Below are 57,671 nucleotides of genomic sequence, written 5' to 3' on the forward strand. Positions count from 1 at the left end.
CACCTTGGGTGGAGAGGGAGCCGTCGCCTATAGCCGCGACGGCGACTGGACCGTCGGTGTCCTGCCGATCGTGCCGGTCGATACGACTGCTGCGGGTGATGCCTTCGTTGGCGCTTTTGCGGCAGCGACGGATGCCGGTGCCGATCTGCCCACCGCCTTGACGGAAGCCTCCATTGCCGGCGGACTCGCCTGCCTGCAACGTGGGGCGCAAAGCAGCCTGCCTGACCGCGCTGCTATCCGCAGCCGGCTACATGACCTGGCGCCTTCGCAACGTCTGCCTGACGAAGCGGACAAAGCCGCGGTGTAAGTCGGGTAACGTCTTGCTTCGCTTATGTTATGCGTCTTTAACGTGTAGCGTGAACCATTTATGGTTAATAACGCGTTAGTCGCGTCAATCAAACAAGCCATTGCCTTTGCTAAGAAATTGCCATAAATTTTAGAATAATTTGTAGACAACGCCTTGCAATGGTTTGTGCGCCAGGACGCTACAGCGATGGTTATCGATGATGGGGCAGTTCTGCCAATGCCCGTGCGCGGGGATGGAGAGGACATGGCGGTCAAAGTGATGGCAGCCAAAGCCGACTTGTCTAACGACGAGATGAACGTGACCTTGCAGCTCTCCGATATGCTGCCGGACGCCAATGGCGAAATCGTCATCATGGGTGATGGCGGGGATTCGCACCTCAATATCGTGACCGATCTCCGGCTCCTGGAAACCGGCATTGCTGCCGCCCATACGACCGAAGGCGGTGTGCAGGTCGAAGGCCTGACCTATTGGGTTTTTGAGGATGGCACCAAGGTTTACCATTCACATGATGTCCTGATCCATCTGGACCATCAGGTCCTCTGACGATTTGCGATAGACCATAAAAAAGGGCCGCCTTCTTAGCGGCCCTTTTGCTTTGTTGCGCATCCTTGCCTCAGCCGAAGCTGACCTCCCGCACCAGCTTGGCGCCGCGCGACGCCATGGCATAGAGTCCCATGTGATGGGCGACCCCTTGGGGATGGCCGGCGGTCGGCGGCAGGCCGAGCGCCACCGCCTGATCGCGCGGCAGGTCATAGGTGCTGCAGCCGGGGCCATAGACCAGGATATCCTGCAGCGGCGGCACCAGCCCGTGATTGCGTGCCGACAGCAAGGTCAGGACGAAATCCATCACGCAGATATCGGTGCAGATCCCCACCACCAGGACTTGCCGCAGTTTGTGCCGAGCAATCCATTCGCGGACGGCATTGCCGCCATCCGGCCGCTCGGCGCCGATATAGCCATTGATGCAATCCTTGCGGACCAGCAAAGCCTGCGGCTGGTCTTCCAGCCACGTCAAAGCGGGCACCAGGTTTTCCTGGCCGGTGCCGATCTCGCAATGCGGCGGATAGGGGGGTTCCGCTTTCCCCGGAATGTGGCTGTCGAGAAAGGCCAGGATCGGCCAATCGCGGGTGACGAACTGGCGGGCCAGGCGATCGGTCTCGGCGACCATATGGCTGACCGCGGCATTTTCCTTGGCCGGTGCCAGCGGGCCGGCGCCGACAGTAGCGAAGCCGTTGACCTCATCGACGATGACCAGGCCAACGCCATTTTCGAGCGCAGCGACGGCCGGCGCGATCGGCAATGCCTCGGTCAAGGCAGAAAGTAGGTCGGTTTCGGTGGTCGGCATCTATACGGTCCGCTCAGTCAGACATTCAGCTGTCAGCTTGGGCGAGCCGGGCAGAGAGGTCAACGGACTTTCAGATCAGATGATCCCGTCTTCGTCGGTGATTTCCAGCGCTTCCGTGAGGTTGCTGAAGGAAGAACGCAAACGCTTGCGGCGCATCAGCTTTTCCTGTGCCGCCGGCGGGAAGTCCGTGAGCACCACCACATGCTTGCTGATCAGGATATCGATGAGATCTTCGTAGACTCGGATCATCGCGAGGTCGGATTGCATCATATCCGGCCGGAACTCTGCGACACTGCTACCGTTAGTTTCGTTACTATTACCCGCCATGGTACCGAAGAAAGCCTGCACTTCGGGATGGGTAGGCGGTAAATATTCCGTAGCCTCCACGACTTCTTCGCGGAACAGGGCCGCGATCTGGCCGGTCGGGTCGCGCTTGATGAAAGGCATGTCGAGTCCTTGCAATATCGGCCCAAGGGGGCCGACAACCTAAACTATCATGAAATCTAGTCAGAATATGATTATCACAGTATTAATCTCTCAAGCGGGCTGTAATTTTCCTGAACCGAATACTATGTCAAAGTCGTTTGGGGACAGCGGCCCGACTGATTGAGCACCGACAACTGAGCGTTGACCGACGATCGGATAGAGATGCCGAGTACGATTACCAGCCAGACCCTGATTGCGCCCTCGGTCAATTCGGCCCTTGAGGCCGAGTTCATGGCCGCTGCTGTTGATGAGCAGCGGGTTGTCCACCGCATCATCCAGTGCAAGGGCCGACGCTATTCGCTGAAGCTGGACCAGGATGTCTGGCAGATCCTGGAAGAGGCCGCGTTGCGGCGCGGCATCCGGATCAATCACCTGATCGACGGCCTGGCCAATGCCTGCCCCGATGGCGGCAACCTCTCCGCCGCCTTGCGGGCGTACAGCATCGATGAATTGAAGCGCCAGATGCAGGTCCTGCAGGACCAGCTGCGCGATCAGGCAATGCATGTGGGACAGGGCGTTTCCGCGGCGGTCATTGCCGATTCCTGCCCCTCGCCCTGCTTCCTGGTGAATGCCGCCAGCGTTGTCCTGAAAGCCAATGCGGCGGCGCAGAAATGGCTGGGGTTGGACGAAGCCGCGCTGCGCGATCGCCCGCTCGATCAGTATATGCAGGTGAAATCCCCGGTTTCCCTGCCGCAAATCGTTTCCAGCTTCGCCCGTGGCCGGGCGCAGTCCTTTCCTGCCCGGATCATTTGCCTGCGTCCCGGCCGGCTGATCATGGCCAAAGCGACCCTATGTCCCGCCATCGTCCGTTCGGAACAGGATCTGATCTATTTCCTGATGATCGAGGCGAACTAGACTTCCCGCCCAAGCGTGCCGAATAGGGAAGCGGAGTTGAAGCTCCGACCGTAGCTATTCGGCACCGACTCACCCATCGCCGTCCACTTGGACACCTCCGCCAGATGAAGCCCCCCGGCAACCGGTCTGGCGGTACAGTTTCTCGTCATGATCGTGGTTAATTAGGCCAAATTATAATTTTATTTGCCGATAAACGTGTAATTCGATGATTCCTCACATCCCCTTGTATATGTGCCAATCCGACATGTGTTGTGAATCTTACGGGGTCTCACTTACTCTCGGTCGCAATGTTGGGAGCTTGCTGCATCCAGGTACCGTGAAGGCGAAAAGCCCGGCGGCGCCGGGATGCACGACGGATATTAACAAGGAGACGCGCTATGGCGACGGACAGCACGATTGTGCCGCAAACGGAAGCTTCGGCTGGCAATGATCATCAGGAATTTAATCCTGAAAATGTTCAATTAGCCCAGGCCAATACCGGCGGCGCAGAGCAGCCCGCGGCTGGCGCGGCGCCCCGGGCGGATATCCCCGGCGTGCCGAACGGCTCAGTCAACGTGGCCTTCCCGGACGGTCAGAACATCGTGCGCGTTCAGGTTGCCCCTGGTGAAACGATCTCCATCCCCTTCGACGGCGACCTCGCTGCCAAGTTTGGCGAGGAAGGCAACCTGGCCATTAAGGTCGGTGACCGCACCATCATCCTGCAGGGCTATGCCGAGGCCAATCAGGAAGCAGGCGTGACCCTGAAGGACGAATCCGGTGACGACATCGATGTCGCCTCGGTGGTCGCCGCAACTGATCCCAACCTCGACATCCAGACCGCTGCCGGCGGCACCGCGGGCGGTGGGTCCGCTGGCGGCTCGGGCTTCTTCTCGCCCTTCGCGAATGAAGGCGGCATCGGTGGCCTGGGCGAGCTGGGCGTGCTTGGTCAGACCGAACTGCAGTACGGCTTGATCGAGCCGGACGCCAACATTCTGCTGCAGGCGGTTGATACCGATCCCACGCTGGTCAGCATCTCCTTCGATTTCAATGGCGGCGTGGTCAACGAGGACGACCTCAGCGCGCATCATTCCCACGGCCAGGAAGGCCAGGAAAGCGCGCGCGGCGTGGATTTCTCGCTCGACGGTGATCTGCTCAGCCGCCTGGGGCAGAATGTCGGTGAGGGGATTTGGGAGACCGGTAGCCGCAACGGTAACGATCCCTTCGACACCAACGACCATGAGAACGGCAGCCAGACCGACTCCCAAGACGGTGTTGAAGACGGCGTAGGCAGCCATTCTGACAATGCCGTCGATGGTAAGGGCCATCCCATTGACCAGGACCGCGAGCCGACTACCACGAAGGCGACGGTGACGGTCGATTTCCACGACGACACCCCGGGCAAGGTGACCTTCTCCAACGGCGTCAATGTGCCGGTGATCACCCAGCTTCAGAACCAGCACCTGACTTCGCATGGCCACGAGCTGCAATATGCGCTGCTGCCGGCGGCCAACGGCCAAGGCGAAATGATCGTCGCCTATTACACGACGGACGGCGTCAACCATCTGGTCTTCACCCTGGGCATCGAAGAGGCCAGCGGCGCGACTTCGCCCAGCACCTTCCATATCGATTTCACCAGCTATGACGCGATCGACAATCTTGGTGCGTCGGCCGATGTGCTGAATATCGGCGTGCCGTTCTTCCTGAGCGACAGCGACGGCTCCGTCGTTGCGGTCCCGGCCGGCCCGAACGGGCTGAACTTCCAGTATGTCGACGATGCTCCCGAACTGGGCCATGTGCACAATGTTGATGGCGTGCCGCACAACATCGTCGAAGCCAATCTGACCATCGGCCATGACGAAACCGCCGGCAACCAGCACACCAAGTATCAGGACAGCAACGGCAATCAGCAGAAGGCCGACGACACGACCCTGAGCAATCATGAGGTCAATAGCCAGGTGAAGCCTGGCCTGGCCAGCAATGCCGAGGTCGCTGGTCACATCAACAGCGAATTCTTCAAGGACGGCGACCCCAGCAAGGGCTTCAAGGCGGATCTGGTCATCGGCTCGGCCCAGATGCAGCTCGATGTCAGTTTCGGCGCCGACGGCAAGGCCCGCGGCAACGAGCAGGCCGGCAAGACCATTTTCGCCGGCGACGGCGATGCCAATGCCCAGGCCTTCGAGATCTATATGCAGGCGCCGGGCGCCACGGGCGCGCCGGATAGCGGCAATCAGGCCGATGCGGCGCAGGACCATGTGCGCACCAATCTGACGATCGACGTCAATGGTGAGCAGGTGCCGGTCGATGCCTATCAGCTGGATGCCAATACCATCATCGGCATCTCGACCGACGGGCAGCCGGTTTTCGTTATCCACGTCGATCCGACGACTGGCGAGGTGACCCTGACCCAGTACCACCAGATGCACAATCTGGACGGTTCGGCGGCCAATGATCCGGTTCATCTGCAGGACGAGAACGGCAATCCGCTGGTTCACTTCCGCGCCACCGATTATGACGGCGACCATGCCGACGGTCAGCTGGACGTCTCCTTTATCGACGACAAGCCGCGGGTGACGGAAGGGAGCGCGGAAGGCAATGTCGCCGAAAGCGCCCTGCATGACGGCAACCGCGATAATCCCGGTCAGACCGCAGTCGCCACGGGCTCGCTCAAGGGCACGGTGGATTTCGGCGCCGACAAGGACGGCACCTTCTCGCTCAACCTGAACAAGAATGGCGAGCTGACGAAGGGCGCCCTGGAAAGCCTGACCGAGCAGCACCTGAGCTCGCATGGCCATGAGCTCCAGTACAAGATGGAGGATGGCAAGCTGGTCGGTTACATCACCGACAGCCATGGCAATACGCATGACGTCTTCACCCTCGAAGTGAAGCCGAACGGCGACTATACCTTCACGCTGGAGAACCAGCTTGATCACCCGGCGCCCGGCCAGGACACCAAGGACATCGATCTCGGCAAGGTCATCAAGGCGACCGACAGCGACGGCGACAGCATTGTCCTGAAGGACGGCCAGCTGGAAATTCATGTCGAAGACGACAAGCCGGTTTCGACCTGCCGTAGCGAGGACGGCACGGTTTCGGAAAGCGCCTTGTGGGACGGCAACCGCGAAGGTCCGTGGCAGCACGCCTCGACGACGGGTTCGCTGAAGAACACGGTTGATTTTGGCGCTGATAATCACGGCAAGTTCTCGATCGATTTCAGCGCCGCGCAGGCGGTCCTGGGTCAGCAGCACCTGGAATCCCATGGCCAGGATCTGCAGTACAAGCTGAGCGATGACGGCCATACGCTGATCGGCTTCATCGGCAGTCCCGATCATCCTCACTTGGTCTTCACGCTGACCGTCGATGAAAATGGCGACTACAAGTTCGAGCTGAAGGATCAGCTTGACCATGCACACTACGGCAAGGCCGACGACGTCATCGATATCGACTTCTCGGGCATCATCAAGGCGACCGATGAAGACGGCGACAGCATCCACCTGAATAACGGCCAGTTCGAAATCCATGTGAAGGACGACCAGCCGGTTTCCACCTGCCGCGATGTTGACGGCACGGTCGATGAAAGCGCGCTGAGCGACGGCAATCGCGACAATCCGTGGCAGACCAAGGTGGCCTATGGCCATCTGGCTGGCACGGTCGATTTCGGTGCCGACAACCATGGCAAATTCTCGCTCGATCTCAACCAATTTACGAAGCAGAGCCTGGAAAGCCAGCACCTGACCTCGCATGGCCAGGAACTGCATTACACGATGCAGGGCGGCACATTGGTCGCCTTCTTCTACGACCATGGCCAGGTCCACCAGGTCTTCACCCTGACTGTCGACAGCGAGGGCAATTACAAGTTCGAGCTGAAGGATCAGCTGGATCACGCCGATCACGGCCGTGGTGACGATGTCATCGACATCGACTTCTCGGGCATCATCAAGGCGACCGACGAAGATGGTGACAGCATCCACCTGAATAACGGCCAGTTCGAAGTCCATGTGAAGGACGACCAGCCGGTCGCGACCTGCAACAATGTCGACGGCACGGTTGATGAAAGCGCGTTGAGCGACGGCAACAAGGAAGGCTACTGGCAGCACAGCTGGACGGCCGGTTCCTTGAAGGGCACGGTCGATTTCGGTGCCGACAATCACGGCAGGTTCTCGATCGATCTCCAGGCAGCCCAGGCGGTCCTGGGCCAGCAGCACCTGGAATCCCATGGCCAGGATCTGCACTACAAGATGGTGGGCGATACGCTGGTCGGTTATACCGGCAGTCCGAACAATCCGCATGTGGTCTTCACCCTGACCGTTGACAGCGACGGCAATTACAAGTTCGAGCTGAAGGATCAGCTGGATCATGCCGATCACGGTCGTGGCGATGATGTCATCGACATCGACTTCTCGGGCATCATCAAGGCGACCGACGAAGACGGCGACAGCATCCACCTGAACAATGGCCAGTTTGAAATCCATGTGAAGGACGACGAGCCGGTCTCGACCTGCCGCGATGTTGACAGCAGCGTCGATGAAAGCGCCCTGAGCGACGGCAATCGCGACAATCCGTGGCAGACCAAGGTTGCCTATGGCAATCTGGGCGGCACCGTCGATTTCGGCGCCGACAATCACGGCAAATTCTCGATCGATCTTGGTCAGTCTGCGACGCAGAGCCTGGAGAGCCAGCACCTGACCTCGCACGGCCAGGAACTGCATTACACGATGCAGGGCGGCACCTTGGTCGCGTTCTTCTACGACCACGGCCAGGTCCATCAGGTCTTCACCCTGACTGTCGACAGCGACGGCAACTATAAGTTCGAACTGAAGGACCAATTGGATCACGCCGATCACGGCCGTGGTGACGATGTCATCGACATCGACTTCTCGGGCATCATCAAGGCGACCGACGAAGACGGCGACAGCACCCACCTGAACAACGGCCAGTTCGAAGTTCACGTGAAGGACGACCAGCCGGTCGCGACCTGCAACAATATCGACGGCACGGTTGACGAGAGTGCGCTGAGCGACGGCAACAGGGAAAACTACTGGCAGCGCACCTCGACGATGGGCTCGCTGGCGGGCACGGTCGATTTCGGTGCCGACAATCACGGCAAGTTCTCGATCGATCTCAGCCAGTTTACCAAGCAGAGCTTGGAGAGCCAGCACCTGACCTCGCATGGCCAGGAACTGCATTACACGATGGATGGCGGCAAGCTGGTCGCCTTCTTCTACGACCATGGCCAGGTCCACCAGGTCTTCACCCTGTCGGTCGACAGCGACGGCAACTACAAGTTCGAGCTGAAGGACCAACTGGACCATGCGGATCATGGTCGGGGCGACGACACGATCGACATCGACTTCTCAGGCATCATCAAGGCGACCGATGAAGACGGCGACAGCATCCACCTGAACAATGGCCAGTTCGAAGTCCATGTGAATGACGATCAGCCGATTGCGACCTGCAACAGCGTGGACAGCACGGTTGACGAAAGCGCTCTGAGCGACGGCAATCGCGACAATCCGTGGCAGACCAAGGTTGCCTACGGCCATCTGGCCGGCGCGGTCGATTTCGGTGCCGACAATCACGGCAAATTCTCGATCGATCTCGGCCAGTCTGCGAAGCAGAGCCTGGAGAGCCAGCACCTGACCTCGCATGGCCAGGACCTGCATTACATGGTGCAGAACGGCGTGCTGATTGGTTACACGGGCAGCTCGAACCATCCGAATGTGATCTTCACCCTGTCGGTCGACAGCGATGGCGACTACAAGTTCGAGCTGAAGGATCAGCTTGACCATGCCCATTATGGCAAGGCCGACGACGTCATCGACATCGACTTCTCGGGCATCATTCAGGCGACCGACGAAGACGGCGACAGCACCCACCTGAACAACGGCCAGTTCGAAGTTCACGTGAAGGACGACCAGCCGGTCGCGACCTGCAACAATATCGACGGCACGGTTGACGAGAGTGCGCTGAGCGACGGCAACAGGGAAAACTACTGGCAGCGCACCTCGACGATGGGCTCGCTGGCGGGCACGGTCGATTTCGGTGCCGACAACCATGGCAAGTTCTCGATCGACCTCGGCGCAGCGCAGTCGATCCTCGGCCAGCAGCACCTGGAATCCCATGGCCAGGATCTACACTACAAGCTGGTTGGTGATACGCTGGTTGGCTATACCGGCACCTCGAACAATCCGCATGTGGTCTTTACGCTCACCGTCGATGAGAACGGCAATTACAAGTTCGAGCTGAAGGACCAGCTCGATCATAAGGGCCCGGGCAACGACAACACGATTGATCTCGACTTTTCGGGCATCATCACGGCGACCGATGAAGACGGCGACAGCATCCATCTGAACAACGGCCAGTTCGAAATTCACGTGAGGGACGACCAGCCGATCTCGACCTGCCGCACGGTTGACGGCATCGTCGATGAAAGCGCGCTGTGGGATGGTAATCGCGAAAATAACGGGCAAAAGTCCTCGACGACGGGCTCGCTGGAGACCACGGTCGACTTCGGTGCCGACAACCACGGCCAGTTCTCGATCGATATCCAGGCTGCTCAGTCGAGCCTCGGCCAGCAGCATCTGCAGTCGCACGGCCAGGATCTGCACTTCATGATGCTGAGCGATACCCTGGTCGGTTACACCGGGCTTGCGACCAACCCGCATGTCGTGTTCACCCTGACGGTCGATAGCGATGGCGGCTACAAGTTTGAGTTGAAGGATCAGCTCGACCATAAGGGCCCCGGCAACGACAGCACGATCGACATCGACTTCTCGGGCATCATCAAGGCGACCGATGAAGACGGCGACAGCATCCATCTGAACAACGGCCAGTTCGAAATTCATGTGAAGGACGACACGCCGATCTCGACAATCTGCGTCGCCGATCACGGCGGCGTCACGATCGATGAGAGCGCCGGCCTGCAGGAGAACGACAAGTCCGGTAGTGTGCCCTCGATCTTCAACCAGGTCGCAAATCATGATGCGCCCATGGGCTGGGCGCAGAGCTCCGGCTCGGTCGTCAACACGACAGTCAGCTTCGGTGCCGATGACAAGGGTAGCGAAAGCCTGACGCTTGGCATCTCCACAAACGGGGTGGATTCCGGCCTCACCACCACCGATGGCCATCACATCTACCTCTTCAAGGAAGGCGATTTGGTGGTCGGCCGCGAAGACGGTGCGAATGGCAAGGCTGCCTTCGCGCTGTCGATGGATGCCAGCGGCAAGCTGACCATCGTCCAATACGAGCCGATCCATCAGAATAATCCGAATGACGCGAATGACGCTGTTCATATCAATGACGGCGCGCTGCAGGTGACCTATACCGTCACCGATGGCGACGGCGACAAGGACAGCCATACGGTCAATATCGGCGACACCATCACCTTCAAGGATGACGGCCCCTCGAAGTTCTCGGTTGCCTTCAGCGGCAATGACAGCACGGTGGACGAATCGGCGCTTACGACCGCCAATCCGAATGACGAAAAGGTAACCTTCCATTTCGACTATCAGAATAATGGTGGTGTCGGCGCGGACGGCCTGCAGAGCGTGACCTTCGCCCTGAACAATCCGGGCCTGAAGACCGCTTCGGGCGACGTGGTTCATACCCAGATGGTGGATGGCGTTCTGGTCGGTTACACCGGTAACGATCCCCATGCGAACCATGTCTTCACGATTACCGACAATCACAACGGCACCTACACCTTCGAACTCGACCAGCCGCTGCAGAACAATGGGGCGCAGAACGATCAGATCAGCCTCAACCTGACCGCCACGGTGACCGACGGTGACGGTGACTCGCAGTCCAGCACCTTCACCATCAAGGTGAATGACGACACGCCGGGCACACCCTGCGTCGTTAGCTCGGATCCGAACTTCGTTCTGGGTGAAGGCCGTATCGACGAAGACTTCCTGCCGACCGGCAACCATGATGGCGACACGAATCCCGACAATGTCGGGGTTGGCGGCGTCATCTTCCCGGGTAGTCATTATGATGACATGGGCGGCACGACGGTTGGCGGTTCGGTCGTGGTCGATTATGGCGCCGATGGCCCCGGCGGCCTCAGCCTGACTTCACTGAAGGTGACCAGCGATGCGATCCTGGGCAACACGCTGCTCAATGTGAACATCGACCCGGTGACCCATGCGGTGACCGGCACCAACAACCTGAAGGCTTCGGATGGCACCGCCATCCAGCTGGTCTTCGACGGCACCACGCTGACCGGCTATGCCGGCAACCAGCACGACTCGGCCCATGCGGTATTCGCTTTCACGCTGAATGCCAACGGGACCTGGTCCTACACCTTGCTGCAGGGCCTCGATCATCCGATCGACACCTCCTTGAGCCTCGGCGGCATCGATACCCGTCCGGAAGACAACCTGCATTTCAGCTTCGGTGTGACCGCGACCGACAAGGACGGCGATGCCAAGACCGGCTATGTCAACGTCAATGTCGATGATGACGGGCCGAAGGCTGGCGACGTCACGCTGGGTCAGGTCAATGAGCATAGCGCGGCGCAAGACCTCGGCACCGTGGAGCATGTCTTTGGTGGCCATTATACGGCGGGCGCGGACGGCCTCGGCAATATCCAGATCACGGGTGGCAATAACGCCAATCACGGCACTCTGACCATCGTGAATGGACATGTCTATTACACACCGCCGGCCAATGTGACGGGTGATCAGAGCTACAGCTTTGAATACACTGTGACGGATAGTGACGGCGATCGTGACACGGGGAAGATCACCGTGGGCGTGAAGGACAACGTCCCGACGATCACCCATCAGGATCCCTATCCGAATGATCCAAATAACGGTAATGGCGAGCTGACCCTGAGCGAAAGCCATCTGTCGGATGGGACGCAGCCGGATGACGGCCAGCTCAGCAAGAACGGCGTGTTCACGATCGACACCCATGGTGAAGGCCTCGGCTCGATCCAAATCAATGGTACCACCGTGACCGATGGCTCGCAGATCCCGGGCGACAAGGGCACGCTGGTCATTGACAGCATCACCGATAACCATAACGGCACCTACTCGGTGGCGTATCACTACACGGTGACCGATAACCATCTGCTCTCGAACCCGAACGATACCTTCAACCAGCAATTCAACATCACGGTGAAGGATGCCTCCGGGGACAGCGCGAGCTCGACCATCACGGTGCATGTCACCGACGATGCGCCGAAAGCGGGTGCGCCTGTCACGATGACGGTCGATGAGGATGGGCTCGACGCTGCCCATGGCCATAACGGCTCGGCGGGCATCGAGGACGGCCCCGGCGATATCGGGACCGTGGGCACGCATGCGACCGTTGCGCTCGGCATCAACTTCGGTGCCGATGGCAAGGGTTCGGTGGCGATCGATACGTCGAACCTGCCGCAGATCAAGTCGGATGGGCATAACGTTCAGTACGAACTGAGCGCTGATGGCCATACGCTGACCGGCTACATCACCTATGAATCCGAAGGCCACACCTCACGAGTAGATGTCCTCACGCTCGCCATCGACGGTGATGGCAGCGAGGCGACCTTTACCCTGTTGGCCCCGATCGATCATCCGGATCATGGCCAGACGGGCAGCTTGGAAGACAATTCCACGCTGAACTTCGGCTATACCGTCACTGATGGCGACGGCGACAAGGCGAGCGGCCAGATCGCTGTCACGGTCAATGACGACACGCCGACGGCTTCCTGTGTGGAAGCACCGGTGGTCAAGGAACCGACCGATGGCGGCCAGACCGGCCATGACACCTACACCATCGATACCGCTCATTACGACGCGCAGAGCGGCAACAATACCGAGGGCACGCTGCACATCTCGGCTGGTTATGTCGATGCTAACGGCAATTATGTGACGTCATTGCCGGGTCATGACGGCGACGCGGCCAGCGTCAACGTCAATGGCGACAGCGGCAACGCCTATGGCGGCACCACCGGTTTCGGTGCCAGTTCAGGTATCGATGGCGACGGTCAGGAACGCTTCGACGAGGTCAATTACCTCGGCGACAGCCACAGCCAGACCTCGGAAGCACTTGTCATCTCCTTGGCCCAGGATGGCAAGGTGGCGACCAGCGCGACGGTCAACCTCGCCGAGTTCTACCCGAATGAAAGCAATATCGGCGATGAACAGGGTGCCTACCGCCTCTACCTGAACGGCCAGCCGGTCAGCGACTGGATCAGCTTCACGGCGGAAAATGGTAACGGCTCCCTGGCGCTGACCATCAACGGTCCGGCCAGCGGCTTCGACCAGATCGTCTTTGCCGGCCTGCCGGCAACCTCCAACCCGAATGGCGATCAGGGCGGTTCGGATAGCAGCGATTTCAGCATCCACGACGCGACCTTCAATGTCGTCGATGCCGACAGCGGCAACGGCACGGCGAATTCCGTCAAGGGCGATCTGCATCTGCAGTTCGGCGCTGATGGCCCCGGCCATGTGGATCTGACCGCTCATGCCGAGACCGGCCTGCAGTACAAGGGCCAGGACATCACGGAAACGGTGCAGAATGGCGTGCTTTACGGCAAAGCCGGCGACACGGTCATCTACACCCTGACCCTGATCCACGACCAGAACGGCTATCACTACCAGTTCGATCTGGCGAAGCCGATCGACGGCTCGCAATCGGGTCATCCGATCACCTTCGATTACACGGTGACGGATAACGACGGCGACAAGGCCAGCGGCTGCATCACCGTCAACATCGACGACAATCATGTCCCGACGATCACCCATGAGGATCCGCAAAGCCAAGAGCCGGCGGTCGGACCTGGCGAAGTCTCGGTGGAGGAAAGCCATCTGACGGACGGCACGGATCCGAAACAGGGTGGCGAAACCGTCCACGGAGCCTTCACGGTCGATGGCGGCAACGAGAGCGTCACCATCAAGATCGGCGATCAGGTAATCAGCCTCGATGGCAAAGGCGGTGAGGTAATCCAGGATAAGGACGGCCTGGGCGAATTGCATATCACGGGCATCACTCACAATGCCGACGGCACCTACACTGTCGACTATGACTACACGCTTGATCAGGCGAAGCATAACGACAGCGGTAGCGACTCCGCCGACACCTCATTCAAGGTGACGGTGACCGACCAGACCGGTGACACGACCAGTGGCGACCTGACCGTCCATATCGCGGACGACAAGCCGGTTGCCACGAGCGATGACTTCAGTTCGTTCACGGCCCAAATCGCAGATGGTCAATCGATCGGCAATATTCTCACCAACGATAAGTCCGGTGCAGATGGCTATGGTTCGCCGAAGATCACTTCGGTCCAGGGCGGCGTGTCGGATGGCAATGGTGGTTTCACCATCACCACTGCAGACCAAGGCACGATCCATATCGCGGCCGATGGTAGCGTGACCTTCGACTCGAATGCCGGCCACAACTACCACCCGGGCGAGACGCTGGGCTTCGATTACACGATCGTCGATGCCGATGGTGATACCTCGACGGCCCATGCCAGCTTTACGGTTGGCAATCCGGAGCAGCCGACACCGCCGGCGGCGTCGGATCTGGAGGTCAATGAATCGCAGCTGGTTTCCGGCAACCATCTCGGTAACGGCTCGATCTCCGCCAGCGATAGCTTCACCTTGCCCGCCGGCTATACGGTGCAAGCGGCTGATCTCGGCGACCATGCCCTAGCGAACGGGACGCTGAACATCTCGGTATCCGGCAGCACGGTGACCTACACTTACACGCTGACCTCGCCGGTCGATGACGGCTTGGCTGGCGGTGCCGATGGCCAGAACATCGTGGATAATGCCAACACCTTTACGGTGCATCTGGATGGCCCGTTCAACCAGACGGTAAACGTGCCGGTGAATATCGACATCAAGGACGACGTGCCGGTGCCGACAGCGGACCTGTTCGGTGCCTTCACGGCGCAGGTTGCGACCGGTCAGGTTATCGGCAACATCCTGGACAATGATCATGCCGGCGCGGACGGCTATGCCAGCCAGAAGATCTTCTCGGTTGAGGGGGGCGTCTCGGATGGCAATGGCGGCTTCACGATCACCAATGCGAATGGCACGATCCATGTATCAGCGGATGGTGCCGTGACCTTCGACTCGAAAACCGGCCACAGCTACGGTGTGGGCGAGAGCTTCAGCTTCGATTACGCCATTATCGATAAGGACGGTGATCACAACAACGCTTCGGCCACCTTTACGATTGGCAATCCGACGACCCCGACAGCACCGCATGCCTCTGATCTGACCGTCAACGAATCCCAGTTGCCGACTGGGACGCATCAGGGCGGCGGTTCGACCACGGACCACAACTCCTTCACCGTGCCGGATGGCTTCACGGCCAATACGGGGACGTTCAATCTGCCGCATGGCACGATGACCATTACGCAAACCGGCAACACGGTGAGCTACAGCTACCAGCTGACCTCGCCGGTGAATGATGGTACGCCGAATGTGTCGGACGGTCAGAACACAGTCGATGGCGATAGCTATACCGTCCACCTGACGGGTCCTTATGGCCAGACCATCGACGTGCCGGTGCATGTCGATGTGACCGACGATGTGCCGACAGCGCAACATGCTGATCTTGCCGCGGTTGACGAAGGCACCAGCAACAATATCGGCCACGTTGATTTCAGCGGTGGTGCAGATGGTTTGCACTCGGTCGAAGTTAGCTCGGGCAATGATGGCAACCAGGGTACGTTGAGCATCGATGTCGATGGCACGGTCCATTACACCGCCCCCGCTGATATCAATGGTGCGCATGACTACACCTTCACCTATCAGGTGACGGATAAGGACGGCGATACGGCGACCAACACCATCACCGTTCATGTGAACGATACGGCGAAGCCGGTTCTGATCGTGGGCGAGAATGTCGATGACAATCTCGGCCAGCAGACCGATCACCATATCGATCATGCGCCGAGCGATCAGAACCAGGGCAGTATCAATGGCGGCGACGCCGGCGACGTGCTGGTTGGTGACGTCGGTGGCAAGTCGGGCCAGATCGTGGCGGGCGACTACAATATCTGCCTGATCCTCGACGTCTCGACCTCGATGAATGACACCTTCTCAGGATCGGGTGGCAAGAGCCGCTTGGATGTGATGCAGGCGGCGGTCGATGAATTGCTGGCCAAATATGCCGACCATCCGGGTGATGTGAATGTCAAGATCATCGCTTTCGGCACCGACGTTGTCCGCGAGTGGGAGTCGAACGCGAGTGGGGACTTCACTTCGACGACCAAGGACGGCAACCAGACCGCAATTCAGTTTGTCGATGGTCTGGACAACCGCGGCACGCAGTACACCAACTACGAAGCTGCCATGGCGGCGGCCAAGGAATGGTTTGATCAGGTCGGCAATAACGGCAACAGCAACAAAGCCTACTTCCTCAGCGATGGTGATCCGACGGCCCGGTTGAATAACAGCGGTGATCCGACGGATATCGATGCCAGCCCCAGCAACAGCCAGATCCAGCAATATATCAGCGAGGCTCTGGGTGCGGCGGGCAGCATGCTGGCGACCGGCAATGACGGGTTGCATGTCGACTTCCAGGCGATCGGTATCGGTAGCGGCGTTACCAAGACCAACCTGGATAAGTTCGACAATTCCGGCGACACGCAGACACCGGGTGACGCGCAGATCGTCACCGATGCAAGTCAGCTAAACGACGCGCTCGATGTCGGCAAGGCACCGGAACCCCTCGCACAGGGTGATGATGTTATCAATGGCGGCAAGGGCAACGACCTGATCTTCGGTGACCAGGTCTATACCGAAAGCCTAAATGGTGGTCAGAACGACGGCAATCCGAACACCATCGGCTGGCAGAATTTCGGCAGCATGACCGAGGCCGAGATCGTTGCCTGGCTGAAGGCCAACCCGGATGAAGCGGGGAAGGAATATGCCGGTGCCCAATACGGCAACGACACGCTGCTGGGTGGCGAAGGCGACGACGTCATCTACGGCCAGGGTGGTGACGATATCATCACCGGCGGCACGGGTAAGGATCAGCTCCATGGCGGTTCCGGCAACGACACCTATATCTGGGCGGTCGGTGACGGCAATGACACGATCATGGAAACGGCGGGCCTGGCGGATACCCTGAAGATCACGGGGACCGACACGAACCCGACACTGACCAAGAACGGTAACGACCTGATCGTCACGATCGGTGGCGAGACCATCACTGTGAAGGGCCAGTTCGAAACCGACGGTGACAACAACGCCGATACCAACAAGGCGGTCGAATATATCGAGGTAAATGGCCATACCTACCGCATTACGCTCGATCAGAACGGCCAGCCGAAGCTGACGGAGTTGGCGCCTCCGGTGAACACGGTGCCGAGTTCGATCGCCGTCAATACCGGCACGGTCGCGATTGGAGGGGTCAGCGTTGCGGATCTCGACAGCCAGTTGCTCACGGTGACCCTGGCGGTCGACCATGGCGCGATCACCCTCGCCAGCATGGCCGGGCTAACCTTCGATGCCGGTGACGGCACGAATGATGGGACCATGACTTTCCACGGCACCCAGGACGCCATCAACGCCGCCCTGGCGGGTCTAAAGTATACGTCGGATGGCAATGACGCCACGCTGACCATGACCAGCAAGGACGGGGACGGGCATACGGACACGGATCAGATTGCGATACATGCGCTGAATGCCGATCTCAACCTGTCGATTGGCCACCAGACTTACGGTTCAACGACTTATACGAACAATGATGACTACAGCACCAACAAAGGTACCGATCGTCACATTGTTGACGCCGGTAACAACATTTCCCATACCGATAGCGGTGGTGGCCACACCATCAGCGGCGGTAGCGGTGATGATTGGATCGAAGGCGGTCAGGGCAACGACGATCTGTACGGCAATAACGGCAATGACTACCTCGATGGCGGTCAAGGCCATGACACCTATCACGGAGGTGCCGGCAACGACGTGCTTCTGATCGACAGGGACGATCTGACGGGTAGCAGCCGTCTGATCGATGGCGGTGCCGGCGACGACGTTCTTGATCTCTCGAAGGTCGGAGACTGGGACTTCACTGGCGACGTCTACGGGAACAGCGGTCACAAGGGTATCACCGGTATCGACACCCTCAATCTCAATGGTGGCGGCGGTAGCGAACAGCACATCACTTTGGATGCAAAGTCAGTACTCGAAATGACTGACGACCACACGCTGGTGATCCAGGGTAATGACCATGACAACGTCACCTTGAACGGTGATTGGAGCAAGGTCGGTAGTGTCACCGATCATGGTCAAACCTACGACGTGTTCCAGTCGAGCAGTGGTGGCAGCACGGCGACCGCCATCATCGACAGCCACATCCACACCACCATTGATCACAACGGCTGATCACTCATCCCTGAGTAAGCGATTGGGGCGGTTCTTCGGAACCGCCCCTTTTTCTTGCATCTCCTTCCCTTGCAACAACGGGAAAGGCAGTGATACTTGGCCAAAGTTCGGATCCAGAACCAAAGTTCGGATGATAGGGGGATTGATGTCAGGCGCCTCGGAGTGGTCGCAAGGTTATGTGACCGATACGCTCTATACCGAGAACCATTACCGGGAATTATCGCCGGCCTGGATCAATTACGCAGCACTTCTGAACGGCTGCCTGCCGCGTCCGACGGATCGCGATTTCACCTATATCGAGCTCGGCTGCGGCCATGGCCGGACGGTGATGCATCTCGCGGCCGCCTTTCCGAAGGGACGGTTCTATGGCGTCGATTTCAATCCCGCCCATATCGATTCCGCGACGCGTTATGCAGCAGCACTCGGCATCGGCAATGTGCAATTTCTGGAACGCGGCTTCCAGGATCTGGTCGGCGCGGGCAAGATGCCGGTGCCCGATCTGCCGGATTTCGATTTCATCGCCCTGCATGGCGTCTATTCCTGGATCAGTGTCGAAGCGCGGCAGGCCGTGCAACGGCTCATCTTCGAGAAGCTGAAGCCGGGCGGCCTCGTCTATAACAGCTATAACTGCCTGCCAGGCTGGGCGGCCGAAGCACCGGTCCGCCGGCTGTTCGTGGAATTCGCGGCGGTGGAGCAGGGCGGCAGCGGCGACCGGATGAAAAAAGCCTTGGCCCATGCTGGCGAGCTGCAAGCTTTGAAGGCCGGTTATCTGGCGCGCTATCCGGCGGTGGGCGAGGCGATTGCCCAGCATCTGAAACGCCCGGCCAATTACATGGCACACGAATATCTCAATGCCGATTGGAATCCCTTTTATTCGGTCGATGTGGCGGATGAGATGGCGGCGGCGAAACTCGATTTCGCCGGCGCGGCGACGCTGATGGAAAATCATCTCGATCTGATGATGAATGATAATGTTTCGGCTTTCGTGACGCGGCAGCCGACGGCGCGACTGCGCCAATTGATGAAGGATTTTCTTTACAATCAGCGGTTCCGCCGGGATGTCTTCGTGCGCGGCCATGCCAGGCTCGGGCCGGCCGAGATCATGGCCAATCTGCGCGGCCAAAGCTTCATCGCGCTAAAGCCGATGTCGGGAAACAAGCTGACGGTACCGCGGGGCGAGATCAGTTTCGATGGCGAGATCCTGCCGTCGCTGAACGAGATATTTGCCGCAGGCAGTGTGACCCTGGAAGAGGCGGCCAAGGCCATCACCAAGAAAGGCGGCAAGACCGGCGGTCTGGAGCGCGTCATCAATATCCTTGCTGCTTCCGGTACGCTGGCGCCGGCAGCTTATCCCTATCGCCCGGTAAAGGCCTATGCGCCGCCGGCTCGGCTGCGCTTCAAGCATGCGGCCAATCAGCACTTATTACAGCGGGTGATGGCCCGATCGGATAGCAGCCGGGCGATAATCGTGCCCGCCTATGGAAATATCGTGACGATCTCCATCCCCCAAGCCTTCATCCTCAATGAAATGCTGACCGGCGGTACTACGACAGATCTCGTCACCCGCAGCATCGCGGCCATCGAGCGGCGCGGCTTCAAGCTACAAAAGGACAACCATACATTGACCGAGAGCGAAGCGAAGCAAGCGCATATGGCGCAGCTCGTGACCGGCTTCATCGACAAGGATCTCCCGCTACTGCTGCGGGGCGGTGCGGTCGACGTGGCGTAGGGTTCATGGCGCCGCGCGGGAGGCCGCGGCAGCGATGATGTTACCGGACCTTACTCAAGCCGCCATTGATCTGGCCCTAAATTTAAATAGAATATAGTTAAAATGCTGGGAATTGGGCGAGCTTGCTTAGAGGATTGCAAGTCACGTCATACGCCAGTACCGCGACGCCAGCGCTGTGACGTTGCTATCGGAAGGGGGCTTGGATGATGATGATGACCAATGACGGTTGCGAACCCCTCATTTCGAGCCGGATGGTGTCGATCAGCTCTGTCCCTACCCGCCGGCTTTCGATAGCCTCTGTTTCGATACCCTGTGCCGTGCGTGAGGGCCGGGGCAAACAATGACATATTGGATTGCCGCTCCCGAGCTTGGCCGGAGCGTGCATGGCGGCTGCGCAGGCGCGTTCCGCGCCGCTGCTCGTCGGCTTGCCGCAGAAACGAAACGCGCCAAAGACGCAATCGGATAATGCACTTAACCGAAAGCTAACGGTTTTCGTTAAGCATAAGACAAACTTTCAGGATCGGATTTTTTCATGGATGTCCCCCAGGCAGCTGCCAAGAAATCGGCATCCCAGGCAGCTACGTCCGGCAATGCCCAGCCTTCCGGCAATCAGCCGGCTGGCAATCCGCCAGCGGGCAATCCGCCGGCCGGCAGCCACTCGACCGGGCAACAAGGCGCGGGACATCAGGCAGCGGGACATCAAGCAGGAGGACATCATCCGGGCGCCGCTCATGCGGTCAGTGCTGCCACTGCCGGTGCCGCATCCGGTGCGCATGCCGGCGTACCTGAGGCGGTACATGCATCCGTGCCGGTCGAATATTCCGGCCCGGTTATGCGCGACGATGGGCTGCTCGCCTGCCTGGTCATCCTGACGCGCCTGTTTGGCAATCCGAAATCGCCCGCGGCTTTGGCAGCCTCCTTGCCGATCGGCGAAGAGGGCATGACACCCGATCTCTTCCTTCGCGCTGCGGATCGTGCCGGTTTGTCCGGCAACAAAGTTCGTCGGCCGCTGGAGAAGGTCGAGGCGATGAGCCTGCCGGCCGTGCTGCTGCTGACGGAAAAGCGCGCCGTGGTCATGCTCTCTGCACCGAAGAATGGCATGGTCGAGGTGGCGACGCCGGACAATCTCGACGGCACGCAGACCGTTCATATTGACGTGCTGTCGCAGCTTTATACCGGCCAGATGTTGCTGGTGCGGCCGAAGATCCGGCTCGATACGCGTTCTTCCGATCTGACCGAAGCGGCACCGCGCAACTGGTTCTGGAGCGAAGTGCTGAAATACACGCCGCTCTATCTTGAAGTCGTGCTGGCGGCGCTGCTTATCAACATCTTCGCCATCGCCTCGTCGATCTTCTCCATGCAGGTCTATGACCGCGTGGTCCCGAACAAGGCCGAAGAAACTTTATGGATGCTGGTGCTCGGCATTCTGCTGATCTACGGCTTCGATTTCTCGCTGAAGACCTTGCGCGCCTATTTCCTGGACAAGGCCGGCAAGGCGCTGGATCGCAAAGTGTCATCGGCGATCTTCGAACACATCCTGTCGATCCGCATGGCGGCGGGGCCGCAATCGGCCGGCGCCTTCGCCAGCAATGTGCAATCCTACGAGACATTGCGCGACTTCTTCACCTCGGCCAGCCTGTCGGCGATGATCGATCTGCCCTTCATCCTGGTCTTCCTGCTGATCATCGGCCTCGTCGCAGGCCCGGTCGTGGCCGTGCCGGCGGCGCTCATCCCCATCGTCATCGTGGTCAGCATCCTGGTGCAGTTCCCGATGAAGAAGGCGGTGGAGCGCTCCTACCGGGAATCGGCGCAGAAACATGCGACGCTGGTTGAATCGATCAATGGCCTCGATGCGATCAAGGCGGCCTCGGCGGAAGGGCAGATGCAGCGCGACTGGGACGGTTATGTCGCCGCGTCCTCCTCTTCGGCCGAGACCTCGAAGATGTGGTCGTCGCTCGGCATCAATTTCGTGATGCTGGCTTCCAATCTCGCCACGACGGGCGTCATCCTCTGGGGCTGCTATCGGATCTTCGCCTCGACGCCGACCGGCGACATCCACATGACGACCGGTGCGCTGGTCGCTGCCTCGATGTTGACGGGCCGCGCCATGGCGCCGCTCGGTCAGATCGCCGGCATGATCATCCGCTTCCATCAATCCTGGACCTCGCTCAAAGGCCTCAATCGCCTGATGGAGCTTCCGGTCGAACGGCCGCGCGGCAAGGTGTTTCTGCGCCGGCCGCGGATCGAGGGGGCAATCGAATTCCGCAACGTGACGTTCAAGTATCCCGGTGCGCAGACCAGTGCACTTGACGGGATTTCTTTCCGGATCTCGCCAGGCGAGCGGGTTGGCATCGTCGGGCGCATCGGTTCCGGCAAGACCACCATCGAACGCTTGATCCTGGGGCTGTTCGAGCCGTCGGATGGGGCGGTGCTAGTCGATGGCACGGATATCCGTCAGCTCGATCCCACCGATCTGCGGCAGAATATCGGCTGCGTGCTGCAGGATGCGCATCTCTTCTTCGGCTCGGTGAAGGATAACATCACCCTGGGCGCGCCCTATGTCGACGAGGAATCGGTGCTGCGCGCGGCGATCGTCTCCGGTGTCGATCTGTTCGTGCGCCAGCATCCACTCGGCTACGACATGCCAGTGGGGGAAAACGGCCGCATGCTCTCCGGCGGTCAGCGGCAATCGGTAGCTGTGGCGCGCGCCATGCTGCTCAATCCGCCGATCCTGCTGCTCGACGAACCGACCAGTTCGATGGATAACAGCACCGAAAATGCCTTCAAGAGCCGTCTCGGCGAGATCATCCAGGGCAAGACGGTCATTCTTGTGACCCATCGCAATTCCATGCTGGCCCTGGTCGATCGCCTGATCGTGCTGGATCGTGGCAAAGTGGTGGCGGACGGCCCGAAAGCCGGCGTGCTCGATGCGCTCATGAAGGGCCGCATCCGGGCGAATGAAGGCTGACGGACCGGATCGGAGAACACCCCATGGCACTGACAAATCGCGATCTCTGGATCGATCCGGCCCAAACCGAAAAGGAAGGGACGAAGCTTTTCGGCCATATCCTGCTGGCTGCCGTCGCTTTGGCGATGGTCGCCTTCGTCGTTTGGGCGAATTTCGCCGAGCTCGACCAGATCACCCGCGGCGAAGGCAAGGTGGTTCCCTCCAGCGCCACCCAGCTCATTCAAAGCGCTGAAGGCGGCATCATCAAGGACATGTTGGTGCGTGAAGGCGATATCGTCGAAGCTGGCCAGACCCTGGTCGAGCTCGATAACACGACCGTCATCACCGATGTGAACGAACTGCGTCAACGCCTCTGGACCGGGCTGGCTGCCACCGCCCGCTTGCAGGCTGAGATTGACGGCAAGACTCCAGAACAGATCCAATTCGATCCGGAACTGGTGGCCAACGCCCCCGAAGTTGCCAATGCCGAGCGGAGCATCGCCCAGATTCGGAAACAGCAGCTTCAGTCACAAATCGCCACGCTGGAGGATACGATCGAGCAGCGACAACAGGAATTGCGCTCGATTGATGTCAAGGTTTCCTCCTCCCAGGTCAGCCTCGGTCTTGCCCAGAAGCGGGCGGCCTTGCAGCAGAGGGTCTTTGCTTCGGGCGCCGGTTCGGAAGCGGAATACATTGCCGCGCAGCAGGAAGTGCAGCGGATCGTCACCGATATCGCGACGGCCGAAGCTTCCCGCCCGCCCGCCCGCGCGGCTTTGCAGGAAGCGCAGAGCAAGCAGCGGGAAGCCACGGCGACATTCCGGGCCGATGCGGCCCAGGAACTGGCCAAGCATCGGGCCGATCTGGCTTCCGTCACGCAGTTGCTGAAGGGCGGCACGACGAAGCTCGGCCATCAGGTGCTGCGCTCGCCGGTGCATGGGACCGTCAAGGAAATCAAAATGCGGACGGTCGGCGGTGTTGCACAGCCGGCACAGGAGATCATGGAAATCGTCCCGATCGAGGACACTTTGCTTATCGAGGCGCAGATTCGGCCGCAGGATCGCGGCTTCATTGCGCCGGATCAGCATGCCAAGGTCAAAATTACTGCATATGATTTCTCAATTTATGGTGGACTCGAAGCCAAAGTGGAGCAAATCAGCGCCGACGCCATCGAGAACGAAAAGAAGGAGATGTTCTTCCGTGTCAGGCTGCGAACCGATAAGAATTTTCTCATCGGAAAGGAAGGTCAGCAGCTACCTATCATCCCGGGTATGACCGCGACGGTAGATATTCTGACTGGTAAGAAAACAGTCCTAGACTACCTGTTGAAGCCGATCCTGAAAGCAAGGCAGACGGCTTTTACAGAACGCTAAAAATTTGATGCAAGTTATGGATGAAACTGATACAACTTCGTCGGACGCGTAAACTTAACGCTTCATTAACACTTCTGGCCGGACCATCGAGAGCGGCAAAGAAGGATAGGCGTTAGGCTTTTCGACCGTTGTTACTTGGGGGATTAACCATCATGAATCGGATTATGACGTCGCGCAGCCGCCGGGCTGTTCTGATGGGCGCTGTGTTGGCTGGTGTCTGCGCTGCTTTCGTCGCGCCGCAGGGTGCTTCAGCGATGTCGCTGAAGGACGCAGTTTCGCTGGTGGTTCAAACCAATCCAGACATCAACGGTGCACAGCGTAACCGTCGGGCGATCGATTACGAATTGCGTCAGGCGCGCGGCCTTTATTATCCGCAGATCGACGTACAGCTCCAGGGCGGTCCGGAATGGACTGAGAGCAGCACGGTTGATGCCGGCGATCCGTCCCTCGACCAGAGCCCCGATGATAATGGCCGCTGGCTGATGCGCGGTGATGCCAACATCACCCTGCAGCAAACCATTTTTGACGGCTTCAATCGCGAAAGCGAGGTCGAGCGGCAGAAGTCTCGCATCGGCTCGGCGGCCAATGTCGTACAAGACAAGAGCGAGATTCAGGGCCTCGATGCGATTCGTTTCTATCTCGACGTGCTGCGCAATCAGGAACGCGTCCTCAATGCCGAGGAGAACGTGAAGGCGCATGAAGACACGCTGGGTCTGGTACAGAAGCGCGCCGAATTGGGCGGCGGCAATATCGCCGACGTCCGTCAGGCCGAAGCGCGTCTGGCGACGGCGCGGACCCGGCTGAAGGAAATCCAGGGTGCGCTGCGTGAATCGCAGGCGAATTTCCAGCGCACTGTGGGCGCCGTGCCGACCGATCTCGAGCCGGCCACCTTCAGCTATGATGCGATGATCCCCGAAGATGTCGAGAAGTCGGTCGCCCATGCGATCGATGTCAGTCCGAAGGTGCAGGGCGCCAAATACGACGTCCAGGTTGCCGAACATGAAATCGGCCTCCAGGAAGCCTCGATGTATCCCAAGCTGAGCCTGCAAGCTTCCGCCGCGGTCAATCACCACGACAACGGCGTCGAGCAGACCGGCCACAGCGCCAATGCGCTGCTGGTGCTGGACTACAACCTCTATCGCGGTGGCGCCGACCTGGCCCGGATCCGCGAATTCAAGTGGCGTAAGCAGGAAGCGCTGGATGCCGTGCGCGCGCAGGAACGCGCCGTGGCCGAAGACGTTCGCGTGTCCTGGAGTCAACGTCAGACCGCCCGCGAGACGGTCGAGACCCAGACCGAGGAATATGACAAGAACGTGGAGACCCAGAAGCTCTACGGACAGCAATTCGATATCGGTCAGCGCAGCCTGCTCGATCTGCTGAACTCGCGGAACGAAGTCTTCAATTCGAAGGACAACCTGATCACCTCTCAGTCCGACGAAGTGTTGGCGAATTTCAAGATCCTCGCGGCTCAGGGCGAATTGATCCAGGCGCTGGGTATCAGCCTGCCGAAGGAAGCGACGCCCAAGGAAGTCAGCTACGACAATTGATTGCCGGCCAACTGATCGGCCAACGGATCGACCCCGGCAGCGATGCCGGGGTTTTTCTTTGTCCGATTGAGATCATCATCCGAGAGATGTTCCGGCCGAACGATCTTTGGCCGAAGGCAGCATCGAGCCGCCGACGGCGGCGTAGCACGCGATGCGACAATCGGGCGCGGAAGAGGGAGAATCGGATGCTGGGGTGCGGCGGTCAGGAATGGAGGCCCGGGCCGGAATCGAACCGACGTACGAGGATTTGCAGTCCTCTGCATGGCCACTCTGCCACCGGGCCAAAAGCCGCTATAGCGGCTTGTTCTTGGCGCTGGGACGTATAGAGCCATCATGCTGTCGGGTCAAGCGGCGGTCGCTTGGGGGGGCCTATATCGCGTCTCGGTGATCGCGGGATCGCGCATTGGGACAGCGCCGTCGATATGGGCGAATTGGCGTCTCGCCATGGCCGTCAGGCGGCGGGTTGCAGGATCGGCAAGCTGGCTGCAAGCCGGGTCGCGAAACTCAATATGATGGGCGAATCGATTCCCCGGAGTGGTAGTCCGGCGAATTGCCGGCTGCAGGAGAGAGAGCGTAGGAAATGTCCTTTTGCCGCGTGTAATTGAAGTTTCACGGCGGTGGCGGCGGGATGTCTTAAGGCTGGGAATGGCGATCGAAGATGCCGCTGGTGCCGGGCTTGCGGTAACCCAAGGTTAAGCAGCTTACAGCTATGCAAGTGAGCGGGAGGGGCAGGCATTGGGCGAATGCCCCCAAGCGAGCCCTCCCATTGTCACCGGCGGGCGGAGGCTCTATAACGACCGCACAAAGGTTAATATCTGGGCTGCTGGCGGCCCTGCGACCTGGACGACGCAACCGAACGGCGCAAGCGCTGTTGCTGTCGCGGTTCATTGCCGGTCAGGTAGGTCGCATCAGGCCAGCTGGCGCCGATGAGGATGAGAAATGCAGATGTCGTTTGCCGCTGCGCGTCAGCATATGATCGACAGCCAGATTCGAACCAACAAGGTTATCGATGATCGCCTGTTGGAAGCATTGCGCGAATTGCCGCGCGAAGCTTTCGTGCCCGACAATGTAAAGGTGCGGGCTTATGTGGATGACGACCTGCCCTTGGGCAATGGCCGTTACCTGACCGAGCCGATGGTCGTTGCCCGCCTTCTGCAATCGGCTGACGTCAAGCCCACCGATATGGTGCTGGTTGCTGCCGCCGGCACCGGTTATGCGGCGGGCCTGCTCTCCAAGCTCGCCAATACGGTGGTTGCCGTCGAGGCCGATCACGCCTTGAGCGAGCGTGCCGCAGCCGCCTTGCAGCAACAGGCGGCGGATAATGTCGTCTGGCAGGAAGGCGATCCGGCGGCCGGCTTTGCCAAGCATGCTCCCTACGATGTCATCCTGATCGATGGCGGCGTCGAAATCGTTCCGGCCGCACTGCTTGAACAATTGGCCGAGGGCGGCCGCCTGGTCACCGTTCTCTTTGAAGGCCGCGTCGGTCGTGCGGTTCTGATGATGAAGGAACGGGGTTCGGTTTCGCGGCGCGTGCTATTCGATGCCAATATTCCCCTTCTCTCGGCCTTCGCCAAACCAGCTGAATTCTCCTTCTAGGTGCTTGATGCCGTCCAGCGATAGCCTGCAGATCGAGCCGATTGCCGTAAAGCAGATGCTTGATCGTGGCGAAGCCGTCCGGCTCGTCGATATTCGCCAGGGCTGGGAACATAAGATCTGCCATATCGAAGGCAGCTTGCTGCTGCCGATGGATGAGCTGCCGGCGCGAGTCGCGGAATTGCCGACCGACCGGCCGCTGATTATCGTGTGTCATCACGGCATGCGCAGCTTCCACGCCACGATGTGGCTTCGACAACATGGCTTTCCCCAGGCGACCAACCTAGCCGGTGGTGTCGATGCCTGGGCTGAACAGATCGATCCGGTAATGGCACGGTATTAAGACCCACAGATTAGGCCCGGATTCGGCGCATCGTGCTCATCGAGGCGATCCGCTGCGATCAGGGTGGGGGGTTGGAAAGGATTAAGGATGCAAAGGGGACGCAGACTCTTGTTGGCTGGCGTGGCCGTGCTTTCGCTTGGTTCCGTTTGGGCGAGGCCGGCCGCTGCGACGGATCTGGAAGATGCCTTGGCCCTCGCTTATGGCACCAATCCGACACTCGATGCCGAGCGTGCCCAGTTGCGGTCGACGGATGAAGCCGTGCCGCAGGCGCTGTCCGGCTGGCGGCCCACCGTCAGCGCCCAGGCGAATGTCGCGCGTGAATGGGTCGACCCGACCAAGCCGGCCGGCGCCAACTCGACGAATTTCTCGCCACGTACCTATGGCGTCACCGTGACCCAGCCTGTATTTCGCGGCTTCCGTACTGTGAGGGGGACCTCCGAGGCGGAAAACCAGGTGCGGGCGGAACGTCAGCGCCTCAGCAGTACGGAACAGAATGTACTTTTTTCCGCCGTTCAAGCCTATATGGGCGTGGTGCGGGACAAGGCCATCCTCGACCTGAATGAAAACAACGTCAAAGTGCTGCAGGCCCAGCTCGAATCGACTGAGGACCAGTTTCAGGTCGGTGAGCTGACCCGTACCGACGTAGCGCAGGCGAAATCGAGCTTGCAGGGCGCCATCGCCGATCGCATGGCGGCGGAGGGCGATCTCAAGACGTCCCGCGCGACCTACCGCCAAGTGATCGGCGCCGAGCCGGTCGATCTCAAGATGCCGGTGCCGAAACTCAATTTGCCGGCGACGAAGGACGAGGCCGTGGTGCAGGCGCGCAACGTGCCGGATGTCAATGCGGCACAGTTCGATCAGAAGGCCGCCAAGGACCAGGTCGACGTCACCTTCGGCCAGATGCTGCCGGAAGTCTCCGTCCAAGGCAGTTTCCAGCGCAACGAGGACGATAATTTCGGCACCACGAATTCAAATGCCGGCGTAGTGATGGGCGTGGTGACCATTCCGCTCTATCAGGCCGGCAATGTCGAATCTCAGGTGCGCCAGTCGAAACAGCAATATTACCGCAGCCGCCGTCTTGTTGACGAAGCGCTGCGCAATGCCGAGCAGCAGGCAATTGCGGCATGGCAGGCGCTCGATACTGCCAATGCCCAGATATCTGCCTTCCAGGAACAGGTGACGGCGGCCAAGATCGCGCTCGATGGCATCCGCCAGGAACAGCAGGTCGGTGCACGTACCATCATCGACGTCTTGGACCAGGAACAGGCCTATCTCAATGCGGAAGTGAACTTGGTCAGCGCGCAAACCAATCAGGTCGTGGCGCAGTATCAGTTGCTCAGCGCGATCGGGCGCTTAACCGCGAGAGAGCTGGCGCTGAAGGTCGATCACTATGATCCGACCAAGCACTACAACGAAGTCCGCGATAAGTTCATCGGCATCGGTCCATCAGTCGAATAAGCGTAAATATCTACATATAGTGGTCGTAATTGTTGTGCTTCCAATTCCTTGAGTAAGGATCGTGAAGCGGATAGGATGGAGTTCGGAATTGTCGGTCAGGCGCATCGTCTCGATCAGGCGATCGTTGCGGAAGCGCGATACTTGCCTGGTGAATGGGATTTGGCCGTTTTTCCGGATAATTGAACAGTCGTGCCACCGTTGTTTCCGCGAGGGTCCCGGAGAATGAGCGAAGCGAAAGCGAACCAGGAACCGTCCATGGAGGAAATTCTCGCCTCCATTCGGCGAATCATTTCTGAAGACGGGCCTGAGCCTTCCGTTGCTGATATCGGCGAGATGATGCCGACCGAGACGCCGAAACCGGTGAGTGCCGCGCCGGCCGCGGCAAAACCCGCCGCCAAGCCAGCGCCGACGATCACGCCGGCTGAAATACCGGCTGCGCCGAAACCGGCTGCTGCACCCGCGGCGCCTGCTCCGGCCCCAGTATCGCTCGACGATGATGACGATGACGAAGAGCTGGTGCTGACTGATGTGGTCACGGCCTCTGCCGACCTCGACAGCAATGTCGTGCAGTTGAAAAAAGCCGAACCGGAATCGCCGCCGCAGCTTGACGCGGATGACTTCGGCAAGGAGGATGATTTCAATAACGACGATGCCTTCGGCAGTGACGTAGAACTCGATCTCGACAAGCCAGCCTTTTCGGAGCCGCCCATGCCCGCCGCCCTTGCCCCTGATCTCGATGCACCGAAATTCAACGAATCAAAGTTCGAGGAACCGAAAGTAGCGCGCCCTGCGGCGACCACGTCCCGTCCACAGCCGGCGGCTGCAGCGGCACCCCGCGCGGCCGAAGCCAAGCCGGCAGCCCCGGCGATCGATCCGGCGGCCGTGGCCGCTCAGCTGTCGGCGGAAGTTCCCGATCTCGTCGCCCCGGCCGTGGCCGATGCGGCGACGGCGAGCTTCGCCCAGTTGCTACAGCAGCAGCGCCCGGCGCCGATGGAAAAGCCGACCGGCGATGGCCTGCTGGTGGAAACGCTGGTGCGCCACGCGGTTGAGCCCATGCTCAAATCCTGGCTGGACACCCATCTTGAGGCGATCGTCGAACGGATGGTCCGGCGCGAGGTCGAGCGTCTCGCCCGCAAGGCCGAACTGAGCTGACCGGCCTTAGCATTAGGTTTCGGAATATCTCGGGCCCGTGCCGGCGACTTGCCGCACGGGCCCGTCCGTTTCCCGCAGGATCGGCTGGTAGCCGGATCACCCGTGGACCGACCGGTTGACGCTGTCTCCCTGGCCGCTATAACTCGGGCCGGATTTACGCCTTTGAAGGAAACCAGCGATGCTGGACAAGACTTTCCGGCCCGATGAGGTCGAGAAGAAACACTACGCCGCTTGGGAGCAGTCCGGGGCCTTCGCCGCCCATGTCGACTCCAACAAGAAGCCCTATACCATCATGATGCCGCCGCCGAATGTGACCGGCAGCCTGCATATGGGCCATGCTTTGACCTTCACCCTGCAGGATGTGCTGATCCGCTATGAGCGCATGCATGGCCGTGACGCGCTGTGGCAGCCCGGCACAGACCATGCCGGCATCGCCACCCAGATGGTGGTCGAACGTCAATTGGACAGCCAAGGGATCAAGCGCACCGATCTCGGCCGCGAGAAATTTCTCGAAAAAGTCTGGGCCTGGAAAGCGGAATCCGGCGGCACCATCACCAAGCAATTGCGCCGTCTGGGCGCCTCGCCGGATTGGCCGCGTGAGCGCTTCACGATGGATGAGGGGCTGAGCCTTGCCGTTCGCAAGGTCTTTGTCGATCTCTACCGGCAGAAGCTGATTTATCGCGACAAGCGTCTGGTCAATTGGGATCCCAAGCTGCATACCGCGATTTCCGACCTGGAAGTCGCGCAGAAGGAACATAAAGGCCATCTTTGGCATTTCAAATATCCGGTCGAGGGGCAACCCGATCGTTTTCTTACCGTTGCGACGACACGGCCAGAAACCATGTTGGGCGATACCGCCGTGGCGGTGAATCCCGAGGATGAGCGTTACAAGGATCTGATCGGCAAGCATCTCATCCTGCCGCTGGTCGGCCGGCGCATTCCGGTGGTGGGCGATGAGCATGCCGATCCGGAGACCGGCAGCGGCGCGGTGAAAATCACCCCGGCCCATGACTTCAACGATTTCGAGGTCGGTCGCCGGCACAACCTGCCGATGATCAATATCTTCGATCGCGACGCGCGTTTGAACGAGAACGTGCCCGAAGCCTATCGTAGCCTCGATCGCTATGAGGCGCGCAAAAAAGTGGTGGCCGATCTCGAGGCCCTGGGGCTCGTCGAGAAGATCGACGACCATACGCTGATGCTGCCCTATGGCGACCGCTCCAATGTGGTCATCGAGCCCTGGCTCACCGATCAGTGGTATTGCGATGCTAGGACGCTGGCGCAGCCGGCGATCAAGGCGGTCGAAGAGGGCCGCACGGTCTTCGTGCCGAAGCAATGGGAGAACACCTATTTCGACTGGATGCGCAACATCCAGCCCTGGTGCATCTCACGCCAGCTCTGGTGGGGCCATCAGATCCCGGCCTGGTACGGTCCCGATGGCGAAGTCTTCGTGGCAATGGACGAGGCTGAGGCGCAGAGCATGGCATCGGCCCATTACGGCAAGGCGGTTGAGCTCAAGCGCGACGAGGATGTTCTCGATACCTGGTTCTCCTCGGCGCTCTGGCCGTTCTCGACCTTGGGCTGGCCGAACCATACGCCTGAACTGGCGCGTTACTATCCCGGCGATGTGCTGGTGACCGGCTTCGACATCATCTTCTTCTGGGTTGCCCGGATGATGATGATGGGCCTGCATTTCATGGGCGATGTGCCGTTCCGCACCGTTTACATCCACGCCTTGGTGCGCGATGAACACGGCCAGAAGATGTCGAAGTCCAAGGGCAATGTGATCGATCCCTTGGACCTCATCGACAAATTCGGCTGCGACGCTTTGCGCTTTACCCTGACCGCGCTGGCGGCGCAGGGCCGCGATATCAAGATGTCGGAGAACCGCGTCGAAGGCTATCGCAACTTCGCGACCAAGCTTTGGAACGCGACGCGGTTCTGCCAGATGAACGAATGCAAGGCGGTCGAAGGTTTCGATCCGGCAGCTTTGAAGAACGGCGTCAACCGCTGGATGGTCGGCCGCCTCGCGGCGACGATCAAGGCGGTGGACCAGGCCATGTCCGCCTACCGGTTCAACGATGCCGCCAATGCGCTCTATCATTGCGTCTGGGGCGAGTTTTGCGACTGGTATCTGGAATTCACCAAACCGGTCCTGCAGGGCAATGACGAGGTTGCGAAGGTGGAGACGCGGGCGACGACAGCCTGGGTGCTGGGACAGCTCCTCCATCTCCTGCATCCCTTTATGCCCTTCCTGACCGAGGAATTGTGGGAGCAGGTGGGGCTTGCCGGGTCGGGCCGGCTGATCGGTGCCGACTGGCCGTCGATCAGCGATGCGGCGATCGATACGGAAGCGACGGCTGATCTCGATTGGGTGATCCGGGTGGTCAGCGAGGTGCGCGCCTTGCGGACCGAGATGAACGTGCCGCCAGCGGCTCAGGTGGAATTGATCCTGCGCGATGCCGCGCCGAAAACGGCGGCCCGCCTGGAGAAATACAACGATCTGATCTGCCGTCTGGCCCGCGCGGCCAGTGCGGTCCTGCTCTCGGGCGAGGCGCCCAAGGGTGCGGCCCAGATCGTTATCGACGAGGCGACGGTGCTGCTGCCTTTGGGCAGCGTCATCGACGTGAAGCAGGAAACGGCGCGCCTGAAGAAGGAATTCGACAAGGCCGATGGCGAAGTGGAGAAGCTCTCCAAGAAACTCGGCAACGAGCAGTTCCTGGCCAAGGCGAAACCGGAAGTGGTCGAAGAACAGCGCCAGCGTCTCGCCGAAATGGAGCAGGCGAAGGCCAAGCTCACCCAGGCCATGGAGCGCCTCGCATCGATCTGACCGACGAGGATTAGGACCGGATGTTTCGCAAGCCGGAAGTTGGCGGTAAAGCCGGCTTCCGGCTTGACCTTTAACGGCATAGGGTTTCCAGTAAGGAAGTGGCAAACTCTTCTGGAAGTCCATGCAGGATCAGGTCGAGTTCTTCGCGCCCTCGGAAGCCAAGGATCACCGGCTGTTGCGGCTCTATCGCTATTGGCTGGAAAAAAGCGGTGCGCGTGCCTTTCCCCAGCGAGCCGATCTCGATCCCGTCGATTTCAAATATATCCTCGGCTATGTGACGATGGTGGACATCATCGAGCCGGAAGATGGCAGCGGCCCGCGCCGTTACTACTTCCGACTCGACGGCTCCCATCTCGCGGCCCTCTCGGGTATCGACTATACGCGTCGTTATCTCGACGAGTTGCCGTGGCCTGACTACAGGGACTTCATCGCCTGGACCTATGAACGTGTCCTGCAAAACCAGTCGCCTCTCGGCTATCGCCGGCGCGGCAATATCGATGATCACCTTTTCGATGAGGAGACGATCATCCTGCCATTGGGGGTTGGAGGCGACCGGATCGGAAAACTGATGGTGGCGGTCATTCCCGGCGATTTAAGGCCGGGCGAACATGCCATTGTCTTATGATCCTCCTGGAATACAGACCCGTGATCACCGAGTTGTAACCACGGTTGTGACCGCGACAACATTGTCAATCCGCGCCATTCGCACCATCTTATCGGCAACTGGCCGCAATCCGGGGAATGAGATGAAAATCGGTAATTTGATGAAACGCACCGTCATGCTTGTCATGCTGTTGTCACTAGCGGCCTGTGGCGTCAATAATATCCCGACCTTCCAGGAGCAGGCCAAGGCGGCGTGGTCCAATGTCCTGAACCAGTATCAGCGGCGCGCCGATCTCATTCCCAATCTGGTGGCGACGGTGAAGGGAGCCGCCGATTTCGAGAAATCCACCTTGGAAGCGGTGGTCAATGCCCGCGCGAGGGTCGGAACCATGCAGCTGCCGGCGGATATCCTCACCAATCAGCAGGCGATGCAGCAGTTCCAGGCCAATCAGACCGCGCTGACATCGGCCCTCTCGCGCCTCCTGGTGGTGGCGGAGCAATATCCGAATCTCAAGGCCAACGAAAACTTCCAGACCTTGCAGGCGCAGCTGGAAGGTACTGAGAATCGTATCGCCGTGGCACGGCGTGATTTCATCGACGCGGTGCGGCAATACAATACCGAGCTGCGGACGATCCCCGGCCGTTGGTGGAAGGCGATGTTCTATCCCGACGCCAAGGAAATGGCGCAGTTCCAGGTCGAGGAATCCGTGCAATCCGTTCCCAAGGTCGATTTCGGCACCTCAGGTCAGCAGCCAAGTCAGCCGCAGAGCCAACCGCAGGGCCAGCAGCAGCCTAGCACAGGCCAGTAATGCCGATGCCGATCTTGCGTCGCTGGCTCATTCTGATGGCTGTTCTGTGCGGCACTCTGCTGTGGCAATCCTCGTCCGTCATGGCCGATCCGCCGCTTCCCCCGCTGACGGGGCCGGTGGTGGACGCTGCGGGCATTCTCGACGCCGGAAGCTCGCATCGGCTCACCAAGGAACTGGAATCCTATGAAGCCACCACCAGCACGCAGATCGTGGTGGCGACGATTCCCGACCTCAAAGGCTATCCGATCGAAGATTGGGGCCTGGCTTTGCTACGCGGCTGGGGCATCGGCCAGAAGGGCAAGAATAACGGCGTGGTCCTCGTGGTTGCACCCAATGACCGGCAGCTGCGCATCGAGACCGGCTACGGCGCCGAAGGACCGCTGCCCGATGCGACGGCCGATGCCATCATTCGCCGCGTCATTGTGCCGGATTTCAAGCAGGGCAATTTTCCGGCGGGGATCGAAGCCGGCGTGAAGGCGATCATGGCGGCGCTAGAAGGGTCCTTCAACGCCGGACCGAAAGAACCCGAACCGGCCTGGCCGGCTTTCGCCATTGTCGCCGCCTGGTTCGTTATCGTCTTCATCATGATGTATCTGCGCCGCCGCAACATCGCCAATGGCCGGCTCTATCGCGGTCCGCGCGGCGCTGTCTGGCGCAATCGCGGCGGCTGGGGTGGCGGCTGGGGCGGTCTTGGCGGTGGCGGCTTCGGCGGCGGCGGCGGCGGCTTCGGGGGAGGGGGCGGCACCGGCGGCGGTGGCGGCGCCTCCGGCCGGTGGTGATTATGAACGCTGGGGAAGCACATATGGCGAATGCGGGTCCAGGGGACAGTGATCCGATTGCCCGGGCGATCACCGCAGCTGAGGCCCGGACGGCTGCGGAAATCGTCGTCGCCGTTCTCCAGCGCCCCAGTGCCTATCGCCTGACTGCCGTTCTATGTGCCTTCGCCGTGGCGGCTCTGGGTGCCTTGTTCTTGGCCTTGGTCATGCCGAAGATTGCGGCCTTCTATGCAATCGGCATGATCACTGCAGGACTGGCCGGAATCGTTATCATCGCGCTGCTCGGCATCGTCAGCTATCTCCTTTGCGAGCGCACTCAACTCGGCATTTTCCTGACGCCGGCCAGGGCGCGCCAACAGAGCTGCGCAAAGCGGGCACGGCTGATGTTTCTTGAGCATGGCATCGATGCGACGCCGGACCGGCTCGGCTTGCTGGTCTTCGTCAGCCTGGCCGACCATCATGTGGAGATCCTGCCGGATCGCGGTATCGCCGCGAAAATTCCCGCCGAGCGATGGTCGGCGCTGATCGCCGGTTTCATCAAGCGGATCGGCGATGGCGATCTCGATGCCTCTTTGTCCGGCCTGATCGCCGATATGGCCGAGGAACTCGCGCCGCATTTCCCGCCACGCCCCGATCAGATCGACGATCTGCGCAACGCCCCCATCCGCGGCTAGCTGCAAAGGCCGGATGCGGCAGTAAAGCCAGGCGGTTGCAAAAGCCCGCCGTTTGGGCAAGATGCGGTCTGGCATCTTGCAAGGACGTGATTTCCCATGACGCGCATCGCAATCGGCGGGTTCCAGCACGAAACCAATACCTTCGCACCGGTCAAGGCGACCTTCCGCGATTTTGAACAAGCGGATGGCTGGCCCGGCCTGACGCGCGGGGCAGATATTTTCCAGACCTTCAATGGCATCAACCTGCCGATCGCCGGTTTCATCGAAGCAGCGGGACCGCTCGGTTTCGATCTGGAACCGACCTTGTGGTGTTCGGCTTCGCCCTCGGCTCATGTCGAACGCGACGTCTATGAAACCATCGTCGGCGAATTGCTGGAGCGCATCGCTGCCTTGCGCAATATCAACGGCATTTATCTGGATCTGCACGGCGCCATGGTGACGGAGCATCTGGATGACGGCGAAGGGGAATTGCTGGCGCGGCTGCGGCGTCTGGTCGGGCCGGACATGCCCATCGTCGTCAGCCTCGATCTCCATGCCAATGTCACCCAGCGGATGGTCGATCTCGCCTCGGTGCTGGTGAGCTGCCGCACCTATCCGCATGTCGATCTGGCGGAAAGCGGGGCTGCCTCGGCCCAGGTAATGGATCGGCTGGTGCGCCACGGGCCGCTGGCGAAAGCGCGTCGCCAGGCCGATTTTCTGGTGCCGCTCACCTGGCAATGCACGCTGATCGATCCCGCCAAATCGCTTTATGCAGCGGTGGCGGCGGCGGAACGCAAAGCAGGTCTCGCCAGTGCCTCCTTCACCTTCGGCTTCCCGCCGGCCGATATGCCCGAATGCGGCCCGGTGGTCGTGACCTATGGCGAGACGCAAAAGATTGCCGACGCCGAAGCCGATCAACTGATCGCGGCGGTGAACGAGGCGGAGGAAGGGTTTGCCGGCCGCATCTGGCAGCCCAGCGAAGCGGTGGCTTATGCCCGGGCGGAAGCGCCGAAACATCGCGCGCCCATCATTCTCGCCGATACCCAGGATAATCCCGGCGCCGGCGGCAACGCCGATACGGTCGGCCTGTTGGAGGCGCTGGTCGCCGGCCATGCCGAAGATGCCGTCTTCGCCAATCTTTTCGATCCCCGTACCGCCGAGGCCGCACATAAAGCCGGATTGGGAAGCGAGATCACGCTCGGCATCGGGGCCTGGAGCGGCATGCCCGGCCATCATCCCTTCCATGGCACCTTCAAGGTCAAGGCGCTAGGTGACGGCGCCTTCGACGCGACCGGGCCGTTCTATCGCGGCAACCGAATGCAATTGGGGCTGATGGCGCTGCTCTCGATCGGCGGCGTCGATGTCGTGGTCACCAGCCGCAAGCAGCAATGCGCTGATCAGGCGATGTTGCGGCATCTCGGCGTCGAACCGGCGCAGCAAAAAATCCTCGCCCTGAAAAGCTCGGTGCATTTCCGCGCAGATTTCCAGCCAATCGCCGCGGAGATCCTGATCGTCGCGGCGCCCGGCGCCAATCCGGTCGATAACCGCGCACTGCCTTATAAGCGCCTGCGCAAGGGCCTGCGTCTGATGCCACTCGGCGAAGCATTCGATGGATAAGGTGCGGCGATAAATGGCTGCTATTCTGCTTGATCTCGACGGCACACTGACCGATCCGCAGATCGGCATCACGCGCTCGATCCGTCATGCGTTGGAAGCGCTGAAGCTGCCGGTGCCGTCCGAACAGGCCTTGATCAGTTTCATCGGTCCGCCGCTCCTGGAGGCATTCCACGACCTGGTCGGCGATGCGACGCTGGCGCAACGTTGCGTCGATCATTATCGCGATCGCTTCGGCACCATCGGTCTTTATGAGAATGAGGTCTTCCCCGGTGTGCCGGAGATGCTGGACCAACTCCTTGCAGTGGGGCACCGGCTTTATCTCGCGACCTCGAAACCGCATGTCTTCGCCAGCCGCATCCTCGATCATTTCGGCCTGACCTCACGTTTCGCCGCGATCTACGGGTCGGAGCTCGACGGTACGCGGACGCGAAAAGCCGATCTGATTGCACATCTGCTGGCCAAGGAAGGGATCGGCGGCGAACCAGCGGTGATGATCGGCGACCGTGAACATGACGTGCATGGCGCCAGCGCCAATAATCTGCCGGCGATCGGCGTTCTCTATGGCTATGGTTCGCGCGCGGAACTGGAAGCGGCCGGTGCGACGGCTTTCGTTGCAAGTCCCGCTGAGATACCGGCGATAGCGGGAATGATGTTGCGCGATCGGGTCGAATTCTCCGCGCTGGCCTGAGGCGGCCGGCCAAACAGAATGAGACTTTAAGTCAGACTTTTGAGCCTTCCAGACATTCAGGCAGGTAGCTCGATCGATTACGTGTAACTCGTGGTCATTCATCGAGCAAAGGAGGCCAATATGTCTTTCTTGCGTTTAGCGACCCTGGTTGTGAGCGGCTTTCTGTTCCTGGCCCCGGCATTCACCGGCAGCGCCGAGGCGGGCGCCTATGACACCAGCGCCACACCGAGCTTGCAGGAAACCTGCCATGATCTCCATGTCGCCTTCATGGCTGTCGCATCGGCAAATCAATCGGCGCCCCGGATCGGCCTTGCGCGCAGGCTGGACGCTTTGGCGACGGCAGGATGCGAAACCAACCCGCGAGCCTCGATCGCGAAGCTGCAGCACGCCTTGCATATCGTGACACCGCTGTAAGTGAAGAAAACGGGCTCCAAAGCATGGCGGCGCGGGAGCCCGTTTCATTCTGGTGCAGTCCGATCATCGGATTAACCGGCAGCCGCATTGTTCTTCGCCAATGCCTGCTTGCGCCATTGCGCCGGCGTCACGCCCATGAATTGTTTGAAACTGCGTTGGAAAGCGGCATCGGATTGATAGCCGGCCAGTTCCGCGACAGCGCCGGTTGAGGTCTCCGTTGAGGCGAGAGCATTGGCCGCCACGGTCATCCGGATCTCGGTCAAAAGATCCATCGCCGAGCGTCCTAGCCCCTCCTGGAAATGGCGGATAAAGGTAGCGCGCGACATATTGCACAGGCTGGCAAGCTCCGGCAGCGTCCAGGGATGAGCCGGCTCGTTGAACATCGCGGTCAGAGCCGGCGCAAGCTTGGGATTGCCGGCCAGAGCCAGCAGGCCTTCGGCTGCTACGCTGGCCTCACTTGCGTGCCGCAGGATGAGCGCGAAAAGCGCTGTCGACAAAGCATCGAGCATGGCGGCGCTTCCAAGATTCTCACTGACCGATTCCGTCCGCATGAGGGCGACCAGGGTCGCCAGTTCGGCGCCGGTTCCCTGTCTGGCGGTTGCCGCGCTGTTCTCCGGTGCGCTGATGACGAGGCGCGGTGGTAAATAGCGACGCAGCATTTTTTCATGCACCGGCGAGACGCGGAAGCTGCCGCATAGCATATCGATACGCTCCCCCGTGCCGTCATTCTCCGTAATGATGAGGTTATTAAGAGCTGCGCGGTTTCGCTGGGGCAGCGGCGCCGCCCCGCTGCCGTCATGCAGGGCATGTGCGGCGCCGTGCATGACCACCACGATGTCACCGGGCCGCAATTGACGCGGGCGGCCGGGGGCTGCCGGACCTTTCGTCTCCTCGAAGCTCACGGCGCCTCCCAGAACGATATGGAAGGGAATCTCCCCGGGCGGCGCCGGCTGATACTCGATGCGCCAGGGCGCGCTCAGGAAACATCGGTGATCGAGCCTGCCGCTCACCGGCACCAGGCTCAGCAGGCGGCTGAGCCAGTCCAATCTGGTTTCCATTTTTTCCTCAATTGAAACTATTGAGCATGTTTTTAAGTCATCTAAGCATTATCAATAGCATAAATCCCGATTAAATGACACCCATCAGCCGACGATGGTCGCCGGCGATAGCCGCGAAAAGGAGTGTCACCATGCCCCGCATAATCACCGCCCCCGTTGCCCAGGCCACCGGCGCTGCCGCCGATCTCTTCAGCCGAATCAAGCAGGCGGTAGGCGGGGTTCCCAATACCTATGCCGCGATCGGCGCCCTGCAGCCGGCAGCCCTCGAGTCGATCCTCAATGCCGATGCGGTGCTGGCCGCCAGTTCGCTCAGCAAAAAGGAGACGGAGACGATCAAGCTGGTCGTCAGTATCGCCACTGGCTGCGATTACTGCATCGGCGCCCATAGCGCGATCGCCAAGGTGGCCGGCCTTTCCGAGGATGTGGTCAAGCAGTTGCGCCTCGGCCTGCCGACCGGCGATGCCAAGCGCGATGCGCTCGCCGCGTTCGTGCGGACCCTGGCAAGCACCAGCGGCACGATCAGCGCTGAGCAGTTCGCAACGATCAAGGAAGCAGGCTACAGCGACCAGCAATTGGTCGAGATCAGCCTCGCCATCGCGATCGGCATCTTCACCAACATGTTCAACCGCATCAACGACACCGACCTCGACTTCCCGAAGATCCGCTGAGCGACAACCGGCGGCTTGGCAACCATGCCGCCGGCTCCTCCCGATCCCCGCGAATAATCGCTACATATTTCGAAAGGACGTCCCATGAATAGCCTCGTTGACCGGCTGGCGAACAGCCCGCTCATCAAAAAGGATCTCGACTATCACCTGGTCCGCGCCTCGATGGTGCTGATCTTCGCCTTCTTCGGCTATCAGAAGTGGTTCGACTATGAAGCCCAGGTGCTGATCCCCTATATCAGCAACGGTCCACTGATCTTTTGGCTCTATCCGGTCTTCGGCATCCAGGGGGCGAGCTGGTTCCTCGGCGTCTCCGAATGGCTCTTCGGTGCGCTGCTGTTCATCGGTTTCTGGGATAAGCGGGTCGCGGTGCTGGGCGCTCTCGGTTCGACCGCCACCTTCATCGGCACCGTTACCATCATCCCCTTCATGCCGAATGGCTGGGCGGAATCCGCTGGCGGCTTCCCGGCGATGGTCGGCAACGTCCCCTTCCTGATGAAGGATGTCGTCCTGCTCGCCGTCTCGCTCTATCTGCTGAAACAGGATGTGGTCCGGCTGCAAGCCGAGGGCAAGTGAGGGACTGGCATTTCCGGCCAGAAGAAAGACCATCTCCGTGAAGGCGGAGATGGTTGCCGCTTTTCTGCGTGTCACAAGCCGAAGCTGATTGAGGATTACAGCGCCAACTGACAGTAGATCGGCGTGTGATCCGACGGCTTTTCCAGGCCGCGCGGCGTCCGGTCGATCTCGCAAGCTCGCAGCCGGTCGGCGGCCTGGGGCGAGAGCAGGAGATGATCGATGCGCAGGCCCTGGTCGCGCTGCCAGCGGCCGGCTTGATAATCCCAGAAAGTGTAGCGGTTGCCATCCGTGTAAAAGGCGCGGAGGGCATCGGTGTAACCGAGATTGAGCAGGGAGCGGAACTGCGCCCGGCTCTCCGGCCGGCACAGCGCATCCTCGGCCCAACCGACCGGATCATAGACATCGAGATCGGTGGGGCAGACATTGTAATCACCACCCAGCACCACCGGCTGCTCCCTCTCCAGTAGCGTGGCCGCGTGAGCGCGCAAGCGCTTCATCCAGGCGAGCTTATAGGGATATTTCGCGGTGCCGACCGGATTGCCATTGGGCAGATAGATCGTGGCGACGCGCAGCGACTTCCAGATTTCGCCCTCGGGATGCTCGATCTCGGCTTCCAGATACCGCGCATGTTCATCGCCTTCATCGCCCGGCAAAGCGCGCGAGGTGACTTCGAATTTTTGCCGGGAGAGAATGGCAACGCCGTTATACGATTTCTGACCGACCAGGGCGACGTGATAGCCGAGGGCTTCAAGCTCCAGCCGCGGAAAGTCGCTTTCCTGGCATTTGATTTCCTGCAGCAGGGCGACATCCGGCTTCGCCGCATTCAGCCAGGAGATGATATTCGCCAGGCGCGCGCGCAGCGAATTCACATTGAAGGTCGCAACCGTCAGTGCCAAGGGAGAATATCAGCCGATGGAGAAGGAAGAGCCGCAGCCGCAGGAGGAAACGGCGTTCGGGTTCCGCACTTGGAAGGCCGCGCCGACCAGATCCTCGACAAAATCGATTTCCGCCCCGGCCAGCAAATCAAGCGAGGTGTCGTCCACCACCACCTTCACGCCGTCGCGCTCGAACAGGTGGTCATCCTGCTGCTGGGACTTGTCGAAGGAGAAACCGTATTGGAAGCCCGAGCAGCCGCCGCCGGAAACGCTCAGGCGCAGCATCAGATCGGCATCGCCTTCCTGTTCCATTAGCCACGCAATGCGCTTCACGGCGCTTTCGGTAATGTTGACCTGCCGCGGCATCGGCGCAGTCTGCGCTGAGTTCTCAATAGCTGGTGTCATGTCGTTCATGGGTAACGGCTTTCCTGTTTCAGAGCCTATATTTAGGGACCCCGATCCAATAGTCAAACCCGGCTGCTGCATATGGGGCATGATGCAGCGAATAAGCCCGCTTTTCCGCTAATTATGGCGCGGCAGGCTGTCTTCCAGACGCAGCCAGGAAACTTGCTCGCTGGCATGGAAATGATTGGCGGGTGGGCAGGCCTCTGGATTATCCATGCTGCCGACAAGGATATGCGTCTCGTCGGGCCAGCGCGTCGAGCGATAGACCATCGGTGTCCCGCATGTGGGGCAGAAGCTTCGCCTGACGCCGGGCGAGGAATTGAATGTTGCGGGCTCCTTATCGAATTCGACATCCCGGTTGTGAAAACCAGCATAAGCGACGCCGACCGTCCCGGTCGACCGCCGGCAACTGGTGCAATGGCAATAGCCCGTCCAGATTGGCGGCGCGAGAAGCCGATAGCGGATACGGCCGCACAGGCAGCCGCCGCTTTGTGGAAAGGCGCTTGCTTGTTCGCTCATCTCTGGCCTCCGTGGCATCCGATCGCGCAAGTTTAGCACGTGCAGTCCCAACCGCATCTTCGCGATGCATCGCTCTACACAACCTGCTGATGCATCACATCTTCCAACCTGCTACGGTGCGGGCATGGAACCCTATGCCAGCGATCCCAAGGCCTCACGCGGCCGCCTGGTGCCCGAACCGGAAAGTCCCGGCCGGTCGATCTTCCAGCGCGACCGCGACCGTGTCATTCACAGCGTTGCCTTTCGCCGGCTGAAGCATAAGACCCAGGTCTTCATTTATCACGAAGGGGATCACTACCGCACCCGCCTGACCCATAGTATCGAAGTGGCTCAGATCGCGCGCTCGCTGGCGCGCAGCCTTGGCCTCAATGAGGATCTCGCCGAAGCGGTTGCCTTGGCCCATGATCTCGGCCATCCGCCTTTCGGCCATGCCGGTGAAGAAGCCCTGGATCATTGTCTCGCCGAGCATGGCGGCTTTGATCATAACGAACAGACATTCCGGGTTCTGACGCAGCTTGAACGCCGCTATGCCGCCTTCGACGGGCTCAATCTCAGTTGGGAAGCGCTTGAAGGCGTTGTCAAACATAACGGCCCGCTGATCGGCCCACATGCGCATGCCAAGGCGCGCGGCAAGCCAGTGCCGCCGACCATCGCCGCGTATAACGCGCAATGCGATCTCGACCTTGCTGGCTTCGCGAGTGCCGAAGCGCAGGTGGCGGCAATAAGCGACGACATCGCCTACAACAATCATGACATTGATGACGGGCTGCGGGCCGGGCTTTTCACGGTCGCCGATCTTACTGACGTGCCGCTCGCCGGACCGATCTTCGCCGAAGTGGCGAAGCAATATCCAGGCTTGGAAACATCGCGCCTGATCGGCGAAGCCGTGCGCCGCATGATCAACCGCATGGTGACCGATGTGACCGCAGAGACCCGGCGGCGCCTCGCCGAGGCCAAGGTAAAGACGATCGACGATATTCGTCGGCTCGACCGGCCGGTGGTGGCGTTCTCCGACACCATGCGCGCGCACGACATCGCCTTGAAAAAATTTCTGTTCCAGAAAATGTATCGCCATCACCGGGTGGTGCAGACCACACAGAAGGCGGCGCGTGTCGTGGTTGATCTCTATGATCTGCTGGTCACCCAGCCGACCTGCCTGCCGTCGGAATGGCAGTCTGGCGTCGATGACCCGCATACCACCGCCACGGCCCGGCTGGTGGCGGACTATATCGGCGGCATGACCGACAAATACGCGCTCGAAATGCACCGGCGCCTGTTCGACCCCTACGAACGGATGTAATTCTTCGGCGCGGCTCAGCTTGCGGACACAAAAAAGCCAAAAAAATGCAGTCGAATCCGATTGTTAACCTCTTCGTTCGGATCGCGCGCGCTTGACCGACTCGGCGCTTTCTTGGTCTGATAGCGAAATTTTCGTAAACATTCCCGACGGTTGCGTCCTCCTCGCGGCGCCAGGTCGGAGGAAGGTAGACACAATGTCAGATACGCCGAAACCGGAACAGATCCAGGCCAACGTCGCCGCCGCCCTCAGCAGGTTGCGCGGCGATGTCATGCCGCCTATCACCTCGTCCTCGACGGGCGGGGCCGGCGGCGCCGGAACTGGCGGTTCGGGAAGCGGGAATACGGGAAATGGGGCAGGGGCGGCCGCGCCCAGCACGCCGCCGCAAGGGGCAGCGCCGAGCGCCGCATCATCCGAGCCTGCGCAATCGCCGTCCGGTGCATCTCCGGCCGGTTCGCCGCAATCGAGCGCCGCTCAGTTGACCTCTTCGCAGGGGGCCCCGGTCCAAACCAGTTCGTCACCGGCTGCCCCTTCCGCCAATCCGGCCGGCACGCCGAGCTATTTCGCCGGCGGCTTGCGAGCGGATCCCAGCCTCGGCCTTGGCAACGGCGCCAGCACCATGAGCACCAGAGGCATGACGGCCAGTGGCCCGTCCGGCGGTCTGTCCAGTGGCCCGACAGCGGGAAGCAGCATGCGGCCGAGCACCGCGACCGGATCGAGCTATTTCGGCAATATGAAATCGCCGCTTTCCGGCGGTGATGGTGGAAATAGCGGTGCGAACCAGCCCGATCTCCTCAGCGGTGTCGAAATGGGCCCGCCGCCTTCCGGTGGGGCTTATCCGCCGTCCCAGGGCGACAAGGGGGCCGGCAAGCGCAAGCGGAACCGCTTGCTGGTTTTGGGTGGTGCGCTCGTCGCCCTGGCGGTGATCGGCGCCATTTGGCTGGGCAGCGGCAAAAGCGGCCAGGCCCCGGTGATCACCGCGGATACCTCGCCCGAAAAGGTCAAGCCGACCGATGCTGGCGGCTTGCAGGTGCCGAACCAGAATGTCCAGGTCCTGGAAAACATGAATGGCCAGCCGCAGCAATCGGGTGAAACCGTGTTGCCGCCGCCGGAACAGCCGATCGCGCCCCCGGCGCCGCCGGCCGTGACGGATACGGATGCGGCCGGACAGGCAGCGCAGCAGCCGAACGGTCAGCCGGCGAATGCTCAAGCAGCCAATGGCCAGCCGGCCACCGGCGAACAAGCCGGCCAGCAGGCGGGTCTCGCCGCACCTTCGGTGCCGGCTGTTCCCGACGCGCCTGCCGTGCCGTCGGCCCCGGCCACCTCGAACGCAGCCAGCCCAGCGATGAGCGCCCAGGCGCCCGCCGTGCCGGCGAGCAATGCGACCTCCGACGCGTCGTCGGCCAATACGGCTGCGAATGAAGCGCCGGCCAAGCCGGCGGCAACCCAGACAGCGGCGAAGCCGGCTGAAGCCAGCAAGACCACGACCCAGCCGACTGCAACGGCCGGCGGCAAGGTGAAGATCCAGCTCGCGGCGGTGAAGACCGAAGCGGCGGCGAAGAGTGAGTGGGCGAAGCTGCAGAAGGCGCATCCCAGCCAGCTCGGCAAGCTCAATCTGATCGTGCAGAAATTCAGCAAGGATGGCGCCGTCTATTACCGCATCCAGGCTGGCCCGCTGGCCGACCGGACGGCGGCGAAATCGATCTGCAGCGAATTGGCAAAGCAGAAACAGGCTTGCATCCTGGCGCGCTGATTTGCGCTAACTTGCAAACGGATTGCCGGCGGGCCAGGCCCGCCGGCAAATGCTATTGGGGGATTGAATGACTGCTGCCGTGATCTTCGGCTGCGCCGGTACCGAACTGACGCCCAACGAGCGCGATTTCTTTCGCGAGACACGGCCCCTCGGCTTCATTCTCTTTGCCCGTAATATCGTCGGTCCCGATCAGCTGGTCCGCCTGACGGGGCAATTGCGCGACAGTATCGATGATCCGGCCGCGCCGATCCTGATCGATCAGGAAGGCGGGCGCGTGCAGCGTCTGCGACCGCCGCATTGGCGCGCTGCCCCACCCGCCGAACGCTTCGGGCAACTGGCAAGCGGCGACCTTGCCGCCGGCTGCCGCGCGGTCAAGCTCAATCACCGGCTGATTGCGGCGGAGCTGACGGCGCTCGGCATCGATGTCGATTGTGCGCCGCTGATCGATATCCGCGTTCCCGGCGCCCATGACGTCATCGGCGACCGGGCTTATGGCGGCGAGCCCGAACTGGTCGCGATTCTCGGTCGTGCGGCTGCCGAAGGCCTGCTGGAAGGCGGCGTGATGCCGATCATCAAGCATATCCCCGGACATGGCCGTTCGATGGTCGACAGCCATCACGACCTGCCCCGTGTCGCCGCGGGCCGCGCGGAATTGTCGGCCACGGATTTCCGGCCGTTTCATGCCTTGAACGACATTCCCTGGGCGATGACGGCGCATATCGTTTATGAAGCGATTGATGCCGACTCGCCCGCCACTTTGTCGACCAAGGTCATCGCCGACGTGATTCGCGGCGAAATCGGCTTCGACGGGCTGCTGTTGACCGACGATCTCAGCATGAAGGCGCTGAATGGCAAGCTTGGCGACCTGGCGCAGCGCTCCCTGACGGCCGGCTGTGATGTCGTGCTGCATTGTAATGGCGATATGGCGGAAATGCGGCAGGTCGCCGCCGGTGCCGCCCCCTTGTCCCCGGCGGCAAAAGCCCGATATGAACGGGGGCAGGATAAACGGGAACGGGCTCGTCTGGCCTCGGCTTCGACCTCCGACATGGCGGCATTGCGTGACGAACTGACACGGCTGATCGCCTAAAAGGCGATTGTCGCGCATTAATTGACGGCCGGCCTTTCACGCAAGGAGCGTATTTTGGGTGGGTATGATTTAGCGGGCCTGGTTCAGAACGCCACAACCTGGGTGTTGCCGGTCCTTTTTGCCATCACCCTGCACGAAGCAGCGCATGGTTTCGTTGCTTGGCGGCTTGGCGATAATACGGCCTATATGCTGGGGCGGGTCAGCTTCAACCCCTTGCGCCATATCGATCCTTTCGGAACGGTGCTGTTGCCGGCCCTGCTGCTGCTGAGCGGGACGGGCTTTCTTTTCGGCTATGCCAAGCCGGTTCCGGTCAATTTCCGCAACCTCAACCATCCCAAGCGGGACATGGTCTGGGTGGCACTGGCGGGGCCGGGTATTAATATCTTCCTCGCGATCATTTCCGCGCTGCTGCTGCATCTCGCAGTCATGCTGCCGCCGGAGATATCGGACTTCGCCGGCCAGACCCTATTCAACTCGATTCTGCTGAATATCTGGTTGGCATTATTCAATATGTTGCCGCTGCCGCCGCTCGATGGCGGCCGGGTCGCAGTCGGTATCCTGCCGCGCCCCTTGGCCTTGCCACTGGCGAATCTGGAACGATACGGCATGCTGATCTTGATCGGTCTGATTTTCCTATTGCCCCTTCTCGGCCGGACAATTGGCCTGAATTTGAACATTTTGAGCTGGATTCTCGGACCGGCTTCCAGCTATGTGCTGAACGTGATCGCCCATCTCACCGGCGTCATGAGCATCATTGGCCCCGGCCTGTAACGGGTCGCGGCCGTCGCAAAGGTAGAGCAGGTAGTTTCGGACGGTATGACCGCAAATCACGACGATCGGGACGAGATCGGACCGGACGATCAGCCGGGCCCAGGCCAGGTTCCCACCCGGGAAGAGGATTTCCCGGCTCAAGGGTCTGCGGAAGCTGCCCCCGCCGAGACCGCCCTCTCCGAGAAGGCATCACAGCGCGAGAGCGAGGGCGAGACCGTTCCGCAAGCGGAGCGGGAGCCGGATGAGCATGCTGCGGACCAAGCTGCGGCTGAAGAATCCGCTGCGCCATCGGATGAAGCGGTTGCGGAGGAAGCTGCGGAAGTAGCCGCGACCGAACAGCCGGCGCCCGCGGCTGCACCGGATAACGGGGCGAGCCGGGACGGTGCTTCAGCGCAGGAATCCGCATCGGAAGCTGCGGGCTTTGAAGCGGCGCAGCCGGATACCGCATCCGAAGATGGCGGCGATCTGCATCTCGACCTTGACGGTTATGAAGGCCCGATCGACGTGCTGCTCAATCTGGCGCGCGATCAGAAGGTCGATCTCAAGAAGATTTCGATTCTCGAACTGGCGGATCAATATCTCGGTTTCGTGGCGCGGGCCCGTCGCCTGCGCCTGGAACTCGCTGCCGATTATCTCGTCATGGCGGCTTGGCTCGCTTATCTGAAGTCGCGCCTGCTGCTGCCCGAGCCGCCCAGCGACGGCGAGCCTTCCGGTGCTGAAATGGCCGCCGCTTTGGCTTTTCAACTGCAGCGCCTGGAGGCGATGCAGAAGGCCGGGCAGGCGCTTCTCGCCTTGCCGCAGCTCGGCCGCGATTTTTTCCGACGCGGCGAGCCGGAACCGGTCCGCTTGATCCAGGTACCGTTTTATACCCTCACCCTCTATGATCTGTTGAAGGCCTACGGCACCCATCCGGGCCGCAAGCGCGAAGGCGTCCTGCATATCGAACCGCTGCGCCTGTTCTCCATGGATGATGCCCTGCATCGTATCGGCGAATTGCTTGGCTACGTTCTCGACTGGACGACCCTGCGGCGATTCCTGCCGGATGATTTGCAGGAGACGCCGTTGCAGCGTCGCGCCGCCATGGCAGCGACTTTTGCCGCCACCTTGGAACTTGCCCGGTCCGGCCGCATTCAATTGCGCCAGGACGGCACTTTCGGACCCATTTATGTGCGCCGCGCTGAGCCGCAGAGCGAAGAAGCGGTCGCCAATCAAGGTAATGTCGAGTGATGAGTGAAGATCGTTTTCAGTTGCAGCGCCTGTTGGAAGCCATCCTCTTTGCCTCGGCCGAGCCGCTGACGGTCGATGCCTTGGCGGCGCGCATGCCGGAAGGATCCGATATTCCCGGCCTTCTGCAGGAAATTCGCGACCTCTACGCCAATCGCGGCGTCAACCTGACGCCGGTCGAAGACCGCTGGTGCTTCCGCACCGCGCCCGACCTTAGCTCGAAATTCCATGTCGAGCAGAAGGTCGAACGCAAGCTGACCCGGGCGGCAGTCGAGACCATAGCGATCATCGCCTATCACCAGCCGGTGACGCGGGCGGAAATCGAAGAGATTCGCGGGGTCGCGATCTCCAAAGGCACGCTCGACAATCTGCTGGAAGCCGGTTGGATCAAGCCGAAGGGCCGTCGCCAGACGCCGGGCCGTCCCGTCACCTGGGTAACCACAGAAGCCTTCCTGGAACATTTTGGCCTGGAAAGCTGCGATGCCTTGCCGGGTGTCGAGGAATTGCGCGCTGCCGGTCTGCTCGACAGCACGCCTAATGCCGCCACGCTGGGCGTGCAGGGCCATTTGCCGCCGGGCGGTGGTGAAGGCGAGGGTGATGAAGAGGACGGCGACGGCGAAGAAGGCGCGGTCGCCGACGATGCCTATGACGCCGAGATGCTGGCGCTTCTCGAAGGCACGGTCGCGGCCGGTGAGGCGGTTGCGGGTGAAGGGGCAAGCGGCGCGGAAGCTGCCGCGCCGGGCGATGGCGTCGAAGCGGATGCTGACGACGGCGATCTCGATGAAGACGCGACCGACGTGGCCGAGTTGGACGGCGATGATGTCGTGGATACCGATGAGGACCTCGAGGACAGCGATATCGACAGCGAGGAAGACGAACTCGACGATGAGGACGATCTCGAGGACGACCTTGAAGATGGGGCTTTCGAGGAAGATGTCGCCGAGGAAGAAGCTGCCGCCGAACTGAGTGCTCTGGAAGCCGAGATCTCAGAAACTGAAGCGGATGGCGCCCAGGATGATGACGACGGCGATAACGACGGCGATGGCGACGACGACCTCGACGACGACCTCGACGACGACGATGACGACGATGACGATGACGACGACGACGACGACGACGACGATGGTGGCCTCGACGGCGAGGATGAAGACGACGGCGCCGGCGATCGTGACGATGAAGACGAGGATGACGACGGCGTCGAAGATGAGGACGAGGACGGCGTCGAAGATGAGGACGAGGACGGCGTCGAAGATGAGGACGAAGACGGCATCGAAGATGCAGACGAGGACGAAGAGGACGACCCGTCGGACCGGAAGGCGGATGCCGGTTGATGCCTAAGGTTTTGCCCGCCATGCCCCGGATCTGATGGGAACGGGCGTATGGAGCGCATGATCCTGCCGTAATTGCCGCCCTGGATAGGTCCCTGGCCGCAAAATTTGCAATTCAGAATAAGTCGCAATAATGTCGAGCCAAGCGCGCGACAATAGCGTCGGCGGCCACCAACGGACCAGGACGTGACGACTTTTTCCAGTGATTTGACCACCGCCCCTCGGCGTGCTTTCCGGCTGTTGCCCCGTTGGCAACCCTGGACGCTGTCCGTCTGCCTGATGGCAATTGCCGTGGCGGCGCCGATTGTCGTGGTCTTTTCCCACTTGGCGAAGCCCAATGGGGAATTATGGCACCATCTCGCCACCACGGTTCTGTGGGATTACATCGCCAATTCCCTGTTGCTGATGATTGGCGTCGGAATTGGTGTTGTGCTGATCGGCGTCCCGGCTGCCTGGATGGTGACGCTTTGCCGTTTCCCCGGACGCCGCCTTTTCGAATGGTCGCTGCTGCTGCCGATGGCGATGCCGGCTTATGTCGTCGCCTACACCTATACCGGCTTGCTGGATTTCGCCGGGCCGGTGCAATCGGTATTGCGGAATATGATCGGCGATCTCGTACCGTTGGGCTGGATCCCGGAAATCCGCAATCTGCCGGGATCAATCCTGATCCTGACGCTTGTGTTCTATCCTTATGTCTATCTGCTGGCGCGCACCGCTTTCCTGGAACAGTCGAGCTGTGTGCTGGAAGTAAGCCGCACGCTTGGTTGCACGCCATGGCGCAGTTTCTACCGGGTCGCCTTGCCGCTTGCCCGGCCGGCGATCGTCGGCGGGGTCGCCCTGGCGATGATGGAAGCCTTGAACGATTTCGGCACGGTCCAGTATTTCGGTGTCGATACCATGGCGACCGGCATCTTTCGTGTCTGGCAGGGTCTGGGCGATGCGGATTCGGCGGCGCAGCTTGCGGCCATCCTGCTGGTCTTCGTTTTCCTGCTGCTGGCGATCGAACGCTGGTCGCGGGGCCGCCAGAGTTTCGCCCATACCACCACCCGATACCGGCCCTTGCCGCGATACCAGCTGAGCGGCTGGCGCAGTGCCGGCGCCTTGGTGGGCTGCAGCTTACCCATCCTGCTCGGCTTCTTCGTGCCAGCTGGCATGCTGCTGGGCTGGGCGCTCAACAACACCGAATACTGGATGACCTGGGGTTTCCTCGGCCTGATCCGCAACAGCTTCACCATGGCCGGCACGGCTGCGGTGCTCGCGGTGCTGCTGGCAATGGTCATGGCCTATGCCTTGCGCCTGCATGCATCGCGCCTGAGCAATATCGCCGTGCGCATCGCCAGCATCGGCTATGCGGTGCCCGGCACGGTGCTGGCGATCGGCGTGCTGCTGCCCTTCGCCGCTCTCGATCATGGCATCAATGCCTGGACCAAGGCGCAATTCGGCTGGATGCCGGGGCTGATCCTCAGCGGCACTTTGGTCGCCGTCACCTATGCCTATCTGGTCCGCTTCCTGACCGGCAGTTTCAACATCGTCGAAACCAGCCTCGGCAAGATCACACGGTCGATGGATTTCGCCGCGCGCTCGCTGGGCCGTTCGCCGGGCGGCACGCTGGTTCAGGTGCATCTGCCAATCATGCGCGGCGGCTTGCTGACCGCTGTCATGCTGACTTTCGTGGAGATATTGAAGGAGCTCTCGGCGACCTTGGTGTTGCGGCCTTTCGATTTCGACACCCTTGCCACCAAGACCTACGACCTCGCTTCGGATGAGCGTCTGGCAGAGGCATCGGGGCCGTCCCTTGCCATCGCCCTGGTCGGCATCCTGCCCGTCATCCTTCTCTCCCGCGCCATCGCGAAATCGCGGCCGGGCGAAGGAGAAGCCGAGGGCGAAGCCGGCGACCATACCGACGCCTACCTGCCGAGCTTGGCAGATCCCCATCTCACCGCGCCCGCCATCGCCGAGAAGTGACCCGTGTAATGACTGCCTCCGACGCTTTGTTTCTCGATCGCGTAAGCCATGATTTCGGCAAGCTCCGGGCCGTCGACGGTGTCGAGATCACGGTCGCCGCCGGCGAGGTCGTCTGCCTGCTCGGACCGTCAGGTTGTGGTAAGTCGACCGTGCTGCGCTTGAGCGCCGGATTGGAGGCGTTGCAGCAGGGACGCATCGCCATGCGCGGCCAGATCGTCGGCGACGCCGCGACGGGCCGCAATATGGCGCCTGAACATCGCCAGGTCGGGCTGGTCTTTCAGGATTTCGCGCTGTTTCCGCATCTGACCGTGGCGGCCAATGTGGCTTTCGGCCTGACAGCCTTGCCGGCCGGGGAACGCCAGGAACGGGTGCGCGAGGCCTTGGCCCAAGTGGGCATGCTGGATTACGCCCAAACCTATCCGCATGCTTTGTCCGGCGGCCAACAGCAGCGCGTTGCCCTGGCTCGGGCTTTGGCACCACGCCCGGCACTATTGCTGCTGGACGAGCCGTTCTCCGGCCTGGATGCCCGTCTCCGCGAGCAAATCCGCGAAGATACGGTGCATCTCTTGAAGGCCAGCGGAATCGCCACCCTGCTGGTGACGCATGATCCGGAGGAGGCGATGTTCATGGCCGACCGGATTTACCTGATGCGCCGGGGACGGGTTGAACAAGCGGGTCGGCCGAGCGATATCTATTACCGGCCCTTGAATGCTTTCGTCGCCAGTTTCTTCTCGGTGGTTAACGAGTTACCGGTGCAAGTGGTGGCGGGACGGGTAGAGACACCGTTCGGTCCGTTGCCGGCCAACGGCTTGGGCGACGGTCAGCCAGCCCAGTTGGTGATCCGGCCGGAAGCGATCCGTTTTGACGGTCCGGCGGCGGGCGCCGCAGGGGCGATGGTCGAGGAGGTACGCTTCCTGGGTGCGGCAGCACTGGTTCGGGCCCGTCTGACCGAGGGCGCGCATCGCGGACGTCTTCTCGTGGCTCGCCTGGCTGGAAATGGCATGCCGCCAATGCAGGGCGAGGCGGTCTGGTTGTCGATCGCCAATCAGGGCGTCTTCGTTTTTTCCGGCGCTTGACGGGCGCAAGGCTTCAAGGGCTTGGTTCGGCAGTGTTTTCCGCGGAGATTGAGCGCTTCGTCGCAGGTTTACCCCGGGAACGGATTCATTTGCAGGGGCGCGGCGATTTTGCCATAGTCCGGCAACGGCTTAACGCGGGAACGTAACAGGGAGTTACCCCTTATGGGCAGTTTTAGCTTGTGGCATTGGCTGATCGTTTTGGCCATCGTCCTGGTCCTCTTCGGTGGCGGCGGAAAGATCCCGCGCCTGATGAAGGATCTCGGTCAGGGCATCACCGCTTTCAAAAAAGGTCTCAAGAACGACGAGAAGCCGGGTGAGACCCAGGCCAGCTCGGCCTCCGGCGACGACAAGCACGGCATGATCGATCGCGGCTGATTGCTGCGAGGCGGGCTCGGGTTGCCGGTCGCTGACCGGCACGGGGCCTGGCCGACAATAAGGACCAGATCATGTTCGACCTCGGCTGGGACGAGATGGCGGTGATCGCCGTTGTTGCCTTGGTGGTGCTCGGCCCCAAGGAATTGCCCAACGCCCTGCGCACGGTTTCCGGCCTGATGAAACAGGCCCGCAAGCTCGCCAATGAATTTCAAAGCGGCGTGCATGAAATCATTCGTGAAGCGGAGCTGGAAGACGCCAAGAAAGCTGTTCAGGGATTGTCGAAAGGCACGATCGTCAATGCGATCGAAAAGCATGTCGATCCCGATGGCGACCTGAAAACCGCCTTCAAGGCACCGCAGGACGACGTCGATCAAGCCAAGATCGCCGATCAGCCGAAGCTCGCCGACCAGAGTGACGCTTCGGGAGAGGCCAAGGCCGCAATTACTGAAGTCAAAACCGAGGTCAATCCCGCGGTTGCTGCTTTCGGTCCCAATGGTACGGCGCATCGACTGCCGGATAACGATGACGCGGAGGAAAACCGCATCGCGGCGATCAACCCTGAGGAAACACCGGTCGAAACCATCGGCGCCGAGCATGCTCCAATTGCGCCAGCCAAGGTCGCCGACGCATCAACGGATATGGAAAAGAGTAAGACGTCGTGACCGGCGCTGAAGACGATAAGAAGATGCCGCTCCTGGCGCATCTGGTCGAGTTGCGGGCGCGTCTGCTGTGGTCGGTAGCGGGGTTCATCGTCGCCTTTCTCGTTTGCTTCTATTTCGCCCAGCCGATTTTCGACTTTCTTTCGGCGCCTTTGGCCAAGGCTCTGGCGGCGCATCGCATCTCCGATCAGCAATTGCTGCGCGTCATCTATACCGACGTGACCGAGGTCTTCTTCACCCAGGTCAAGGTGGCTGCCTTTGGCGCCCTCTGCCTCTCCTTTCCCGTTATCGCGACGCAGGTTTGGCTGTTCGTCGCGCCGGGCCTTTACAAGCAGGAAAAGAAAGCCTTCTTGCCCTTTTTGGTGGCGACTCCGCTCATGTTCCTCGCGGGTGCCTCCTTCATGTTCAAGGTGATCCTGCCGCTCGCCCTCAATTTTTTCCTCAGCTACCAACATGCCGGCGGCGATGGCGAGTTGGCCGTGCAGTTGGAAGCCAAGGTCGGCGAATATATCGGCTTCATCATGAAGATGGTTTTCGCCTTCGGCTTCTGCTTCGAATTGCCGGTCCTGCTGACCTTGCTCGCCAAGGTCGGTCTGGTGACCTCCGACGGGCTGAAGCGCAAGCGGCGTTACGCCATCGTCATCGTCTTCATCGCCGCAGCGGTGGTAACGCCGCCGGATGTGTTCAGCCAGGTGAGCCTCGCCGTTCCCCTGCTGCTGCTCTATGAGGTCTCCATCTGGCTCGCGCGGATGGTGGAAAAGGACCGTGCCAAGCTCGCCCAGGACAGCGATTCCGACGACGATACCGGCCAAGAAGTAACCCCCGCTTGACGCGCCGCATCGCTTTACGGATTCACCGTCCCAGCCTATAAAGTGAGCCGGCACGGTTCACTGGGGCGACTATCTAAATGTTTGACGTAAAATGGATTCGCGAAAATCCGACCGCCTTTGACCAGGGGCGGGCGCGGCGCGGTCTGCCGCCTTTGGCGGAAGAGATCATCGGGCTCGACGCCAAGCGCCGGGCGGCGCAGACCGCCTGGCAGGAGATGCAGGCGAAGCGTAATGAGCTGTCGAAGCAGATCGGCCAGCTCAAGGCGAAAGGCGGCGATGCCGCCGGCGTGATGGCCGAAGTCGCCGGCCTGAAGGACCGCATGGGCGAGCTTGAGGCCGAGGAACAGAAACTCGCCGCCGCCCTCGACGATCTTCTCTTGCGCCAGCCCAATCTGCCCGCCGCCGATGTGCCGGATGGCGCCGACGAGACCGCGAACCGCATCGATCGCACAGTCGGCGCGCCGCGGAACTTCGCCTTCACCCCGAAACAGCATTTTGAATTGGGCGAGGGGCTGGGCCTGATGGATTTCGAGGCTGCGGCGCGTATTTCCGGCGCCCGCTTCGTCGTGCTGAAAGGCGCGCTGGCGCGGCTGGAACGCGCGCTTGCCCAATTCATGCTCGATCTCCATAGCGGCGAGTTCGGTTATACCGAAGTCGCGCCGCCCTTCCTGGTGCGTGACAATGCCCTCTATGGCACCGGCCAGTTGCCGAAATTCGAAGAGGATCTCTTCGTCACCAAGGAAAGCCTGTGGCTGATCCCGACTTCGGAAGTGCCGCTCACCAATCTCGCCGGCGACAGCATCATCGACGAAGCCAGCTTGCCCTTGCGCTATACGGCGCTCACCCCCTGTTTCCGCTCCGAGGCCGGTTCCGCCGGGCGGGATACGCGCGGCATGATCCGCCAACATCAATTCCTCAAGGTCGAGCTCGTCTCGATAGCCGATCCGGACCAGTCCGATGCCGAACACCAGCGCATGACCGCCTGCGCTGAGGAAGTGCTGAAGCGCCTCGAACTGCCTTATCGGGTCATGACGCTCTCGACCGGCGATATGGGTTTTGCCGCCCAGAAGACCTATGACATCGAGGTCTGGCTGCCGGGGCAGAATGCCTATCGGGAAATCTCCAGCTGTTCCAATTGCGGTGATTTTCAGGCGCGCCGCATGAAGGCGCGCTGCCGCAAGGCCGGCGAGAAAAATACCCGCTTCGTGCATACTTTGAACGGCTCGGGCCTTGCCGTGGGCCGCACGCTGGTGGCGGTTCTGGAAAACTACCAGCAGGAAGACGGGTCGATTGCGGTGCCGGATGCCTTGAAACCCTATATGGGCAAGATCGAGGTCATCCGCCGTGCTTAAGGCTCCGCTCAACCTGAAAAAAGCCCGTATCCTGATCAGCAACGATGACGGCATCCACGCACCGGGGCTGAAGGTGCTGGAGAAGGTCGCGCGCGCGCTCTGCGACGATGTCTGGGTGGTGGCGCCGGAAAGCGACAATAGCGGCGCCTCGCATTCCTTCACCGTGCGCCGGCCCCTTTCTGTACATCGGCTCGGCCCGCAGCGTTTCGCTGTTGCTGGGACGCCGACCGATTGCGCGCTGGTCGCCATCAATCACCTGATGACCGATCGCAAGCCCGATCTCGTCTTGTCTGGCGTCAATCGCGGCGCTAATCAGGGTGAGGATGTGATCTATTCCGGCACCGTTGCGGTGGCAATGGAAGCGGCAATGATGAATATTCCCGCAATCGCCATGAGCCAAGTTCGCCACGGCAACAATATTCCGTGGCAGACTGCGGAGACGTTCGGTGAGACGGTGGTGCGCCGCCTGACCTCGGTTGATTGGCCCGCCGGTGTGCTGATGAATGTGAATTTCCCCTGTGTTGCGCCCGATCAGGTCAAGGGCATCGATGTCGGCGGCCAAGGCCGTCGTGTCTCGGACCTGCAGGTGGTTGCCGGCAAAGATCCCTTCGACCGCGATGTGCTGTGGATCGGCGATTTCCCGGATGACGAGACTGAAGGGGAAGACACCGATCTCGCGATCACCGCCGCCGACAAGATCGCGGTGACGCCGCTGCATTTCGACCTCACGCACCGGGTGACGGCGAAACGGCTGGAAGCGGTGATGGGTCCGTTGAAAGTGAAAGCTCCAGCAAAGGCGAAAACCCCGGCAAAGGCGAAATCGCCGCGCCGTAAGACGCGATGAAGACAAGGTTATGAGTTCGCGCCGATGAGTCTGGCTGCCCGCAAAATCCGATTGATCATGAATCTGCGCCGAGCCGGGGTGACGGATACCGGCGTGCTGGCGGCGATCGAGCGGATTCCACGCGAAGCCTTCGTGCTGCCGCATTTCCATGATCAGGCTTACGAAGATCAGGCGCTGCC

General features: G+C 60.8%; 42 protein-coding genes and 1 tRNA gene (2 of these 43 running past the window's edge). 36 read left to right on the plus strand and 7 right to left on the minus strand.

Annotation, left to right across the window (positions count from 1 at the left end; all coding sequences use genetic code 11):
* Both SMD27_RS19630 and SMD27_RS19635 read left to right on the plus strand, forming a co-directional pair.
* Positions 1–307 carry the 3' portion of a PfkB family carbohydrate kinase gene (locus SMD27_RS19630; RefSeq protein ID WP_320510135.1) on the plus strand. The gene continues 641 nt to the left of window position 1, outside the view, so the window shows 307 of its 948 coding nt (coding positions 642–948); its start codon lies beyond the left edge, outside the window; its stop codon occupies positions 305–307.
* Between the two features lie 243 nt (positions 308–550).
* A complete protein-coding gene (locus tag SMD27_RS19635) occupies positions 551–850 on the plus strand; it encodes a hypothetical protein (protein WP_320510136.1) in 300 nt (99 codons plus the stop codon).
* Positions 851–920: 70 nt separating this feature from the next.
* Here the strand turns inward: SMD27_RS19635 and SMD27_RS19640 are convergent, their stop codons facing one another.
* Positions 921–1,652: an isochorismatase family protein gene (locus SMD27_RS19640; protein WP_320510137.1), complete on the minus strand. Its 732-nt coding sequence runs from the start codon at positions 1,650–1,652 to the stop codon at positions 921–923.
* A gap of 75 nt (positions 1,653–1,727) precedes the next feature.
* Positions 1,728–2,099, minus strand: coding sequence for a hypothetical protein (locus SMD27_RS19645; RefSeq protein WP_320510138.1), 372 nt, complete (start codon positions 2,097–2,099; stop codon positions 1,728–1,730).
* Positions 2,100–2,300: 201 nt separating this feature from the next.
* Here SMD27_RS19645 and SMD27_RS19650 point away from each other — a divergent pair, with 201 nt between their 5' ends.
* From SMD27_RS19650 to SMD27_RS19675, 6 genes are all read left to right on the plus strand, one after another.
* Entirely contained in the window at positions 2,301–2,993 is a 693-nt protein-coding gene (locus SMD27_RS19650) for a ribbon-helix-helix domain-containing protein (protein WP_320510139.1), read from the plus strand.
* Between the two features lie 377 nt (positions 2,994–3,370).
* Positions 3,371–18,304 carry a T1SS-143 repeat domain-containing protein gene (locus SMD27_RS19655; RefSeq protein WP_320510140.1) on the plus strand — a complete coding sequence of 4,978 codons (14,934 nt, stop codon included), beginning with the start codon at positions 3,371–3,373 and terminating at the stop codon, positions 18,302–18,304.
* A gap of 145 nt (positions 18,305–18,449) precedes the next feature.
* Complete coding sequence (locus SMD27_RS19660) at positions 18,450–20,033, plus strand: class I SAM-dependent methyltransferase (protein WP_320510141.1); 1,584 nt, start codon at positions 18,450–18,452, stop codon at positions 20,031–20,033.
* A gap of 532 nt (positions 20,034–20,565) precedes the next feature.
* A complete protein-coding gene (locus SMD27_RS19665) occupies positions 20,566–23,001 on the plus strand; it encodes a type I secretion system permease/ATPase (RefSeq protein WP_320510142.1) in 2,436 nt (811 codons plus the stop codon).
* 23 nt (positions 23,002–23,024) lie between these two features.
* A complete protein-coding gene (locus SMD27_RS19670) occupies positions 23,025–24,350 on the plus strand; it encodes an HlyD family type I secretion periplasmic adaptor subunit (RefSeq protein WP_320510143.1) in 1,326 nt (441 codons plus the stop codon).
* A 152-nt stretch (positions 24,351–24,502) separates the two neighbouring features.
* Positions 24,503–25,897: a TolC family outer membrane protein gene (locus SMD27_RS19675; protein ID WP_320510144.1), complete on the plus strand. Its 1,395-nt coding sequence runs from the start codon at positions 24,503–24,505 to the stop codon at positions 25,895–25,897.
* A 209-nt stretch (positions 25,898–26,106) separates the two neighbouring features.
* Here SMD27_RS19675 and SMD27_RS19680 read toward each other — a convergent pair.
* Positions 26,107–26,180: transfer RNA gene (locus SMD27_RS19680), tRNA-Cys, on the minus strand.
* 656 nt (positions 26,181–26,836) lie between these two features.
* Between SMD27_RS19680 and SMD27_RS19685 the strand changes: the two genes are divergently transcribed.
* From SMD27_RS19685 to SMD27_RS19740, 12 genes are all read left to right on the plus strand, one after another.
* Complete coding sequence (locus SMD27_RS19685; RefSeq protein ID WP_320510145.1) at positions 26,837–27,493, plus strand: protein-L-isoaspartate O-methyltransferase family protein; 657 nt, start codon at positions 26,837–26,839, stop codon at positions 27,491–27,493.
* A 7-nt stretch (positions 27,494–27,500) separates the two neighbouring features.
* Positions 27,501–27,833, plus strand: coding sequence for a rhodanese-like domain-containing protein (locus SMD27_RS19690; protein ID WP_320510146.1), 333 nt, complete (start codon positions 27,501–27,503; stop codon positions 27,831–27,833).
* 108 nt (positions 27,834–27,941) lie between these two features.
* Positions 27,942–29,291, plus strand: coding sequence for a TolC family outer membrane protein (locus SMD27_RS19695; protein ID WP_320510147.1), 1,350 nt, complete (start codon positions 27,942–27,944; stop codon positions 29,289–29,291).
* Positions 29,292–29,513: 222 nt separating this feature from the next.
* Positions 29,514–30,443: a DUF2497 domain-containing protein gene (locus tag SMD27_RS19700; RefSeq protein WP_320510148.1), complete on the plus strand. Its 930-nt coding sequence runs from the start codon at positions 29,514–29,516 to the stop codon at positions 30,441–30,443.
* A gap of 178 nt (positions 30,444–30,621) precedes the next feature.
* A complete protein-coding gene (locus SMD27_RS19705) occupies positions 30,622–33,273 on the plus strand; it encodes a valine--tRNA ligase (RefSeq protein ID WP_320510149.1) in 2,652 nt (883 codons plus the stop codon).
* 121 nt (positions 33,274–33,394) lie between these two features.
* Positions 33,395–33,898 carry a PAS domain-containing protein gene (locus tag SMD27_RS19710; RefSeq protein ID WP_320510150.1) on the plus strand — a complete coding sequence of 168 codons (504 nt, stop codon included), beginning with the start codon at positions 33,395–33,397 and terminating at the stop codon, positions 33,896–33,898.
* Positions 33,899–34,019: 121 nt separating this feature from the next.
* Positions 34,020–34,685, plus strand: coding sequence for a LemA family protein (locus SMD27_RS19715; protein ID WP_320510151.1), 666 nt, complete (start codon positions 34,020–34,022; stop codon positions 34,683–34,685).
* On the plus strand, positions 34,685–35,464 hold the full coding sequence (locus SMD27_RS19720) for a TPM domain-containing protein (RefSeq protein ID WP_320510152.1): 780 nt from the start codon (positions 34,685–34,687) through the stop codon (positions 35,462–35,464). The genes SMD27_RS19715 and SMD27_RS19720 overlap by 1 nt, the downstream gene beginning before the upstream one ends.
* Before the next feature lie 23 nt (positions 35,465–35,487).
* On the plus strand, positions 35,488–36,135 hold the full coding sequence (locus SMD27_RS19725; protein WP_320510153.1) for a TPM domain-containing protein: 648 nt from the start codon (positions 35,488–35,490) through the stop codon (positions 36,133–36,135).
* Positions 36,136–36,231: 96 nt separating this feature from the next.
* Positions 36,232–37,731 carry a M81 family metallopeptidase gene (locus SMD27_RS19730; RefSeq protein ID WP_320510154.1) on the plus strand — a complete coding sequence of 500 codons (1,500 nt, stop codon included), beginning with the start codon at positions 36,232–36,234 and terminating at the stop codon, positions 37,729–37,731.
* A 13-nt stretch (positions 37,732–37,744) separates the two neighbouring features.
* On the plus strand, positions 37,745–38,419 hold the full coding sequence (locus SMD27_RS19735; protein ID WP_320510155.1) for an HAD family hydrolase: 675 nt from the start codon (positions 37,745–37,747) through the stop codon (positions 38,417–38,419).
* Positions 38,420–38,539: 120 nt separating this feature from the next.
* Positions 38,540–38,833, plus strand: a complete 294-nt coding sequence (locus SMD27_RS19740; protein ID WP_320510156.1) for a hypothetical protein — start codon at positions 38,540–38,542, stop codon at positions 38,831–38,833.
* A 71-nt stretch (positions 38,834–38,904) separates the two neighbouring features.
* Here SMD27_RS19740 and SMD27_RS19745 read toward each other — a convergent pair whose 3' ends face one another.
* Positions 38,905–39,891, minus strand: coding sequence for an AraC family transcriptional regulator (locus tag SMD27_RS19745; protein WP_320510157.1), 987 nt, complete (start codon positions 39,889–39,891; stop codon positions 38,905–38,907).
* A gap of 131 nt (positions 39,892–40,022) precedes the next feature.
* On the opposite strand from SMD27_RS19745, the gene SMD27_RS19750 reads away from it, so the two are divergent.
* Together SMD27_RS19750 and SMD27_RS19755 are read left to right on the plus strand one after the other, a co-directional pair.
* A complete protein-coding gene (locus SMD27_RS19750) occupies positions 40,023–40,559 on the plus strand; it encodes a carboxymuconolactone decarboxylase family protein (protein WP_320510158.1) in 537 nt (178 codons plus the stop codon).
* 84 nt (positions 40,560–40,643) lie between these two features.
* Entirely contained in the window at positions 40,644–41,132 is a 489-nt protein-coding gene (locus tag SMD27_RS19755; protein ID WP_320510159.1) for a YkgB family protein, read from the plus strand.
* 95 nt (positions 41,133–41,227) lie between these two features.
* Here SMD27_RS19755 and xth read toward each other — a convergent pair whose 3' ends face one another.
* The 3 genes from xth to SMD27_RS19770 all read right to left on the minus strand — a co-directional run bounded on the left by xth (position 41,228) and on the right by SMD27_RS19770 (position 42,931).
* Positions 41,228–42,022: an exodeoxyribonuclease III gene (gene xth / locus SMD27_RS19760; RefSeq protein ID WP_320510226.1), complete on the minus strand. Its 795-nt coding sequence runs from the start codon at positions 42,020–42,022 to the stop codon at positions 41,228–41,230.
* A gap of 15 nt (positions 42,023–42,037) precedes the next feature.
* Complete coding sequence (gene erpA, locus SMD27_RS19765; protein ID WP_379990651.1) at positions 42,038–42,373, minus strand: iron-sulfur cluster insertion protein ErpA; 336 nt, start codon at positions 42,371–42,373, stop codon at positions 42,038–42,040.
* A 156-nt stretch (positions 42,374–42,529) separates the two neighbouring features.
* On the minus strand, positions 42,530–42,931 hold the full coding sequence (locus SMD27_RS19770; protein ID WP_320510160.1) for a GFA family protein: 402 nt from the start codon (positions 42,929–42,931) through the stop codon (positions 42,530–42,532).
* 124 nt (positions 42,932–43,055) lie between these two features.
* Between SMD27_RS19770 and SMD27_RS19775 the strand changes: the two genes are divergently transcribed.
* The 14 genes from SMD27_RS19775 to SMD27_RS19840 form a co-directional block, all read left to right on the plus strand.
* On the plus strand, positions 43,056–44,231 hold the full coding sequence (locus tag SMD27_RS19775) for a deoxyguanosinetriphosphate triphosphohydrolase (protein ID WP_320510161.1): 1,176 nt from the start codon (positions 43,056–43,058) through the stop codon (positions 44,229–44,231).
* Positions 44,232–44,424: 193 nt separating this feature from the next.
* Positions 44,425–45,981 carry an SPOR domain-containing protein gene (locus SMD27_RS19780; RefSeq protein WP_320510162.1) on the plus strand — a complete coding sequence of 519 codons (1,557 nt, stop codon included), beginning with the start codon at positions 44,425–44,427 and terminating at the stop codon, positions 45,979–45,981.
* Between the two features lie 67 nt (positions 45,982–46,048).
* A complete protein-coding gene (gene nagZ / locus SMD27_RS19785) occupies positions 46,049–47,068 on the plus strand; it encodes a beta-N-acetylhexosaminidase (RefSeq protein ID WP_320510163.1) in 1,020 nt (339 codons plus the stop codon).
* 54 nt (positions 47,069–47,122) lie between these two features.
* Entirely contained in the window at positions 47,123–47,839 is a 717-nt protein-coding gene (locus tag SMD27_RS19790; protein WP_379990609.1) for a site-2 protease family protein, read from the plus strand.
* 45 nt (positions 47,840–47,884) lie between these two features.
* On the plus strand, positions 47,885–49,066 hold the full coding sequence (locus tag SMD27_RS19795) for a segregation and condensation protein A (RefSeq protein WP_320510164.1): 1,182 nt from the start codon (positions 47,885–47,887) through the stop codon (positions 49,064–49,066).
* Positions 49,066–50,394 (plus strand): SMC-Scp complex subunit ScpB, encoded by a 1,329-nt coding sequence (scpB, locus tag SMD27_RS19800; RefSeq protein WP_320510165.1) that lies wholly within the window; start codon positions 49,066–49,068, stop codon positions 50,392–50,394. The genes SMD27_RS19795 and scpB overlap by 1 nt, the downstream gene beginning before the upstream one ends.
* Before the next feature lie 183 nt (positions 50,395–50,577).
* Entirely contained in the window at positions 50,578–52,356 is a 1,779-nt protein-coding gene (locus SMD27_RS19805) for an ABC transporter permease (protein ID WP_320510166.1), read from the plus strand.
* 8 nt (positions 52,357–52,364) lie between these two features.
* Positions 52,365–53,432, plus strand: a complete 1,068-nt coding sequence (locus tag SMD27_RS19810) for an ABC transporter ATP-binding protein (RefSeq protein ID WP_320510167.1) — start codon at positions 52,365–52,367, stop codon at positions 53,430–53,432.
* A 162-nt stretch (positions 53,433–53,594) separates the two neighbouring features.
* Complete coding sequence (gene tatA, locus SMD27_RS19815) at positions 53,595–53,807, plus strand: twin-arginine translocase TatA/TatE family subunit (RefSeq protein ID WP_320510168.1); 213 nt, start codon at positions 53,595–53,597, stop codon at positions 53,805–53,807.
* A 71-nt stretch (positions 53,808–53,878) separates the two neighbouring features.
* Positions 53,879–54,469 (plus strand): Sec-independent protein translocase protein TatB, encoded by a 591-nt coding sequence (gene tatB / locus SMD27_RS19820; RefSeq protein ID WP_320510169.1) that lies wholly within the window; start codon positions 53,879–53,881, stop codon positions 54,467–54,469.
* Positions 54,466–55,296: a twin-arginine translocase subunit TatC gene (gene tatC, locus SMD27_RS19825; RefSeq protein WP_320510170.1), complete on the plus strand. Its 831-nt coding sequence runs from the start codon at positions 54,466–54,468 to the stop codon at positions 55,294–55,296. The genes tatB and tatC overlap by 4 nt, the downstream gene beginning before the upstream one ends.
* Positions 55,297–55,373: 77 nt before the next feature.
* Complete coding sequence (gene serS, locus SMD27_RS19830) at positions 55,374–56,648, plus strand: serine--tRNA ligase (RefSeq protein WP_320510171.1); 1,275 nt, start codon at positions 55,374–55,376, stop codon at positions 56,646–56,648.
* A complete protein-coding gene (gene surE / locus SMD27_RS19835) occupies positions 56,641–57,492 on the plus strand; it encodes a 5'/3'-nucleotidase SurE (RefSeq protein WP_320510172.1) in 852 nt (283 codons plus the stop codon). Before serS ends, surE begins: the two co-directional genes overlap by 8 nt.
* A 24-nt stretch (positions 57,493–57,516) precedes the next feature.
* Positions 57,517–57,671, plus strand: the 5' end (the start) of a protein-coding gene (locus SMD27_RS19840) for a protein-L-isoaspartate(D-aspartate) O-methyltransferase (RefSeq protein WP_320510173.1). The gene runs 511 nt beyond the window's last position; 155 of the gene's 666 nt are visible here — the first part of the coding sequence; it begins with the start codon at positions 57,517–57,519; its stop codon lies off the right edge, out of view.

It is taken from the genome of Dongia soli (assembly GCF_034044715.1).
Classification (GTDB): domain Bacteria; phylum Pseudomonadota; class Alphaproteobacteria; order Dongiales; family Dongiaceae; genus Dongia_B; species Dongia_B soli.

Coding starts and splice junctions, on each gene's coding strand:
- SMD27_RS19635 (WP_320510136.1), top strand. CDS start 551: ATGGCGGTCAAAGTGATGGCAGCCAAAGCCGACTTGTCTAACGACGAG.
- SMD27_RS19640 (WP_320510137.1), bottom strand. CDS start 1,652: ATGCCGACCACCGAAACCGACCTACTTTCTGCCTTGACCGAGGCATTG.
- SMD27_RS19645 (WP_320510138.1), bottom strand. CDS start 2,099: ATGCCTTTCATCAAGCGCGACCCGACCGGCCAGATCGCGGCCCTGTTC.
- SMD27_RS19650 (WP_320510139.1), top strand. CDS start 2,301: ATGCCGAGTACGATTACCAGCCAGACCCTGATTGCGCCCTCGGTCAAT.
- SMD27_RS19655 (WP_320510140.1), top strand. CDS start 3,371: ATGGCGACGGACAGCACGATTGTGCCGCAAACGGAAGCTTCGGCTGGC.
- SMD27_RS19660 (WP_320510141.1), top strand. CDS start 18,450: ATGTCAGGCGCCTCGGAGTGGTCGCAAGGTTATGTGACCGATACGCTC.
- SMD27_RS19665 (WP_320510142.1), top strand. CDS start 20,566: ATGGATGTCCCCCAGGCAGCTGCCAAGAAATCGGCATCCCAGGCAGCT.
- SMD27_RS19670 (WP_320510143.1), top strand. CDS start 23,025: ATGGCACTGACAAATCGCGATCTCTGGATCGATCCGGCCCAAACCGAA.
- SMD27_RS19675 (WP_320510144.1), top strand. CDS start 24,503: ATGAATCGGATTATGACGTCGCGCAGCCGCCGGGCTGTTCTGATGGGC.
- SMD27_RS19685 (WP_320510145.1), top strand. CDS start 26,837: ATGCAGATGTCGTTTGCCGCTGCGCGTCAGCATATGATCGACAGCCAG.
- SMD27_RS19690 (WP_320510146.1), top strand. CDS start 27,501: ATGCCGTCCAGCGATAGCCTGCAGATCGAGCCGATTGCCGTAAAGCAG.
- SMD27_RS19700 (WP_320510148.1), top strand. CDS start 29,514: ATGAGCGAAGCGAAAGCGAACCAGGAACCGTCCATGGAGGAAATTCTC.
- SMD27_RS19705 (WP_320510149.1), top strand. CDS start 30,622: ATGCTGGACAAGACTTTCCGGCCCGATGAGGTCGAGAAGAAACACTAC.
- SMD27_RS19710 (WP_320510150.1), top strand. CDS start 33,395: ATGCAGGATCAGGTCGAGTTCTTCGCGCCCTCGGAAGCCAAGGATCAC.
- SMD27_RS19715 (WP_320510151.1), top strand. CDS start 34,020: ATGAAAATCGGTAATTTGATGAAACGCACCGTCATGCTTGTCATGCTG.
- SMD27_RS19720 (WP_320510152.1), top strand. CDS start 34,685: ATGCCGATGCCGATCTTGCGTCGCTGGCTCATTCTGATGGCTGTTCTG.
- SMD27_RS19725 (WP_320510153.1), top strand. CDS start 35,488: ATGGCGAATGCGGGTCCAGGGGACAGTGATCCGATTGCCCGGGCGATC.
- SMD27_RS19730 (WP_320510154.1), top strand. CDS start 36,232: ATGACGCGCATCGCAATCGGCGGGTTCCAGCACGAAACCAATACCTTC.
- SMD27_RS19735 (WP_320510155.1), top strand. CDS start 37,745: ATGGCTGCTATTCTGCTTGATCTCGACGGCACACTGACCGATCCGCAG.
- SMD27_RS19740 (WP_320510156.1), top strand. CDS start 38,540: ATGTCTTTCTTGCGTTTAGCGACCCTGGTTGTGAGCGGCTTTCTGTTC.
- SMD27_RS19745 (WP_320510157.1), bottom strand. CDS start 39,891: ATGGAAACCAGATTGGACTGGCTCAGCCGCCTGCTGAGCCTGGTGCCG.
- SMD27_RS19750 (WP_320510158.1), top strand. CDS start 40,023: ATGCCCCGCATAATCACCGCCCCCGTTGCCCAGGCCACCGGCGCTGCC.
- SMD27_RS19755 (WP_320510159.1), top strand. CDS start 40,644: ATGAATAGCCTCGTTGACCGGCTGGCGAACAGCCCGCTCATCAAAAAG.
- erpA (WP_379990651.1), bottom strand. CDS start 42,373: ATGCCGCGGCAGGTCAACATTACCGAAAGCGCCGTGAAGCGCATTGCG.
- SMD27_RS19770 (WP_320510160.1), bottom strand. CDS start 42,931: ATGAGCGAACAAGCAAGCGCCTTTCCACAAAGCGGCGGCTGCCTGTGC.
- SMD27_RS19775 (WP_320510161.1), top strand. CDS start 43,056: ATGGAACCCTATGCCAGCGATCCCAAGGCCTCACGCGGCCGCCTGGTG.
- SMD27_RS19780 (WP_320510162.1), top strand. CDS start 44,425: ATGTCAGATACGCCGAAACCGGAACAGATCCAGGCCAACGTCGCCGCC.
- nagZ (WP_320510163.1), top strand. CDS start 46,049: ATGACTGCTGCCGTGATCTTCGGCTGCGCCGGTACCGAACTGACGCCC.
- SMD27_RS19795 (WP_320510164.1), top strand. CDS start 47,885: ATGACCGCAAATCACGACGATCGGGACGAGATCGGACCGGACGATCAG.
- scpB (WP_320510165.1), top strand. CDS start 49,066: ATGAGTGAAGATCGTTTTCAGTTGCAGCGCCTGTTGGAAGCCATCCTC.
- SMD27_RS19810 (WP_320510167.1), top strand. CDS start 52,365: ATGACTGCCTCCGACGCTTTGTTTCTCGATCGCGTAAGCCATGATTTC.
- tatA (WP_320510168.1), top strand. CDS start 53,595: ATGGGCAGTTTTAGCTTGTGGCATTGGCTGATCGTTTTGGCCATCGTC.
- tatB (WP_320510169.1), top strand. CDS start 53,879: ATGTTCGACCTCGGCTGGGACGAGATGGCGGTGATCGCCGTTGTTGCC.
- serS (WP_320510171.1), top strand. CDS start 55,374: ATGTTTGACGTAAAATGGATTCGCGAAAATCCGACCGCCTTTGACCAG.